Annotated in this window: 39 protein-coding genes and 2 tRNA genes; 30 read left to right on the top strand and 11 right to left on the bottom strand. The window is 47.9% G+C overall.

Going from position 1 to position 41,142, the window contains the following annotated elements; translation table 11 throughout:
- Both DXD04_RS13465 and DXD04_RS13460 read left to right on the top strand, forming a co-directional pair.
- Positions 1 to 644 (top strand): NAD-dependent epimerase/dehydratase family protein (locus DXD04_RS13465; protein WP_117673766.1); only part of this gene is annotated, 644 nt, incomplete at its 5' end.
- A gap of 5 nt (positions 645 to 649) precedes the next feature.
- Complete coding sequence (locus tag DXD04_RS13460; RefSeq protein ID WP_117673756.1) at positions 650 to 1,165, top strand: UpxY family transcription antiterminator; 516 nt, start codon at positions 650 to 652, stop codon at positions 1,163 to 1,165.
- An 86-nt stretch (positions 1,166 to 1,251) separates the two neighbouring features.
- Here DXD04_RS13460 and DXD04_RS13455 read toward each other — a convergent pair whose 3' ends face one another.
- A complete protein-coding gene (locus DXD04_RS13455) occupies positions 1,252 to 3,579 on the bottom strand; it encodes a transglycosylase domain-containing protein (RefSeq protein ID WP_117673765.1) in 2,328 nt (775 codons plus the stop codon).
- Between the two features lie 193 nt (positions 3,580 to 3,772).
- On the opposite strand from DXD04_RS13455, the gene pyrB reads away from it, so the two are divergent.
- From pyrB to mtgA, 7 genes are all read left to right on the top strand, one after another.
- Complete coding sequence (gene pyrB / locus DXD04_RS13450) at positions 3,773 to 4,714, top strand: aspartate carbamoyltransferase (RefSeq protein ID WP_007560519.1); 942 nt, start codon at positions 3,773 to 3,775, stop codon at positions 4,712 to 4,714.
- A 27-nt stretch (positions 4,715 to 4,741) separates the two neighbouring features.
- On the top strand, positions 4,742 to 5,200 hold the full coding sequence (gene pyrI / locus DXD04_RS13445; RefSeq protein WP_117673755.1) for an aspartate carbamoyltransferase regulatory subunit: 459 nt from the start codon (positions 4,742 to 4,744) through the stop codon (positions 5,198 to 5,200).
- A 3-nt stretch (positions 5,201 to 5,203) separates the two neighbouring features.
- Positions 5,204 to 5,770: a flavin reductase family protein gene (locus tag DXD04_RS13440; protein WP_117673754.1), complete on the top strand. Its 567-nt coding sequence runs from the start codon at positions 5,204 to 5,206 to the stop codon at positions 5,768 to 5,770.
- 7 nt (positions 5,771 to 5,777) lie between these two features.
- Positions 5,778 to 6,515, top strand: coding sequence for a porin family protein (locus tag DXD04_RS13435; RefSeq protein WP_117673753.1), 738 nt, complete (start codon positions 5,778 to 5,780; stop codon positions 6,513 to 6,515).
- A 30-nt stretch (positions 6,516 to 6,545) separates the two neighbouring features.
- Positions 6,546 to 7,826 carry a serine hydroxymethyltransferase gene (gene glyA / locus DXD04_RS13430; RefSeq protein WP_022054148.1) on the top strand — a complete coding sequence of 427 codons (1,281 nt, stop codon included), beginning with the start codon at positions 6,546 to 6,548 and terminating at the stop codon, positions 7,824 to 7,826.
- A gap of 24 nt (positions 7,827 to 7,850) precedes the next feature.
- Positions 7,851 to 8,567 (top strand): YiaD family glycine zipper/OmpA-like lipoprotein, encoded by a 717-nt coding sequence (locus tag DXD04_RS13425; protein WP_117673752.1) that lies wholly within the window; start codon positions 7,851 to 7,853, stop codon positions 8,565 to 8,567.
- A gap of 80 nt (positions 8,568 to 8,647) precedes the next feature.
- Positions 8,648 to 9,343, top strand: a complete 696-nt coding sequence (mtgA, locus tag DXD04_RS13420; RefSeq protein WP_117673751.1) for a monofunctional biosynthetic peptidoglycan transglycosylase — start codon at positions 8,648 to 8,650, stop codon at positions 9,341 to 9,343.
- A gap of 15 nt (positions 9,344 to 9,358) precedes the next feature.
- On the opposite strand, the gene DXD04_RS13415 is transcribed toward mtgA, so the two are convergent.
- On the bottom strand, positions 9,359 to 9,976 hold the full coding sequence (locus DXD04_RS13415; protein WP_117673764.1) for a trimeric intracellular cation channel family protein: 618 nt from the start codon (positions 9,974 to 9,976) through the stop codon (positions 9,359 to 9,361).
- A gap of 28 nt (positions 9,977 to 10,004) precedes the next feature.
- A complete protein-coding gene (locus tag DXD04_RS13410) occupies positions 10,005 to 11,486 on the bottom strand; it encodes a DUF3078 domain-containing protein (RefSeq protein WP_117673750.1) in 1,482 nt (493 codons plus the stop codon).
- 341 nt (positions 11,487 to 11,827) lie between these two features.
- Here DXD04_RS13410 and DXD04_RS13405 point away from each other — a divergent pair, with 341 nt between their 5' ends.
- The 6 genes from DXD04_RS13405 to DXD04_RS13380 all read left to right on the top strand — a co-directional run bounded on the left by DXD04_RS13405 (position 11,828) and on the right by DXD04_RS13380 (position 18,829).
- On the top strand, positions 11,828 to 13,426 hold the full coding sequence (locus DXD04_RS13405; protein WP_022054142.1) for a CTP synthase: 1,599 nt from the start codon (positions 11,828 to 11,830) through the stop codon (positions 13,424 to 13,426).
- 29 nt (positions 13,427 to 13,455) lie between these two features.
- Positions 13,456 to 15,315, top strand: a complete 1,860-nt coding sequence (yidC, locus tag DXD04_RS13400) for a membrane protein insertase YidC (protein ID WP_117673749.1) — start codon at positions 13,456 to 13,458, stop codon at positions 15,313 to 15,315.
- A gap of 130 nt (positions 15,316 to 15,445) precedes the next feature.
- The gene (locus tag DXD04_RS13395; protein ID WP_117673748.1) at positions 15,446 to 16,336 is read left to right on the top strand and encodes an ion transporter; all 891 of its coding nucleotides are present in this window, start codon (positions 15,446 to 15,448) and stop codon (positions 16,334 to 16,336) included.
- 23 nt (positions 16,337 to 16,359) lie between these two features.
- Complete coding sequence (gene dpp5 / locus DXD04_RS13390) at positions 16,360 to 18,486, top strand: dipeptidyl-peptidase Dpp5 (RefSeq protein ID WP_181977486.1); 2,127 nt, start codon at positions 16,360 to 16,362, stop codon at positions 18,484 to 18,486.
- Positions 18,487 to 18,645: 159 nt separating this feature from the next.
- Positions 18,646 to 18,720: transfer RNA gene (locus DXD04_RS13385), tRNA-Pro, on the top strand.
- 34 nt (positions 18,721 to 18,754) lie between these two features.
- Positions 18,755 to 18,829, top strand: a tRNA-Pro gene (locus DXD04_RS13380).
- Positions 18,830 to 19,080: 251 nt separating this feature from the next.
- Here the strand turns inward: DXD04_RS13380 and DXD04_RS13375 are convergent.
- The 3 genes from DXD04_RS13375 to recR are packed head-to-tail and all read right to left on the bottom strand — an operon-like array spanning position 19,081 to position 20,695.
- A complete protein-coding gene (locus tag DXD04_RS13375; protein WP_117673762.1) occupies positions 19,081 to 19,596 on the bottom strand; it encodes a GNAT family N-acetyltransferase in 516 nt (171 codons plus the stop codon).
- Between the two features lie 7 nt (positions 19,597 to 19,603).
- Entirely contained in the window at positions 19,604 to 20,065 is a 462-nt protein-coding gene (locus DXD04_RS13370) for a hypothetical protein (protein WP_117673747.1), read from the bottom strand.
- A gap of 12 nt (positions 20,066 to 20,077) precedes the next feature.
- Entirely contained in the window at positions 20,078 to 20,695 is a 618-nt protein-coding gene (recR, locus tag DXD04_RS13365; protein ID WP_117673761.1) for a recombination mediator RecR, read from the bottom strand.
- A gap of 145 nt (positions 20,696 to 20,840) precedes the next feature.
- On the opposite strand from recR, the gene yihA reads away from it, so the two are divergent.
- Positions 20,841 to 21,452, top strand: coding sequence for a ribosome biogenesis GTP-binding protein YihA/YsxC (gene yihA, locus DXD04_RS13360; RefSeq protein WP_117673746.1), 612 nt, complete (start codon positions 20,841 to 20,843; stop codon positions 21,450 to 21,452).
- A 69-nt stretch (positions 21,453 to 21,521) separates the two neighbouring features.
- Here yihA and DXD04_RS13355 read toward each other — a convergent pair whose 3' ends face one another.
- The gene (locus DXD04_RS13355) at positions 21,522 to 22,310 is read right to left on the bottom strand and encodes a DUF4738 domain-containing protein (RefSeq protein ID WP_117673760.1); all 789 of its coding nucleotides are present in this window, start codon (positions 22,308 to 22,310) and stop codon (positions 21,522 to 21,524) included.
- Between the two features lie 332 nt (positions 22,311 to 22,642).
- Here DXD04_RS13355 and DXD04_RS13350 point away from each other — a divergent pair, with 332 nt between their 5' ends.
- The 13 genes from DXD04_RS13350 (at position 22,643) to hydF (ending at position 36,021) form a co-directional block, all read left to right on the top strand.
- Positions 22,643 to 23,704 (top strand): DUF3575 domain-containing protein, encoded by a 1,062-nt coding sequence (locus DXD04_RS13350; protein WP_117673745.1) that lies wholly within the window; start codon positions 22,643 to 22,645, stop codon positions 23,702 to 23,704.
- Between the two features lie 96 nt (positions 23,705 to 23,800).
- The gene (locus tag DXD04_RS13345) at positions 23,801 to 24,652 is read left to right on the top strand and encodes a hypothetical protein (protein ID WP_259296083.1); all 852 of its coding nucleotides are present in this window, start codon (positions 23,801 to 23,803) and stop codon (positions 24,650 to 24,652) included.
- 34 nt (positions 24,653 to 24,686) lie between these two features.
- Entirely contained in the window at positions 24,687 to 25,550 is an 864-nt protein-coding gene (locus DXD04_RS13340) for a fimbrillin family protein (protein ID WP_117673758.1), read from the top strand.
- A gap of 121 nt (positions 25,551 to 25,671) precedes the next feature.
- The gene (locus DXD04_RS13335) at positions 25,672 to 27,462 is read left to right on the top strand and encodes a GLUG motif-containing protein (protein WP_117673757.1); all 1,791 of its coding nucleotides are present in this window, start codon (positions 25,672 to 25,674) and stop codon (positions 27,460 to 27,462) included.
- Between the two features lie 196 nt (positions 27,463 to 27,658).
- A complete protein-coding gene (locus DXD04_RS13330; protein WP_117673744.1) occupies positions 27,659 to 27,985 on the top strand; it encodes a CHASE3 domain-containing protein in 327 nt (108 codons plus the stop codon).
- Complete coding sequence (locus tag DXD04_RS13325) at positions 27,969 to 28,286, top strand: type II toxin-antitoxin system RelE/ParE family toxin (RefSeq protein WP_117673743.1); 318 nt, start codon at positions 27,969 to 27,971, stop codon at positions 28,284 to 28,286. Before DXD04_RS13330 ends, DXD04_RS13325 begins: the two co-directional genes overlap by 17 nt.
- A 7-nt stretch (positions 28,287 to 28,293) precedes the next feature.
- Positions 28,294 to 28,602, top strand: a complete 309-nt coding sequence (locus DXD04_RS13320) for a HigA family addiction module antitoxin (protein WP_022163465.1) — start codon at positions 28,294 to 28,296, stop codon at positions 28,600 to 28,602.
- 503 nt (positions 28,603 to 29,105) lie between these two features.
- Entirely contained in the window at positions 29,106 to 30,227 is a 1,122-nt protein-coding gene (locus tag DXD04_RS13315) for an HU domain-containing protein (protein ID WP_117673742.1), read from the top strand.
- Positions 30,228 to 30,246: 19 nt separating this feature from the next.
- Positions 30,247 to 30,786 (top strand): FHA domain-containing protein, encoded by a 540-nt coding sequence (locus DXD04_RS13310; RefSeq protein ID WP_007560480.1) that lies wholly within the window; start codon positions 30,247 to 30,249, stop codon positions 30,784 to 30,786.
- A 62-nt stretch (positions 30,787 to 30,848) separates the two neighbouring features.
- Positions 30,849 to 32,324, top strand: coding sequence for a 4Fe-4S dicluster domain-containing protein (locus DXD04_RS13305; protein WP_117673741.1), 1,476 nt, complete (start codon positions 30,849 to 30,851; stop codon positions 32,322 to 32,324).
- A gap of 4 nt (positions 32,325 to 32,328) precedes the next feature.
- Positions 32,329 to 33,375 carry a [FeFe] hydrogenase H-cluster radical SAM maturase HydE gene (hydE, locus tag DXD04_RS13300; RefSeq protein WP_117673740.1) on the top strand — a complete coding sequence of 349 codons (1,047 nt, stop codon included), beginning with the start codon at positions 32,329 to 32,331 and terminating at the stop codon, positions 33,373 to 33,375.
- A 14-nt stretch (positions 33,376 to 33,389) separates the two neighbouring features.
- Entirely contained in the window at positions 33,390 to 34,808 is a 1,419-nt protein-coding gene (gene hydG, locus DXD04_RS13295; protein WP_117673739.1) for a [FeFe] hydrogenase H-cluster radical SAM maturase HydG, read from the top strand.
- A gap of 28 nt (positions 34,809 to 34,836) precedes the next feature.
- Positions 34,837 to 36,021 carry a [FeFe] hydrogenase H-cluster maturation GTPase HydF gene (gene hydF, locus DXD04_RS13290; RefSeq protein ID WP_117673738.1) on the top strand — a complete coding sequence of 395 codons (1,185 nt, stop codon included), beginning with the start codon at positions 34,837 to 34,839 and terminating at the stop codon, positions 36,019 to 36,021.
- A gap of 69 nt (positions 36,022 to 36,090) precedes the next feature.
- Here the strand turns inward: hydF and ric are convergent, their stop codons facing one another.
- Entirely contained in the window at positions 36,091 to 36,819 is a 729-nt protein-coding gene (gene ric, locus DXD04_RS13285) for an iron-sulfur cluster repair di-iron protein (protein WP_117673737.1), read from the bottom strand.
- A gap of 173 nt (positions 36,820 to 36,992) precedes the next feature.
- Between ric and DXD04_RS13280 the strand changes: the two genes are divergently transcribed.
- Positions 36,993 to 38,243: a GTP-binding protein gene (locus tag DXD04_RS13280; RefSeq protein WP_117673736.1), complete on the top strand. Its 1,251-nt coding sequence runs from the start codon at positions 36,993 to 36,995 to the stop codon at positions 38,241 to 38,243.
- 96 nt (positions 38,244 to 38,339) lie between these two features.
- Here DXD04_RS13280 and DXD04_RS13275 read toward each other — a convergent pair whose 3' ends face one another.
- The 3 genes from DXD04_RS13275 to DXD04_RS16720 all read right to left on the bottom strand — a co-directional run.
- On the bottom strand, positions 38,340 to 39,875 hold the full coding sequence (locus DXD04_RS13275; RefSeq protein ID WP_117673735.1) for a glycoside hydrolase family 28 protein: 1,536 nt from the start codon (positions 39,873 to 39,875) through the stop codon (positions 38,340 to 38,342).
- A gap of 99 nt (positions 39,876 to 39,974) precedes the next feature.
- On the bottom strand, positions 39,975 to 40,505 hold the full coding sequence (locus DXD04_RS13270) for a hypothetical protein (protein ID WP_117673734.1): 531 nt from the start codon (positions 40,503 to 40,505) through the stop codon (positions 39,975 to 39,977).
- A 38-nt stretch (positions 40,506 to 40,543) separates the two neighbouring features.
- A partial coding sequence (locus tag DXD04_RS16720) for an endonuclease (RefSeq protein ID WP_117673733.1) occupies positions 40,544 to 41,142 on the bottom strand: 599 nt, incomplete at its 5' end.

Here is a 41,142-nt window from a genome sequence, read left to right as displayed (position 1 = left end):
ATTACATCGCCGTAATGCCAACCAACCTGTACGGTCCGAATGATAACTTCCACTTGGAAAACAGTCACGTACTGCCGGCCATGATCCGCAAGATTCACCTGGCGAAATGCCTGAACGAGGGCGACTGGGATGCGGTGCGTAAGGACATCAACCTGCGCCCGGTGGAAGGTGTAAACGGAAGTAATACGGACGAGGAGATTCTGGAAAAGCTGGCGAAGTTCGGCATCACACCGAAAGCGGTTACGCTTTGGGGTACGGGAAAGCCGATGCGTGAGTTTTTGTGGAGTGAAGAAATGGCGGATGCCAGCGTACATGTGTTGCTGAACGTGGATTTCAAGCAGACGTATGATGCGTCAAAGAAAAATGCGGACGGTATTACTGAAATCCGTAACTGTCACATCAACGTGGGTACGGGCAAGGAAGTGTCTATCCGCGAAGTGGCAGAGAAAATCATGAAGGAAATCGGCTTCAAGGGTGAACTGCGCTGGGATGCATCGAAACCGGACGGCACACTGCGCAAGCTGACGGACGTAAGCAAACTGCACAGCCTGGGATGGCACCATAAAGTAGAAATAGACGAAGGTATTCACCGCTTGTATGAATGGTACCTGAAGGGTATCTGCATCAATCATCAGACAGTATAATCCGAATGGAAGAAAAAATAGAGAGACACTGGTATGCTTTCTACGTAAGAATGCATCACGAGAAAAAAACGGCAGAAAAATTAGAAATGCTCCACGTGGAGCATTTCTTACCCATACAGGAAGTGGTGCGTCAATGGAGTGACCGGAAAAAGAAAATCAAGCAAGTCGTAATTCCGATGTTGATTTTTATCTGCACGGATGAAAAAGGACGAATTGAGCTGCTTCAGAATTTTCCGTCATTAACGGGCTGCTTGATAGACCCGGCAACCCGACGACCGGCCATTATCCGGGACAAAGAGATGGAGCAGTTTAAGTTCATGCTGGATTACTCCGAGGAGACTGTACGGTTCCAAAATGAGCCGCTGGCCCCAGGGGAACAGGTAGAAGTAATCAAAGGCTCTCTGAAAGGTCTTCAAGGTGAGCTGGTAGAAATAGGAGGACACTCGCAGGTGATGATACGCATTGACCATCTGGGCTATGCCATCGTGGAAATGCCAGTAGGATACGTAAAGAAAGTATAAGACTGATTTCTCAAAAGAGAAAGCGGGAATATAAAGAAAACGGCGGGAAGTTGCATGTTGGAAAAGCAACTTCCCGCCGTTCTTTGTTATTGGAAGAATACGTCATCAAGACGTGTGGTATTTTCTTCTTCTATCTCTGTCAGACGGTCTTTACAAGGATCGAAATCACCTGGAATATCGAAAGTCTCGTCTTGAGAGTAGCCTAATGTCTTGTCGGCATAGACTTTCTGCATATAGATGCCCCAGATAGGCAATGCCATAGAAGCCCCCTGGCCGTCGCGCATCGTATCGAAATGGATGTCGCGTTCTTCACCACCTACCCAGCAACCGGATACCAACGAAGGAGTGAAGCCCATAAACCATCCGTCGGAGTTACGGTTGGTAGTTCCTGTCTTACCTCCCATATCAGCCTTGATGCCATACAAGCGACGAACACGTCCACCCGTACCTTCATTAATTACGGCACGCAGCATAACGAGCATCTTATAAGAAGTAGATTCACTAATGACTTCATTCACTTGCGGCGTGAAGTTGGCTATGACGTTACCATCATTGTCTTCAATACGGGTGACAAATAGCGGAGCGGTACGGATACCTTTATTGACAAAGGCCGTGTACGCACTGACCATCTCTCCTACCGAAATTTCACATGGTCCAAGACAGAGGGAAACGGTAGGCTGTACATCCTTATTTAATACACCGAATGAGTGTATCAGGCGAACCAGGTCGTACGGGCTGAGTTTGCTCATCAGGTAGGCTGAAATCCAGTTATTGGAGTTGGCCAATCCCCATTTCAAGGTCACAATTTCTCCATAATGCGACTTGGAGCTGTTACGGGGTGACCAGGCTTTTCCGTTCTCATCGAAGAGGGTCTGCTCTACATTACGAACTTCATCACATGGCGAGAAGCCATTCTCCATGGCAAGCGCATACAAATAAGGTTTGATGGTTGAACCTACCTGACGACGACCTACCATAGCCATATCATACTGGAAGTAGTTGTAATTAGGTCCTCCCACGTATGCTTTCACATGGCCCGTAATCGGGTCCATGGACATAAAGCCTGCACGCAAGAAATGTTTGTAATACTTGATGGAGTCAAGCGGAGTCATGATTGTATCTTTTTCTCCATCCCATGAGAATACGGACATTTCATATTTAGTGTTGAATGCTTTCATGATTTCAGCTTCAGAGCATCCGTCAGCTTTCATGGTACGGTAACGGTCGCTCTGACGAATGGAGCGGTTCAGAATCTGTTCCACTTCCTCCGGTGTCAGCTGATTGGTATAAGGAGCTGTCTTACGCCCTCTCTTTTCCTTGAAGAAGCGAGGCTGCAGATATTTGGCTACATGTTCATAAACAGCTTCTTCGGCATACTGCTGCATACGGGAATTGATAGTGGTATAAATCTTCAATCCGTCTACATACAGATTGTAGTTGGTACCGTCTTTCTTTTTATTCTTCGCACACCAGCCATACAACGGGTTGGTTTCCCAAGCCAAAGAATCTTCATAATATTTCTGCATCTGCCAGCCACGGTAATCGCTCCGGTCCGGTTTACGAGCGGTCATTACGCCACGCAGGTATTCACGGAAATAGGTAGCCAATCCGTCTTTATGGTCGACAGGCTGAAATTTCAGCACCAACGGAAGTGCCTGCAAAGAATCACATTCTTCCTGAGTAAGGAAGCCTGCCTTACGCATCTGGTCGAGCACGGTATTACGACGTCCGCGAGAACGTTCATTAAAACGACGAGGGTTATAGAGAGAAGGGTTCTTACACATACCTATCAAGGTAGCGGCTTCTTCTATTTTCAAGTTCTTCGGATCTTTGGCAAAATACGTCTTAGCCGCTGTCTTAATACCTACGGCATTGTTCAGGAAGTCGAACTTATTAAGATACATGGTAAGAATTTCTTCCTTTGTATAATAGCGTTCCAGTTTTACCGCAATCACCCACTCGATAGGTTTCTGCAACAGACGCTCCATTACATTGTCGGCTGTCGGTGAATAGAACTGCTTAGCCAACTGCTGGGTAATGGTACTACCTCCACCGGCATGTTTCTGCATGAAGATTCCACGCTTGATAACCGCACGCATGAAAGCACGGGCGTCGATACCGGAATGGTCTTCAAAACGCACATCTTCAGTGGCCACCAAGGCATGTACCAGATGGGGAGAAAGGTCTTCATAGCCCACATACACGCGGTTTTCCTTACTAAGCGACCAGGTTCCCAACAGCTTTCCGTCTTCAGAAATGACCTGAGTAGCAAACTTCAGATTCGGGTTTTCCAGCTCTTCTACCGGGGGAACATAACCTATTTTACCTTTTGCAATGGCCGTAAAAACGATGGCAACTGCGGCAATGCAGATGAACACAAAACCCCACATTGCATATATAAATATCTTTCTCATACTTTTATTATATTCATTAATTAGACTTTTAAGCCGCAAATTTACGGAAAATCTTTGTAACAAAGACTTATTTTCCGCAATATCCTCTTAAATGCGAAAACGTAGTCCGAAATATCCTAAAAACGGTGGGATTTCTATTTTTTTTACCTACCTTTGAACTCCGGTATTATAAAAGTAATCAAAAACAGCTAACATGGAAAATAGAAGTTTAGTTACTATCGCCGAACATTCCAAAGAGAAAATCATGTATCTTCTGGAAATGGCAAGAGAGTTTGAAAAGAAACCTAACCGCCGCCTGCTGGCAGAAAAAGTAGTTGCCACTCTGTTCTTTGAACCATCTACCCGTACCCGTCTGAGCTTTGAAACGGCAGCCAACCGTCTGGGAGCAAGAGTCATCGGATTTACCGATCCGAAGGTGACCAGTTCTTCTAAAGGAGAAACGCTGAAGGATACCATCATGATGGTGAGCAACTATGCAGACATCATCGTAATGAGACATTATCTGGAAGGTGCTGCACGTTACGCCAGTGAAGTGGCTCCGGTGCCCATCGTAAATGCCGGAGATGGTGCAAACCAGCATCCTTCACAAACAATGCTGGATTTATACTCCATCTATAAGACTCAAGGTACACTGGAAAACCTGAACATTTATCTGGTAGGTGACTTGAAATACGGAAGAACGGTTCACTCGCTGCTGATGGCTATGCGACACTTCAATCCTACTTTCCATTTCATTGCTCCGGACGAACTGAAAATGCCGGACGAATACAAGCTGTATTGCCAGGAACATCACATCAAATACGTGGAACATACTGACTTCACCGAAGAAACCATTGCAGATGCCGATATTCTGTATATGACTCGTGTTCAGCGGGAACGTTTCACTGACCTGATGGAATATGAAAGAGTGAAAGATGTGTATATCCTGAACAACAAGATGCTGGAACATACACGCCCGAACCTGAAAATCCTCCACCCGCTTCCTCGTGTGAACGAGATTACTTATGACGTGGACGACAATCCGAAAGCTTACTATTTCCAACAGGCCAAGAACGGTCTTTATGCCCGCCAGGCCATCCTTTGCGATGTGTTAGGAATTACACTCGACGAGGTAAAAGCTGATACTGAAAAATAATCCGGAAACTATTCAATTCAAGTAACTATGAGTGAAAAGAAAGAATTACAGGTGGCTGCGCTGAAAAACGGAACAGTCATTGACCATATACCTTCCAATAAGTTATTTACAGTCGTATCCTTGCTGGGACTGCAGGATGAAGATGCCAACATCACAATAGGCAACAACTTTGAAAGTAAGAAATTAGGCAAGAAGGGAATCATCAAAATTGCCGACCGCTTCTTTACGGAAGAAGAAATCAGCCGCTTGTCGGTAGTTGCTTCCAAAATCAAGCTGAATATCATCCGCGACTATGAAGTCGTAGAAAAGAAAGAAGTGGAAATGCCTGACGAGCTGAGAGGCATCGTGAAGTGCAACAACCCGAAATGTATCACCAACAACGAGCCGATGCAAACATGGTTCCACGTTGTCGACAAGGAAAAAGGCTTGTTGAAGTGCCATTACTGCGAAAAAGAACAGCAGAAGGATAACATCAAACTTCTGTAAACCATGAAGCAGGACTGGAAACCAGGGACAATGATTTATCCTCTTCCGGCTGCCTTGGTTACATGTGGCAGCTGTGAAGGAGAATATAACATTATCACCGTAGCGTGGGTAGGTACAATCTGTACCAACCCACCTATGTGTTACATTTCTGTCAGACCAGAACGGCACTCCTATCCTATTCTGAAAAAGAATATGGAGTTTGTCATTAATCTGACCACCAAAGATATGGCTTTTGCCACAGACTGGTGCGGAGTTCGTTCAGGCAAAGACTACAACAAGTTCCAGGAGATGAAATTAACTCCAGGAAAGGCAGCCATGGTGCAGGCTCCTCTCATTGAAGAGTCGCCACTCTGCATTGAATGCCGGGTAAAGGAAATCGTCGCTTTAGGTTCACATCACATGTTTATTGCGGACGTAGTCAACGTGAAAGCAGACGATAAATACCTGAACTCGGAAACCGGCAAATTTGAACTGGCTCAATCTAACCTTCTGGTTTATGCCCACGGGGGATATTACGAATTAGGAGAGAAAATTGGCAAGTTCGGATGGTCGGTAGAGAAAAAGAAATAACTGATTTATGATAAAAGAAGCCCTATTCACCCTCATTGGAAGCGGTGTGCTGGCAGTATGTGAGCTGCAAGCACAGGCCGTAACTACGCCCATGGTTACGCTGAAACAGCCGCGTTTCAACCTGGGAGTGAAAGCCGGTTTCAACTCTTCCATGTTCTTTACGGATGAGATTTCAATTAACGGCAAAGAACTGGAACTTGCCCAAAATAACTATAAAGTAGGTTATTTTGCAGCGGTGTTCTGCCGCTTCAACATGAAGAAACACCACTTCATACAACCGGAATTTTCCTGCAATATCACTCAAGGAAGTGTTTCTATTCCCAGCACATTAGCCAACTCGGAAATTCTGAAGGAGAATGCCCTTATCAAGAAAAAAATGACGACACTTGACCTGCCCATTCTTTACGGCTATAAGTTCATTGACGTACATCCGTATGGAATGGCATTTTTCGTAGGTCCCAAGGTGACATGGGTATGGGAGAAACATTGTTCAACCGAATTTACAGGCTTCCACCAACAGGAAATAAAGGAAGAGCAATATCCGTTCCAGTACAGCGGAGTCGTGGGACTGGCCGTCAACGTATCCAACATCTTCTTTGATTTCCGTTACGAGGTGGGACTTCATAACACCATCCGTTCTATCACCTATAACACCGACCTGACTGAGGCTCCGCATAATGAAGGAAAAATTAAGCTGGAACAACGGAAAAACATTCTGAGTTTTTCGGTCGGAGTTATTTTCTAACAGGATTTTTCACTTTAAAACAACTATATCATGAAACGAGACGATTCTATTTTTAGCATCATTGAGAAAGAACATCAGAGACAACTAAAAGGTATTGAACTGATTGCCTCAGAAAACTTTGTAAGTGAACAAGTCATGCAGGCTATGGGTTCTTGCCTGACCAACAAATATGCAGAAGGGTATCCTGGAAAAAGATATTACGGAGGATGCGAAGTGGTAGACCAGAGCGAACAGCTGGCCATCGACCGTATCAAGCAGATTTTCGGAGCTGAATGGGCAAACGTACAGCCTCACTCAGGTGCACAGGCCAATGCTGCCGTATTCCTGGCAGTATTGAATCCGGGCGACAAGTTCATGGGTTTGAACCTGGCACACGGCGGACATCTGTCTCATGGCTCTGCAGTAAATACTTCAGGTATTCTGTACACTCCATGCGAATATAACCTGAACAAAGAGACGGGTCGCGTAGATTATGACCAGATGGAAGAAATCGCCTTGAGAGAGCATCCGAAGTTAATTGTAGGCGGAGGTTCTGCTTATTCACGTGAATGGGACTACAAACGCATGCGTGAGATTGCTGACAAGGTAGGCGCTATCCTGATGATTGATATGGCACATCCGGCCGGACTGATTGCTGCCGGTTTGCTTGACAATCCGGTGAAATACGCACATATCGTAACTTCAACTACCCACAAAACGCTTCGTGGTCCGCGTGGTGGTATCATCCTGATGGGTAAAGACTTCCCTAATCCATGGGGAAAGAAAACTCCGAAAGGCGAAATCAAGATGATGTCACAGTTACTGGATTCAGCTGTATTCCCCGGCATTCAGGGTGGCCCGCTGGAACACGTCATTGCAGCTAAAGCCGTAGCATTCTACGAATGTATGCAACCGGAATACAAAGAATACCAAATTCAGGTACAGAAGAACGCCCGTGTATTGGCTCAGGCTTTGATGGATCGTGGTTTCACCATCGTATCGGGAGGAACAGATAATCACTCTATGCTGGTAGACCTGCGCAGCAAATATCCAGATTTGACAGGAAAGGTAGCTGAAAAAGCGTTGGTAGCAGCCGACATCACTGTCAACAAGAATATGGTACCGTTTGACACTCGCTCTGCATTCCAGACATCAGGTATCCGTCTGGGAACTCCGGCCATTACGACCCGTGGCGCCAAAGAAGACTTGATGTACGAAATTGCAGAAATGATTGAAACCGTACTGTCAAATGTAGACAACGAAGAGGTTATCGCTTCCGTACGTCACCGCGTAAATGAAACGATGAAAAACTATCCTATATTTGCATATTAACTAAACGACTAAAAACGAAACAAAATGAAGAAAATGAATTCTATGGCTATCTTACTGAGTGCATGCTTGGTATTTAGCGGGTGTGGTATGACAAATACAGCCAAAGGTGGAATGATTGGTGCAGGAAGTGGAGCTGCCCTGGGAGCATTGATCGGAGGTATCGCCGGTCACGGAAAAGGAGCTGCCATTGGAGCGGCTGTAGGTGCTGTCGTAGGTACAGGTGCCGGTGTACTGATTGGTAAGAAGATGGACAAGGCTGCCGCACAGGCAGAACAGATTGAAGGTGCACAGGTAGAGCAGGTAACTGACAACAACGGATTACAAGCCGTAAAAGTGACTTTCGACTCCGGTATCTTGTTTAATACCAGCAGTGCTACATTAAGTACTTCTGCCAAATCTGCATTGAGCAAATTTGCCAACAACGTGCTTAACCAAAACAAGGACATGGACGTTGCCATCTACGGATATACTGATAATACCGGTTGGAAAAACAGTACCGCAGAGCAGAGCCGCCAGAAGAATCTGGACCTTTCACAAGAACGTGCCCAGAGTGTATCAAGCTATCTGTTAGCCTGTGGCGCTTCTTCCAGCCAGATTAAGTCTGTTACAGGTATGGGTGAAGAAAATCCCGTAGCCGACAACTCAACTGCTGCAGGCCGTCAGGAAAACCGCCGTGTAGAAGTGTATATGTATGCCAGCCAGCAGATGATTCAACAGGCTGAAGCTGGAACTTTGCAATAAATCGAATTTTCATAGTAACAAACATCCTTATGCCGGGTCTTTCAGACTCGGCATAATTTTCATCCCCACATCAAACACTAATGAACAGAAAACGAATTCTAAGATACATACGTAATCTGATTATCTTTTTCTTTGCATCTACCATTCTTTCCGTCGTTGCCTTAAGATTTATTCCGGTCTACATCACTCCCCTGATGGTGATACGAAGTGTAGAACAACTGGTAAAAGGTGAGAAAGTGGCCATGAAGCACAAATGGGTACCTAAAGAAAAAATATCACGTCACCTTCCGATGGCGGTCATTGCCTCTGAAGACAACCGTTTTGCCAGCCACAACGGGTTCGACTTCAAGGAAATCAGCAAGGCTATTGAAGAAAACAAAAAGCGTAAGAAAGCCAGAGGAGCAAGTACCATCAGCCAGCAGACAGCTAAGAATGTATTCCTATGGCCCTCCTCCTCCTGGGTAAGAAAAGGATTCGAAGTCTATTTCACGGTACTGATTGAACTGATATGGGATAAAGAAAGAATCATGGAAGTTTACCTGAACTCCATCGAAATGGGAGATGGTATATATGGAGCAGAAGCCGTGGCGAAAGCTCACTTTCACACCACGGCCTCTCAACTCACTCGCAAACAATGTGCACTTATTGCAGCCAGTCTGCCGAATCCAAGAAAATACAATTCCGGAAAACCCAGCCCTTACATGTACAAGCGTCAGCGGAAAATCATGTATCTAATGAAATGTGTTCCTACATTCCCGGAAAAAGCCGAAAAGTAAGGAGACTTCTCGGGGCTAAGGCTCCGGATCTCCTTTCAAAATCGGAAGTGTAATCTTATATTTCACTGCTAAAATACGGGCTACAAACACGGTTACTCCACCAATAATCTGTGCAAGTACGGATTCCATGTCCAGCATTAGACAAATCCAGTAAACCAGTCCGCCAATCACACAAGCCATGGCGTAAATCTCTTTACGGAATATCAGCGGAATCTCGTTGATAAATATATCACGCAGCACTCCTCCAGCTGCACCGGTAATACTACCCATGATAATGGCAATCCAAAACGGATAACCCAGCGCATACGCCTTACTGAATCCTACAACCGTAAACAGGGCCAGACCTATGGTGTCAAAAATAAAGAAGGTATTATTCAGGCGAATGACATACTTTCCGAACAAGATGACAAAGAACATAGCGAAAGCCGTACAAATGAGATACATCGGGTCGGTCATCCAGGCTGGAGTCACATCCAGCAAAACATCACGAATGGTTCCACCACCGATAGCCGTAGCCAGTCCCACCACATAAGCGCCAAACCAGTCAAACCGTTTCGCCGAAGCAAGACGTATACCACTTATGGCAAATGCAAAAGTCCCCACAAAATCCAGTATCGTTACAAACGAAGGCATCTGAAAAAAAACATCCATAGCAAATATTTTACCAAGTATAACTCAAACCAAAACTAAGCAATTCCTGCAACTGAAAATAACTTCGACCTTCTTCACGAGTCACCCCATCGTCAAATCGACCATGAACGAACAGCTTCGTAGAAAGATACTGATTAATGGTAAAGGTAAAGGTATTTTCCCATTCACCCAGCACTTTCTCGTAATTGGTCGTATAAGACAAGCGGGACTCCCACATCAGGATGGAGAACATTTTCCATTTCAATGTAGATTCCAGACGAGAACCCCATACACTTTCCCGTTTATGACCGGCTTCGATGTTAAACTTTGTAGGGTCTACCCTGTCACTGGCCACGCTGTACAAGGTGTAGTTTATCGGATTTACCAGCACAGACAAATTGCACACGCCATCCTTGATAAACTTGTAGTCCATACCGAGACCGACGTTCAATTCGGCCGGTGAGAAGAAAGCAGAAACCAAGTTATCGGAGTTGGTCTCGTAGTTTGAGAAGAACTGCGTCTTGAACTCAGCCGACAAAGTATAGTACCATGTACTGAAGGCCTTGTAACCCAATTTAGAACTCAAGCGAAGCAGGTCATTGTTAGCCTTATAGCTGTGTACGGTATCCGAAGGTGCCGTGATAAAGCCCAATTTCCACTCAATCTTGTTTTCAAACTGGATACGCTGTCTGTCATCATAATTCGCCTGCCAGGTGAAGCCGGAAAGCAATGATTTGGTACTTTCACCACCCTTATACCAGTTCTTCGAAATGTAGTTCTGTGAGAATTGCAAATAACCATTTCCACCAAAGGTCCAGAAATTCGGCTTGATAACCAGCAGGTCTTTTTCTGTCACCCGGTTCGGAAGCTCATCATTCTGCATCATGTCCAGCAGATTCTCTTTCCGCGGCTGGTTTACAAGCACCTCACCGTATATCGGTTTCAAGCCTTTCAAATTCTCCTCATTTTGCTTCACCAAACTGGGGTAAGACAGATAAAAAGAAAGCAACTGCCGATTTACCGCCTTATCCACCTGCACAGAATGACGCAAATCGGCCACCTGAGGCAATTGCGCATCCAGCACATTTTCTTTTATAAAAGGTATCTGCGGTTTCCAGTCAGAGATACTGAAGGCCTGCTCTATCGGTGCCTCATAATAAGTAGCCGGCATCGACAATTTATAGTAATCTGGATTCGGACGGATACCCGTTATCAGCAGATAAATATCATCCCAACGCTCCAGCTGGGCGTTATACTCCCGACGGAAATTCTGCATCAACCGCCAGAAATTCCGCACCTCCAGTGTAGGAAGTTCCACCTTTTTCTTTACAGCCGGAACTACTTTCTTCTGTGTTGCATTCTGCAGGCTGTCTACAGGAGCTGTTACATTCAAAGAATCTACCGCATTTTTTAGTGTATCCGATTTTATCGCATCCGAAGACACTTCCATTTCTTGTGCGGCCAACCCACCGCACACCATAAGCAATACCAAGAAAAGACTCGTCTTTTTCATTTTTGTCATTCTTAAAATCTTGTGCAAAAGTACGATTTATTTCTAAAAGAAGTTAGCTTTCACACCTACTAATTGTACTTAAAAACAATTTTCTACCCACCTTTGTTTAAAATTTCATTTGTACATCCATCGGAAAACGTAAGGATATTTAAAGTTAAACGTGGTTTTGCTCTACTTACTTTTGCGGGTTCAGCTTTTTTTTATAATTTTGCAAACTTGAAGAAGTAGTTCTTCCATGTCGGTAGAAATATTGCTCACCGGCATTTTGACTGTCACTTTCTTAAGAGAAAAGAAAGCAGGCAGCATTAAACTGTTGAATTTAATTTTTAAATATTCATATTGTGGCAGAAACAAAGTATATTTTCGTAACAGGTGGTGTAGCCTCTTCATTAGGAAAAGGTATCATCTCATCATCTATCGGTAAGTTGCTGCAGGCCAGAGGCTACAGCGTAACCATCCAGAAGTTCGACCCGTATATCAACATCGACCCGGGAACTCTGAATCCCTATGAACACGGAGAGTGCTACGTAACCGTAGACGGACATGAAGCCGACCTCGACTTGGGACACTACGAACGCTTCTTAGGCATCCAAACTACCAAAGCCAACAACATCACTACCGGACGCATCTACAAGAGTGTAATCGACAAGGAACGCCGTGGCGACTATCTTGGCAAGACCATCCAGATTATCCCTCACATCACTGACGAAATTAAACGCAATGTCAAATTGCTGGGCAACAAATATAAATTCGATTTCGTCATTACAGAAATCGGAGGAACTGTAGGCGACATCGAATCACTTCCTTACCTGGAAAGTATCCGTCAGCTGAAATGGGAATTAGGCAAGAACGCTTTGTGCGTACACTTGACTTATGTACCTTACTTGGCTGCTGCCGGTGAATTGAAGACTAAACCGACCCAGCACTCTGTAAAAGAACTGCAGTCTGTAGGTATTCAGCCGGATATCCTGGTACTTCGTACAGAACACGAACTCAGCATGGGACTGAGAAAGAAAGTTGCCTTGTTCTGTAACGTAGACGACAACGCCGTTATCCAGTCAATGGACATGCCGACCATCTACGAAGTACCTTTGCGTATGCAGGAACAGAAACTGGATGTAACTATCCTTGAAAAAATGGGACTTCCGGTAGGTGAAACTCCTACTCTCGGCCCGTGGAGAGACTTCCTGAACCGTCGTCACAATGCTACTGAGAAGGTAAGAATCGGACTGGTAGGAAAATACGACTTACAGGATGCCTACAAATCAATTCTGGAAGCCCTTTCACAAGCTGCAACTTATAATGACCGCAAGGCCGACATTCACTTTATCAATAGCGAGAACCTGACCGACGACAACATAGAAGAGCACCTGAAAGACATGGACGGTGTCATCATCTGCCCGGGATTCGGACAGCGTGGTATCGAAGGTAAGTTCGTAGCTATCAAGTACTGCCGTACACACAACGTACCGACATTCGGTATCTGTCTGGGTATGCAGTGTATTGTCATCGAATTCGCACGAAACGTACTGGGATATGCCGATGCCAACAGCCGTGAAATGGATGAAAAGACTCCGCACAATGTAATCGACATCATGGAGGAACAGAAATCCATCACGAACATGGGTGGTACCATGCGTCTGGGAGCTTACGAATGCGTTATCGACCCGAACTCCAAGACTTATGAAGCTTACCAGAGTGAACACATCCAGGAACGTCACCGTCACCGTTACGAATTCAACAACAGCTACAAGGAAGAATTCGAAAAGGCGGGTATGAAGTGCGTAGGTATCAATCCGGAATCCGACCTGGTGGAAATCGTGGAAATCCCGACCTTGAAATGGTTTATCGGTACACAGTTCCATCCGGAATACAGCAGTACGGTATTGAAACCACATCCGTTGTTCCTGTCCTTCATCAAGGCAGCTATCAGCAAATAAACCAAACATAACATTGTAAAGAAATAGAAATGGACAAAAACACGTTAGTGGGCTTTATCCTGATTGGAGCGGTTATCGTGGGATTCGGTATCTACAACCGCCCCAGCCAGGAAGAAAGAGCACGCGCACAGCACTATCAGGACTCTATCCAACAGGTTATCAAGCAACAACAGGAAGCCCAGGAAAAGCAGGCTGCTGCAGCCATTGAAGCTGCACGCCCTGACAGTACTTCCCTCTTCTTCCAGGCCGCACAGGGTACGGAACAATTTACCGTACTGGAGAACGAGCTGGTTCAGCTGACTTTCTCCAACAAAGGCGGACGAGTGAGCAAGGCCCTGCTGAAAGAGTATAAAGACCAGAAGAAGCAGCCTCTCGTTCTGTTCGACGGCGAAGATGCTTCCATGAATTTCGGTTTTGAAGGAAAGAACGAAAACATTCTCAGCCAGCAGATGTATTTCGAGGCGACTAATGTGACCGATTCTACCGTGACCATGCGACTGAACGCAGCCAACGGCGGACACCTGGACTTCAACTACCGACTGCTGCCCAACTCGTATATGGTAGACCTTACCGTTCAAGCCAGCGGCATGCAGAATTTCTTCTCTCCTTCTACCAAGAGCATGAACATCGAATGGAAACAGCGTGCCCGCCAGATGGAGAAAGGTTACAACTTCGAACAGCGTTACACTTCATTGACCTACAAGCCGGTGGACGACAGTTTCGATTACTTGAGCGAAACAAAGGATGAAAAAGAAACCATTCCTGAATCACTCGACTGGGTAGCTTTCAAGAATCAGTATTTCTCCTGCGTGTTCATGGCAGAGCAGAACTTTGACAACGCCACACTCGAATCGAAAATGGAACAGCAAGGAAGCGGTTACATGAAGAACTATGCAGCCGACATGAAGACAGCTTTCGACCCGACAGGTGCCAAAGCTTCACACATGCAGTTCTACTTTGGTCCGAACCACTTCAAGACACTGCTGGCCAGCAACGACTTGAGCTTTAAAGATAAAGATCAGGAACTGGAAGACCTGGTTTATCTGGGATGGCCGATTATCCGCCTGATTAACCGCTGGTTTACCATCAACTTGTTCGACTGGCTGTCAGGCTGGGGACTGAGCATGGGTATGGTTATCCTGCTTATGACCATCATCGTCAAGGTACTGGTACTTCCTACCACCTGGAAGTCTTTCATCTCATCTGCCAAAATGCGTGCCCTGAAGCCGTATGTAGATAAGATTAACGCCAAATATCCGAAGCAGGAAGATGCCCTGAAGAAACAGCAGGAAACCATGGCCCTCTATCGCCAGTACAATGTCAGTCCGATGGGCGGCTGTCTGCCGATGTTGTTGCAAACTCCGGTGTTCATGGCCCTCTTCTTCTTCGTGCCGAACGCTATCGAGTTACGTCAGCAGGGATTCTTGTGGGCTGATGACCTTTCGGCTTACGACGACCTGATCAGCTGGAGCTACCACATTCCGTTGTTAGGCAACCACCTGAGCTTGTTCTGTCTGCTGTTCAGCATCACTACGGTGCTCAACCAGATTATCATGATGAAACAGCAGGATATGGGCAACAATCCACAGCTGGCTGCCATGAAATGGATGATGTACATCATGCCTGTGATGTTCTTCTTCATCTTCAACGACTATGCATCCGGATTGAGCTACTACTATTTCATCTCCGGTCTGATTGGTATCATTACCATGTGGATTATGCGCCGCATGACCGATGAAAAGAAACTGCTCGCCCAGCTGGAAGCCAACAAGAAAGAACCTTCACAGCAAAAGGCAAGCGGACTGATGGCTAAACTGGAAGCCCTGCAGAAAGAGCAGGAACGTCTACAGAAAGAGCGTCAGGAACGCATGGGAGGTAAGAAAAAATAAAAAGATTATCTTCATACCGCAGAGCGCCCCTCAATGGCATACAGACAAGCCATCGAGGGGCGCTCTTTTTTCTGCTACATTCCTCTTTTTCCATTTATTGTCTTACCTTTGCAGAAACAAAGGTAAAACCATGAACTACTTTTCAAAACTCTATACCCGATGGCAGCATTTCCTGCACAATGAAACATTAAAGCAGAAAGTATATTCCATCGTTTTCGAATCAGACACACCGAAAGGAAGGCTGTTCAACATCATATTAATCAGCAGCATCATTGTCAGCGTACTGATGGTCATACTGGAAAGCATGCACTTGTTTTCTCCTACAGCCTACTGGATATTGCGACTATTGGAATACCTGCTGACTCTCTTCTTTACCATAGAATACCTGGCCCGTATTTACTGCCTGAAAAATCCCCGGAAATACATATTCAGCTTTTTCGGGCTGGTGGACCTGCTGGCCACCCTGCCGGTTTACCTGAGCTTCTTCCTGAAGGGTGCACACTACCTGCTGGTCATCCGGGCCTTCCGGCTCATCCGGATATTCCGCATCTTCAAACTATTCTCTTTCATCAGTGAAGGCAATCTGCTGCTGCGCTCCCTGCGCATCAGCGCACCGAAAATATCCGTATTTTTCTTTTTTGTCCTCATCTTGGTTACCTCCATGGGAACAGTCATGTACATGATTGAGGGCGACGTACCCGGGTCTGAATTCAACAACATTCCCAATAGTATCTACTGGGCCATTGTCACTATGACCACCGTAGGCTATGGCGACATCACCCCTGTTACCCCGGTAGGACGATTTCTGTCGGCCATCATCATGCTCACCGGTTACACCATTATTGCCGTACCTACGGGAATCGTATCAGCAGCCATGGTAAGCCAGCAGAAAAAGCAGGCAGAACGCCAGTGTCCGCACTGCCACCAGACAGGGCACGACGCAGAAACCGTCTATTGCAAATACCGCGGAAAGGAACTCGAGAGTGACTCAAAAAGAAAAATCCACAACGAAGAATTTTAATCATTAAACCATCAAATAAACACATGAAAAAAACAGATTTTATGACTATGACAGCAGCCATGATGCTCGCCACATCGGCCTGTGTAGGTCCTGAAAAAGCCGCACAGACAGATGGCCCCATCATCGGCAAACAGGAGGTTACGGTAAAAGACGGCCGTATGACCCCTGAAACACTCTGGGCCATGGGACGCATCGGAAGTTCCTGTGTATCGCCCGATGGCAAACGCATTGCCTACACGGTGTCTTACTACAGTGTGAAAGAAAACAAGAGCCACCTGGTAATCTACGTAATGAATGCCGACGGTTCAGACAACCAGTTGCTCACCACTACAGCTGCCAGCGAAGGAGAACCTGCATGGATTAAGAACGGCAGCAAGCTTGCTTTCCTGGCACCCGATGCCGACGGTAACAGCCAGATTTGGGAAATGAATCCCGACGGCAGCGAACGCGTACAGCTTTCTTCATTTGCCGGGGGAATCGACGGATTCAAGTTCTCACCCGACGAGAGCAAGGTGCTCTTCATCTCACAGGTGAAATACGGCGAACGCACCGTCGACAAGTATCCTGACCTGGACAAGGCCAGTGGAATGGTGATAGACGACCTGATGTACAAGCACTGGGATGAATGGGTACAGACCGTACCGCATCCGTTCGTGGCTCCATTTGCCGGAAATAAAGTGGGCGAAACAACCGACATCCTGGCCGGCGAACCCTACGAATCGCCGATGAAGCCTTTCGGTGGCATCGAACAGCTTACCTGGAGTCCTGACTCCAAATCCATCGCATATACCTGCCGCAAGAAAACCGGACTGGAATATGCTATTTCTACCGATTCGGACATTTACCTGTATAATCTGGAAACCAAGCAGACCCGCAATCTCTGCAAGGAAGACTCTACCGACAAGAACATGGGTTACGACACGAACCCGCAGTTCTCCCCCGACGGCGGATTCATTGCCTGGCAAAGTATGGAACGCGACGGATACGAAAGCGACCGCAACCGCCTTTGCGTAATGGATTTGAAAAACGGCAAAAAGACTTACGTTACAGAAGCCTTCCAGTCGGGCGTAGACAGCTACTGCTGGGCTCCGGACAACCAGACACTCTATTTCACCGGTGTATGGCATGCCACCAGCATGATTCACCGTACAAACCTGAAGGGTGAAGTGGAACAGCTTACAGAAGGCATGTACGACTATGCTTCTGTAGAAATGCTGGGCGACGGGCAGCTTCTCACCAAGCGCCACTCTATCAGCGAAGCTGACGAGCTGTTCACCGTCAACCTGGACAAGGATAACGAGGTAACCCGCATCACGCAGGAAAACGACCACATCTTCAAGCAGCTGAAGTTAGGTAAAGTAGAAGCCCGCTGGACAAAGACCGTCGACGGTAAAGACATGCTCTCGTGGGTAATCTACCCGGTAGACTTCGACCCGAACAAGAAATACCCCACCCTGCTGTTCTGCGAAGGTGGTCCGCAAAGCCCCGTGAGCCAGTTCTGGAGCTACCGCTGGAACTTCCAGATTATGGCTGCCAACGATTACATCATCATCGCTCCCAACCGCCGCGGTCTGCCGGGATTCGGCATGGAATGGCTGGAAGAAATCAGCACCAACTACGGCGGACACTGCATGGACGACTACCTGACTGCCATCGACGACATTGCCAAAGAACCGTACGTAGACAAAGACCGCCTGGGCTGCGTAGGTGCCAGCTTCGGAGGATATTCAGTGTACTGGCTGGCCGGACACCACAACAAGCGTTTCAAGGCCTTCATCGCACACGACGGATTCTTCAACATGGAGCAGCAGTATCTCGAAACCGAAGAACTCTGGTTCACCAACTGGGATTTGGGTGGCCCGTACTGGGACAAGAACAATCCAGCTGTAAAGCGTAGCTATGCCAACTCTCCTCACCTGTTTGTCGACAAATGGGATACTCCTATCCTCTGCATCCACGGCGAGAAAGACTACCGCATCTTGGCCTCACAAGGTATGGCCGCATTCAACGCTGCCAAACTGAGAGGCATTCCTGCCGAACTGCTGATTTTCCCGGACGAAAACCACTGGGTATTGAAACCTCAGAACGGTATTTTGTGGCAACGCACTTTCTTCAACTGGCTTGACCGCTGGCTGAAGCCACAGAAATAAGTCACGCACATCCGGACGCCTTAAAAAAAGATTTTTCTATTCCATTGAATTTCAAACGATTTTAAAAATCTTCGAAAAATTCTTACAAAAAAAGAGCGTCCGGATTTGCATATTAAAATAAAAAGCCATACCTTTGCATCGCTTTTGAGAAAGACACTTCGGGGTGTAGCGCAGTCCGGTTAGCGCACCTGCTTTGGGAGCAGGGGGTCGTGGGTTCGAATCCCGCTACCCCGACAGAAGTCAAAAAAGTAAAAGTTATTACATTGTCCGGGGTGTAGCGCAGTCCGGTTAGCGCACCTGCTTTGGGAGCAGGGGGTCGTGGGTTCGAATCCCGCTACCCCGACAAGAAGAAAGGCAACTTATCCAACACGATGAGTTGCCTTTCTTCTTTTATTGTATTTTCCCTCAAAAAGAGCCCCCTCAAACGGCTTTCAAAAACGCCTAAGCGTTTGCTTTCAAACGCAAGTGCATTTAAAGTAAAACGTCCTTGCGTTTTACCTAAAACGTAAAGGCGTTTAAGTTAAAACGTAAAGGCGTTTAAGTTAAAACGCAAAGGCGTTTTTTCAACCCTGTTTTAAAGTTTTTTACAACGACCTATATTCCGTTGATTTTCTGAAAGAAACACACATCCTGATAAGAAGTGCCTACCCGTATCCAGTCCTTCAGGATACCACATTCGGTATAGCCTGCCGAAGTGAACAGCTTCCGGCTGGCTACATTCCCCACCGGCACATAGGCATACAATTGCCGGAGACCCAACAAGGAAAAACAATGCGATTCCAGGAGAGAAAGTGCCGTCTGCGCCACCCCCTGCCCCCGCAAGTCTTTCCGCACTACAATTCCTACCTCCGCCCGGTTGTGACGTGCATCAAAGGAAAACACATCCACAATACCGGCCACTCCCTGGCCCTCGCACACTATCATCAACCGAAGTTGCCCGTCGGCATACAAGTCATTCTGACTCTCGGCGATGTAGCGTTTCATCTGATAGCGGGAATAAGGGCCCGTAGCCGTACCCAGTTCCCAAAGTGCCGCATCGTTCTCAAAAGAGAGCATCACCTCCAAATCTTCCGGCTCGGGTGCGCGGAGACTGATATTTCCCTGTTTCATGACATGTTCATTTTTCCGGTTCGTCTTTCTGTAAATCAAGTTCCCGCATCAGGCGGCCACGTCCCGGCACACAAAACAATGAAGCTACCAACAGCATGCCCATGCACAACAGACTGGTAACATCGAGCGTGGTATAGTACACCGTCAGATTGAACAGCGCCGGAGCCAGCAGCATAGCCAGACGGATTTCACACCAGCGGCGGTAGCTCACCAATGCTTCGGGCAAAGACAACTGACGGACATAGCGTGTCAGCGAAAGGCTGAACATGCGCAGCGACAAGGGTATCAGACACACCGTCAGCAAGATGCCGACAGTCTGCAAGATATATTCTGCCTGCGCATCGCCCACCATACTCCCCTGAGGCAACACATCCGTTTCATACAACACACACCCTGCCACGACCAGTATCCAGAACAAGGCAAATTCCGCTTCCAGCACATGGAGCAGACGAGTCATTCTTTTTTCCATTTCTTTCTATCTTTAAAGGGTTCCGGTAAACGCCACGCGGTTCACGATGGAACGTCCCAGCGTCACCTCATCCGTATATTGCAATTCATCACCGATGGAGATTCCACGGGCAATGACGGTTATCTTCACATCGCAGCTCGCCAGTTTGCGGAAAATGTAGAAGTTGGTGGTATCTCCTTCCATCGTAGAACTCAGCGCCAAGATTACCTCCTTGACAGTGCCTTCTTTCACACGGTTTACCAGGCTTTCAATCTCCAAATCGGAAGGTCCGATGCCATCCATGGGCGAAATCACCCCTCCCAGCACATGATACAGCCCGCGATACTGCTGGGTGTTCTCTACCGCCATCACATCGCGTATATTCTCTACCACACACACTGTGCTCACGTCGCGCGACGGATTGGAGCAGATGCGGCACACATCCGTATCGGAAATGTTGTGACACACCTTACAATATTTCACCTCTTTCTTCAAGGTAGAAATGGCACTGCTGAAAGCCTCTACCGTGGCCGTGTCCTGACGCAGCAAGTGCAGTACCAGCCGCATGGCTGTTTTCCGTCCAATGCCGGGAAGCTTGGCAAACTCCCCCACCGCTTTTTCCAGTAAAACTGAAGGATATTGTTGATTCATGCTTATCGTTTCTTTAATACGAATGGCAAAAATACGGATAAAACAAGAACCGGCCTCCATTTCGCGGAGATTATTTTCAAGGAAGTCTTCCACCGAATCCCGTTTTTATATTACCTTTGCATAAAACAACTCACAGATATAACCTATGGATATAACCAGCGCAGAGTTCGTCGTAAGTAACTCACGGGCCGACATGTGCCCTCAGACTCATCTTCCGGAATATGCCTTCATCGGGCGCTCCAACGTGGGAAAATCCAGTCTCATCAACATGCTGACCAAGAATCCCAAACTGGCCATGACTTCGGCCACACCGGGAAAAACCTTGCTTATCAACCATTTCCTCATCAACAAAGAATGGTATCTGGTAGACCTTCCGGGCTACGGCTATGCCCAGCGGGGAAAAAAGATGATGGAGAAAATCCAGAAGCTTATTGAATACTACGTGCTGGAACGGAAACAGATGACCTGCCTGTTCGTCCTCATCGACAGCCGGTTGGAACCGCAGCGCATCGACCTGGAATTCATCGAGTGGTTAGGAGAAAACGGCATCCCCTTCGCCCTGATTTTCACCAAAGCCGACAAGCAGAGTGTGGGAAAGACGAAGGCCAGCGTAAACCGTTTCCTGAACACACTGAAAGAACAATGGGAAGAGCTGCCTCCGCATTTCATCTCGTCTTCGGAGAACAAGACCGGACGACAGGAAATCCTCAACTACATAGAACAAGTAAACCGTTCGCTCAAAGAGCAGGCAGAATAAAAAATATCCTCCAGACTGTTTGGGTGAAAATCGCAGTCTGGAGGATATTTTTTCATTATAGTTTCCCGCTCAACGAGAGAAAACGATGCTTCCTTCCTTGCTCACATCCAGCCGGACATTATAACAAGCCGCCCCGTCAGGGATGCAAAGTGTAGCCACGTAACGATAACCTTTTTCATCCACCTTCACAAAGTCCATATCGCTCAGAATGGCGTTGTTCAGAAAATCGGCAGGTACCACGCGGGCAAACATTTCCTTATTTATATCTTTGGAGAACAAACGTTCCTTCCCCTTGTACACGCAGATATGGATGATATTGTCATAGTAGATATTTTCCACCGGAAGACCTTCTTCATTGATACTGACAAGGGTCACCCGCTTCTTGGTCGGGTTGATGTACGCATAACCTCTGTAGCGCTCTCCTCCATGGAAAATAACCGAGTCTTTTTCAAACACCTCGTTCTCTACCACCTTCACCGGAACCACCGTACCAAACGACAACGTATCCGATTCGGCCTTATGCAGGCTCACCGTCTCGCCCACCGACGTGCGGTAACGCAGGCTGTACGACAAGCATTCTTCTATGAAATAATGAATGGGCTGGGCACTGTACACCGTTATCGTGTCATTGTGCACCGAAAAAGGCATCGGGGCATTAATCTGGCTGGCATAATAAATGCTGTCGCCTTGAATTTTGAATAAAGGTGCCTCCGTGTTGTCATCCAGCCAGATGCCTTGCAGCCGTTGTATGACTTCCTGATTTTCATCCTGCTTTTCTGCTCCGTGCTGCTGGGGAGACAGACATCCTGCCAGCATTCCTAATCCCCCAAGGAGCATTCCCAAGCCCATTTTTTTCATGCGTAAATGAATTTCTACATTTCCTCCGGCAAAAATACGAATAAAAAGTGACAAAAACAGAAAATGCAGCAAAGTTATTGGCAGATAACCGGCCATTTCACAAGTGGGTTTAGAGAAAAAGAAGGTTGTTCACCAGCCTGTCGAAACAAGATACAGGCTCCCGGAAAAATTGCTCGAAAAACAAAAAAAATATTCTGAATAACAAATACTTCCTATTTTGCACATGAATCAACATTTTTATCAGAAAAAGTGAAATTTATATAGATTATTTTTATTATTTTACATTCCAGAAAATTTTAAATTGTATTAGAATTAGTAAAATAGATAAAAGCATGAGCAGAAAAATCACTTTTCTTACCCTGTTTCTGTGGCTGACGGCAGTCACTTTTCCTGTCATTGCGCAGCAGAAAGCAGACACGACCTACACCTTCCGCTTCGTGCCAAGGGAAGACATGTTCTACGTGCCTTGGAATGGCAATGACACGGAACTTGCCCGCCTGTTGGAATGTATCGAAAGCAACAAAGCCACAATTCTTGACGGCAAGCTGCCGCTTTATGTCGATGGCTACTGCAACTCATTAGGCAGTGAAACCGAGAACCTTGCCACGGCAAAGATCCGTGCCAACCGTGTGAAATCCGAACTGATTATACGTGCGGAAATAAAAGAGGAGAATTTCATTACCCGCAACCATGCGACTGAAGGTGATTTCGTCACCGTGCGCATGACGGTACCGGTAAAGGAAACAGCCGCGACGGATGCGGAAGCGGAAGCACGACGCAAGGCGGAAGCTGAACGACTGGAAGCCGAGAAGCGTGCCGAACAGGAACGGCTTGCCGAAGAGCAGCGCAAGGCGGAAGAAGCCCGACCCAATACTCTTGCCGACACGCCGTCGGAAACCAAAACACCAACTGATTATCATCTCTCCCTGCGTGCCAACCTGCTGCGCTGGGCTACCCTGACACCCGATTTAGGGCTTGAATGGCGCATCTGCCCATCGTGGGGCATTGCCGTAAACGGCTCGTGGACTTCATGGAGCTGGAGCGACAAAGACCGCCGATATGCCCTTTGGGAAGTGGCTCCGGAAATGCGTTACTATATAGGCGAGAAGAAAGCCTGGTATCTGGGTGCTATGTTCAAGGCCGGACAGTTCAACTACAAGCTCTCCGAAACAGGCAAGCAGGGCGACCTGATGGGTGGCGGCATCACTACCGGCTACCGGCTGCGGCTGAACAAGGCATTAGATCTTGATTTCAACCTCGGTCTGGGCTACCTGAATGCCGACTATGAGAAATATGAAGTCATTGACGGTGTGCGAGTACGCCGCGGCAACGAGACAAAGGACTGGTGGGGCCCCATCAATGCCGGTGTGACATTGGTATGGAAAATTAAATGAAGAATTAAGAATGAAGAATGAAAGACTGAACTGACGGTCAACAGGGTTAACCCTATAATATTTGTTCTTTTGTTCTTATGTCTAAAAAAATATAATATGAAAGCAAGACAATATATAAATATGATGGGAATGGCAGCCGCCGTGCTGCTCTCTTCCTGCGTGAAGGACACGCTTTATGACACGCCGCACCCCGACAAGGGAGCTGTCACCATCAGCCTGACGGGACTGTCGGCAGACGATAACTATGTACTCGACATGGACGGGAAGGTGGCCGACATTACAGGCTCGCCATTCACCAATCCCGACCTGCTCAATCCGGGAACACACAGTATGGTAATCTATAACCGTGCGGAAGGTTTCACTTTCGACGGACGAATGGCACGGGTCAATGCCCCTGATGGCAAGAGCCGTGCGGACGGTGCATCCGTAATCCCCCTGCCGGACTATCTGAAGACCGTCAGTCAGGAGATAACCGTAACAGCTGACGACACGCTGCGTGTCAACCCTGTTCCGCAGCAGCGTGTACGTGACCTGCAACTGGAACTGGAAGTGACGCAGGGACGCCCCGAACTGATACAGAGCGTGACCGCCACCCTCAGCGGCATAGCCGGAATTTTTGATATGGAGAAGGGACAGACCATCGGCGAACCGACCTCCACGGTCTTCTCCTTCACCCGTGACGGCAGCAAGCTCACGGCCGACGCCCGCCTGCTGGGTACGATGGGAGACGTGCAGGCGCTGGTGCTGGACATCGTCTTTACCGATGGCGGACGCACACAGCGCACGGAGGTCGACCTGACGGAAGCCCTTGCGGACTTTAACGGCGATATGACCACCGCCTACCGTGTGACCGGGACACTGGAAACCCCCGTCGGCATGGAAGAAGGCAAGGGCGAAATTACCGGATGGGAAACGGTAGAAGGTGGTGATGCCAGTGCGGAAATGTAAGACAATGAAGAATTAATAATTAAGAATGAATAAGATGAAGACAAGATTTTTTGCTTTCGCAGCGCTGGCATTGACACTTGCCGCCTGCAACAACGACAATGAGAACCTGAATGACGGCCCGGTAGCCGCCCTGTTTATCGCCGACATTACGCCCGCAACCCGCGTCAATTCGGAAGGAACCGACTGGACCGACGGCGACCGCATCGGCGTCACCGGCGCAGGCTTCACCAACGTGCCCTACAAGAGAGAGAACGGTAAGTTCGTGACCGACGGTACGACCATCTATTTCAATGACACTGAAACGCATACCTTCCATGCCTACTATCCGTATCAGTCTGACGGCGGAACGGTGACCGTCAGCACCGCAGCCGACAAGCAGGGCGCGGACATCGACTTCCTCTTTGCCTCGGGAGCCACAGGCGACACCCACAACCCGACGGTGAGCTTCACCGGCGACCATGCGTTCCACCACTGCATGAGTCTCATCAAGTTCACCTTCAAGGCAGGCGATGGTCTCAGTTTCAACGAAACGGAACCTGCCGGCTACACGTTGGAGGGGCTGAAGCACGAAGGCACATTCGACACGGCTACCGGCACGACTGCCGTAACCGCAGCCTCCGAATCGCCGATTACCATGCAGCTGGGCGGTGCCACCACTTCGCAAGTCATCATTCTCCCGCAGGAAGTGACCTCCTCTCTTAACCTTAAAGTGTCTTACAACGGACAGAGCTACAACGCCCAACTGAAACTGCCTGCTACACCCACAGCCAATTTCTACACAGCAGGCTATGCCTACACCTACAACATAACGCTCAACAATAAGGACATCGAGGTGAGCGACCCCACAATTAACCCGTGGGAATCCGGAGATTCGAACGATGCAAGTGCAGAGTTGTAATCCCCGCACACCGCTGCCCCGGCGCAAGCGTCAAGCCGGAGCTGCCCATAGACAGAATGGTGCGACGGCCGCCTTCGCAGGCGGCAGCACTAAACGGAAACAAATAAAAAGACAACCCGATATGAAGAAAAGACATTCCATCCATCTGCTTCTTGCCGCAGCCGCCCTGCTCCTTGCCATGGCTGCCTGCACGAAGGACGAACTGGCGGACGGCAACCGTCTGCCCGAAGGACAATACCCCCTTGAGATAGCCCGCATCACCCTCGGAGTGGAGGGCGGCGAGGCACAGCCCTGGGGCACACCGCAGACGCGCGTCAGCGAGATTGCGGACGGCACGGGTAGCGTGTTCGACGCGGGCGACCTGTTCGCCGTACAGATAGACGGCAAGGACGAGGTCGGCATCTACACCGTGCAGGACGACCACACCGCCAAAGCCGAAACACCCCTGTACTGGAGCGACACCGGCGAACATACCGTCACCGCCTGGTACCCCGCAAAGAGTGGCACCATCGACCTCGGCAACCAGAGCCAAAGTCTTGCCTACCTGCTGTACGCCACGGGCACGGGAGACTACCAGACACCCGTCACGCTGACCTTTGCCCACCAACTGGCCAAGGTGCGCGTCACGCCTTCGGACGATGCACTCGACCAGGTGCAGAGCCTCCAGCTCTATACCTATACACAGTGTACTTATGAAAAAGGTGAGGTAGTGCAAGGCTCGCAAGAGGGCTGGATAGAGATGAAGCCGTGCGAATATACCGAAAACGGCGCAACCATCAACTGCTGGGAGGCGAACGTGGTGCCCGACTACACGATAACCAAGCTGCGGGCGAACGGCACCGAGGAGCGCACTCTCTCCTCTGCCATCACCCCCGTGGCGGGTAAGTTCTACAACATCACGCTGGACTATGACCCGGGCTATACCACCACGACCGACGACCAGGGACAGACCATCTACAACACGGACAACGAGAAGGGTCTGAAGAACCTCGCCAAGCTGGTGAACGAAGAGGGGAAGACCGACATCGACATCACCCTGACCGGCAACATCACCCTGACCGGGGAGTGGACGCCGATAGGCACTGAAAGCCAACCATACACCGGCACCTTCGACGGCGGCGGCAAATATACCATCACGGGGCTGAAGATTGACCAATCGGGAACGGACTATGTAGGACTGATTGGCCGTCTCGGCAGCGGAGGCACGGTGCAGGACGTAACGCTGACAGAAGTGAACGTAACAGGTGGCACGTTCGTCGGCGGCATTGCGGGACAGAACGACGGCACTGTAGAGAATTGCTCGGTCAATGGCACGGTGACAGGTAGAGGGTTCACCGATACCGGCGGCATCGTGGGAACGAATTATGGCACCATCTCCGGCTGCTCGGCGGAAGGGACTGTGACGGGTAGTGTCAATGTCGGCGGAATAGCCGGAGGCAGCTATCTCGGGGCAACCATCGTGGGCTGCTACTCCTCCGCCGCAGTCGAAGGCAGCTCCACCGTCGGCGGCGTGGTGGGCAACTTGGGAAACAACTGCTCGCTCATAGCCTGCTACTCCACGGGCAACGTGACCGCCACATTGACTACCGGCTATGCCGGCGGCGTGGTGGGAGTTAATGCCCAAGGTTCCGTAACCGCCTGCTACCATGCCACGGGAACTGTCAGCGGACAAGGCAATGTCGGCGGCATTGTGGGTATGAACAACAATAGTGGCCAAACCACCGCCTGCTACTGGAGCAGCAACCCTGCTAATGGTATTGGCAAAATGGATAGCGGCACCAACGGCACCATCAAGGTGGACGGTACAACCGTCACCTGGCAGAATGCAGTTGATGCCATGAACGCCGCCTTGAACGGCTCAGAGTGGCGTTACGAACTCACCGGAGAGCTGCCTACCTTGAAGAAACAGTAAACCGTCGGGCGGGAAAAAGTTCCGCCCGTAACGGAATACAACCGAAGTATAACCACAATAAAGAAAGGAACTCCCATTCCGGGCGGGAGTATTGTGCCCGGTAACATCATACAGACACCGCAGCCCGCTACCGCAAGGTCAGTGGGCTGCACTTTAATAAGGAGAAAAGAATAATATAAAAAATGAGGTATACCGCATGAAACAGAAAACAATAGCAACCAGACACCTGCGCACCAAGATAGCGGCAGGATATGTGCTGATACTATTCGTCATTTTCGGCATCGTCTATATTGGGCTCAATGAACAGAACAGACAACAGGAATTGGAAGCTACTACCTACAAAATAAGAAGTCTCCGCAAGGATGTACACGAGGTATATATGAAGGTAGTGGATTTATCCATGATTGGTGAAACTGATGGCAGTGATATAAAATACTTCCACTTTTTTTGTGGATATATGGGAGAGATCTCTTATCTTTGCTACGTGAATAATAACACGGAAAGCAATGGAGATAAACTTTGATAAGGACTATTTGCGCCAATTGTACGAGGAAGGGAAAACGACGGACAAGAAACATCGTTTCCAGCCGAATATCGTGGCACGCTACCAGTTACGCATCAAAGTGCTGGAACAAGCAAGAAGCGTGGAAGAGCTTTACGTCATCCACTCGCTTCATTATGAAGTGTTGAAAGGTGACAAGGCTGGTATTTCCTCCATCCGTGTGAACGACCAGTACCGCATTGAGTTCACGGTAGAACAGGTCTCATCGGAAACGGTGGTGACCATCTGCAATATACTTGAATTATCAAACCATTATAAATAGAATAATTATGGGAAAATACATCTGTCAACGCCCTATACATCCGGGCGAACTGCTGAAGGAAGAGACCGAAGAACGCAAGCTCTCGCAGCGCAGATTGGCCGAGCAGATGGGCATCTCCTACAAGGTATTGAATGACATTCTCAACTGCCGCAGGCCGATTACTACGCAGACAGCGATGCTCTTCGAGGCAGCTTTGGGTATCAGTGCTTCGCTACTGATGCGGATGCAGCTTGATTGCAATATGCAGCAGGCGGCTGCAGACCCCTCTTTTATGGAGCGTCTGAAGCAGGTACGCAAGTATGCCGCCATGCTGTAACTCATGGTACACTGAAAGTTTCCCGTCCCACTTCTCCCGATAAAAGGGGAAGGTGGAACAGGTCTTTTGGAATAGTCTTGCAGATGAAATACGAAGATGCGCTTGCTTTTTTTATGATTCTGAAACTTATAAACTTATAAGTAATGGAGTTGCGGATATGCATTGCCTTAGCGATGAATATCTTGCCGATGAACTGCTGATGGAATGGAGAGAAATACATTCCATCAAATAAATATTGACATGAAAGGAGCACGTGATAGAACACACGGAGAATCCACCAATGGATTGTATCGACGGTTATTGAAAAGTGAGATAAGAGAATAAAAAACAGGAGCCTTCGGCAGTGCCGGGGGCTTCGTGCATTTACAATTGTCTCGATACAGGACACATGAATATATCAGACTACATGATAGAAAAAGAAGAGTTGGTTAAACCCCTATCGGTATAAAAAATACCCGTTGAAAGATACTCCACATAAGAGAAAAATGTATTATTTTTGCAATATGATTGAACTATCCAAACATATAGAAGTATTATTGCTGGAGAATGATTGTGTCATCGTTCCCGGCTTGGGAGGATTCATTGCCCATAAACGGCAGGCTGCATACTCCATCCAAAAAGGAGAATTCATGCCGCCCCTCCGCACCATTGGTTTCAATCCGCAACTGATAATGAACGATGGGCTGCTGGTACAGTCGTACATGCAAGCTTTTAACACCGACTTTCCCGATGCAACCCGCCGGATTGAAAAGACTGTGGCTGAAATAAAAGACCAATTGTACCAGCAGGGTCAGGTCACCCTGCACAACGTGGGTACAATCTATTATAACATGAACGGCGGCTATGCCTTTGAACCGGCAGCCGCATCTTTCTTCACTCCAAGTCTATACGGGCTGGAAAGTTTCACGCTTCCGCAGCTGCAGACATTGCCTGTGTCTTCTCCGAAGCCGTTGATTCCGGAAATACATGAAGCGGCAAGCAAACCGAAGAGACATTTCTCCTTGCGCCATTTCACGCGCAACGTAGTGGCCATAGCTGCAGCCGTATGCCTGTTCTTCGTGCTCTCCGTTCCGGTGGAAAACACGTACATGGACGATGCGAATTATGCTTCGCTGGGCTCAATCAGTATGTTTGATGCCATCCGCAACCAGTCGGTAGCCACCAGCATACAAACGACTCCGAAAGCAGCAGTTGCACAAAAGGCTGTAAAGAAACAGAAGAGCGAAAAGCGTGTCCGCAACAACGTAAACACGCTGAAACCGGTAGTTGTGAAGACAGAAAAGATTGCAGCCGCACCTGCAGCAAAAACAGCCGTAACCAAAACGGCTGCCACCAAAGCTGAAGCAAAAGCGACACAAAAGCCGAAACCGGCTTCCGCACAGCCTGCTGTAAGCAAGAAAACGGCCTACATCATCGTAGCCAGCCTGCCGACATCGGACGATGCCCAACGTGAACTGAAAAAATTCCAGCAGAAAGGATACAAGAATTGTCAGGTACTTGAATCGAACGGACGCTTCCGCATCGCACTGGATAGTTATGCCACTTCAGGCGAAGCTTACCAAAAAGTGCAGGCACTGCGTAATCAGGAAGAATTCAAGAGTGCCTGGGTATTCACTTCAAAATAAATACGCCCTTTTAAACAGAATGAAAAGAGTAAGATGCCCCAAATGTGACAACTTCATCCAGTTTGATGAAACCAAGTATGGAGAAGGACAGTCACTCGTTTTTATCTGTGACAACTGCAAGAAGCAGTTCAGCATCCGTATCGGAAAATCGAAACTGAATGCCGCCAACCGCAAGGAGGAAGTAATCGACGAGAAAGAAGGCATGCAGGATTTCGGCAACATACTGGCCGTGGAAAACGTATTTGCCTACAAGCAGGTACTTCCGCTGCATGAGGGAGATAACCTCATCGGCCGCCGATGCAAAGGTAATGACATCGACATCCCTATCGAAAGCAATGACCCAAGTCTGGACCGCCGGCATTGCTACATCAATGTCAAGAAGAACAAGCAAGGGAAAATCATTTATACCCTGCGCGATAACGACAGTATCACAGGAACTTTCCTGATGAATGAAATTTTAGGACCGAAAGACCAAATCCGCATTGAAGACGGAGCTATTATTACCTTGGGAGCTACGACCTTGATTCTAAGAGCTGCCGAGGGACAAACGGAAGAGTAAACCGCACACGGACTCTATAATTTTAGGATAACTAATAACTAACAAACCTTTTTATTTCGATTATGGCTTTTACAAACAACGTAATGATTGTCCGGCATAAATTGCTGGAAAACCTGGTTGCTTTATGGAAAGAAAATCAATTAGTAGAAAAAATTGACCGCATTCCTTTGGAAATCAGCCCTCGCCGCTCACAGCCGGTAGGACGCTGCTGTATCCACAAGGAACGTGCCGTTACTAAATATAAGTTGCTTCCGCTGCTGGGCTGGGATATGACCGATGAAACGGATGAGCTGACTCCGCTTTCTGAATATGCCCGCAAAGCATTGGAACGCAAGGAAAGAATCAAGGAAAATATTCTCTGTGTCATCGACGAAGCATGTTCTTCTTGTGTACAGGTGAACTACGAAGTAAGTAACCTTTGCCGGGGTTGTGTGGCAAGAAGCTGCTACATGAACTGTCCGAAAGGAGCTGTACACTTTAACAAGAAGACTGGTCAGGCACAGATTGACCACGACAAGTGTATCAGCTGTGGTATCTGCCACAAGAGCTGTCCGTATCACGCCATCGTCTACATTCCGGTGCCTTGTGAAGAAGCTTGTCCGGTGAAAGCCATCAGCAAGGACGAGCACTACATCGAACACATCGATGAAAGCAAGTGTATCTATTGTGGAAAATGTCTGAATGCCTGTCCGTTCGGAGCCATCTTCGAAATCTCTCAGGTATTCGATGTATTGGAAGCTATCCGTAAGGGAGAACAAGTAATTGCCATTCCGGCTCCGTCCGTATTGGGACAGTTCAAGGCTACCATCGAACAAGTGTACGGTGCATTGAAGGAGATTGGCTTTGCCGATGTGATTGAAGTGGCTGAAGGTGCCATGCACACTACCAGCAACGAAGCACACGAACTGCTGGAAAAACTGGAAGAAGGACAGAAATTCATGACTACTTCCTGCTGCCCGTCGTACATCGAACTGGTGAACAAGCATATTCCTGACATGAAGCCTTACGTATCAAGCACCGGTTCTCCGATGTATTACGCGGCTCGCATTGCTAAAAAGAAATACCCGAATGCGAAGGTAGTCTTCATCGGCCCGTGTATCGCCAAAAGAAAAGAAGCACAGCGCGACGAATGCGTAGATTACGTGCTGACATTCGAAGAACTTCACCCGATTTTCCGTGGCTTGGGTATTGAACTGGAACAGGCCAACCTGTACAAAGTGGCATACGAATCCGTATGTGAAGCACACGGATTCGCACAGGCAGGCGGTGTAGCCGGAGCAGTGAAAGCTTATTTAGGCCCGAAAGCCAACGGTATCAAGATCATGCAGTTCTCTGACTTCACGAAGAAGAATATCGGTGTACTCCGCGCTTACGCCAAGACCGGAAAAGTGGATGCACAGTTCATCGAAATGATGGCTTGCGAAGGTGGATGTGTAACCGGCCCGAGCGCACACAACGACCCTGTAGCTGGAAAACGCCAGTTGAACCAAGACTTGCTGAAACGTACCTTGAAGTACGAAAACAATAACCAGGAATAAACCCATGAGGGAACTTATTGAACGCCTTTACCGGGAGCAGACACTGGCTCCCGGTGAATTGCGTACCCTTCTGCTGGAGTGCCGGGGGGAAGACCTCGACTTTCTCATGCAAAAGGCACGTGCCGTAGCACAAAGCCATTTCGGAAACAGAATCTATATCCGTGGACTTATTGAAATAGGGAACTGTTGTCACAATGACTGTTTCTACTGCGGTATCCGAAAAAGTAACCGCCACCTGAAGCGATACCGACTGGATGCAGAAACTATTCTGGCCTGCTGCCGGCATGGATATGAGTTGGGATTCCGTACCTTCGTCCTGCAAGGAGGAGAAGATAACTACATGAACGATGACAGGGTAACGGAAGTGGTTACTGCCATACGAACCGAATTCCCCGATGTGGCCATCACCCTTTCACTCGGTGAACGCCCCACACTTTCCTACAAACGTTTTTTTCAGGCAGGTGCCAATCGCTATCTGTTGCGCCACGAAACGCACAACGAAGCACATTACCGCCGCTTGCACCCTGAAGACATGTCGCTGTCCAACCGTTTGCGTTGTCTGAACGATTTGAAACGCATCGGATTCCAGACGGGAACTGGCATCATGGTGGGAAGTCCGGGACAAACCGTCGACCACCTGGTAGAGGACATTCTTTTCATAGAACAGTTCCGTCCCCAGATGATTGGTATCGGTCCTTTCCTGCCTCATCATGACACTCCTTTCGCTTCCTGCCCACCCGGCAGTCTCACGCAGACACTCACGCTACTTTCCATCTTCCGGCTGATGCATCCGCAGGCATTGATTCCTTCTACCACCGCCCTGGCAAGCCTTACACCCGACGGGCGCGAGAAAGGTATACTGGCAGGTGCCAATGTAGTGATGCCCAACCTCTCTCCGGTAGAACAGCGAAAGAATTATGCCTTGTATGACAATAAAGCCTCGATGGGCTCAGAAGCTGCCGAAGGACTGCGTCTGCTGGCACAACGGCTGGCTGCCATTGGTTACGAAATAGATAAAAGCCGAGGAGATTATCCCGGCAAAACACTATAAATTACATTACAGCTATGTACAAGATTGATTCTCAAAAGGCAGAAGAATTTATCTGCCACGAAGAAATTCTCGATACCCTGGAATATGCCCAAAGTAAAAGCCAGGACAAGGAACTGATACGTTCCATCATTGAAAAGGCTCGCCTGTGCAAGGGACTTTCTCACCGCGAGGCTGCTGTACTATTGGAATGCAACGATCCGGAACTGGTGGAGGAAATCTACCGCCTGGCTCGTGAAATCAAGCAGAAATTCTATGGCAACCGCATCGTAATGTTTGCCCCACTCTACTTGTCAAACTATTGCGTAAACAGTTGTACTTACTGTCCTTACCACGTAAAGAACAAGACCATTGCCCGCAAGAAACTGACACAGGAAGACATCCGTCGTGAGGTCATCGCCCTGCAGGACATGGGGCACAAGCGTCTGGCACTGGAAGCAGGAGAAGATCCGATTCACAACCCTATCGAATACATTCTGGAGTCGATAAAGACTATCTATAGTATCAAGCACAAGAACGGAGCCATCCGTCGGGTAAACGTAAATATTGCTGCGACCACGGTAGAGAATTACCGTCGCCTGCACGAGGCCGGTATCGGTACCTACATTCTGTTCCAGGAAACGTACCACAAGGAGAATTACGAAAAGCTTCACCCCAGAGGTCCGAAGAGCAACTATGCCTACCATACGGAGGCCATGGACCGCGCCATGCAGGGAGGAATCGATGATGTAGGTATCGGTGTATTGTTCGGCCTGAACACCTACCGCTACGACTTCGTGGGACTGCTGATGCATGCCGAACATCTGGAAGCGACGTACGGTGTAGGCCCGCACACCATCAGCGTGCCCCGTATCTGCTCGGCCGACGACATTGACGCCTCGACCTTCGAGAACGCCATCTCCGACGAGATATTCCAGAAGATTGTAGCTGTCATCCGTATCAGTGTGCCTTATACGGGTATGATTATTTCTACACGTGAATCGCAGCGTTCACGCGAGAAGGTACTTGCACTCGGTGTGTCACAAATCAGCGGTGGTTCCCGCACCAGCGTGGGAGGCTATGCTACCGAAGAACTGCCGGAAGAAAATTCTGCTCAGTTTGATGTGAGTGACCACCGCAGCCTGGATGAAATCGTGGCCTGGCTGCTGAAACTGGGCTATATTCCCAGTTTCTGTACGGCCTGCTACCGTGAAGGACGTACGGGCGACCGTTTCATGTCGCTGGTCAAGACGGGCCAGATAGCCAACTGCTGTGCCCCCAATGCCTTGATGACGCTTCAGGAATACCTCTGCGACTACGCTTCGCCCGAAACACGCCGACTGGCTGAAGACATGATCCGCAAGCAGATGGAAGAGATTCCGAATCCCGCCATCCGCAAAAGAGCTTTGGAAAATCTGGAACGGATTGCCGAAGGAAAACGCGACTTCCGTTTCTAATGTGTGAACTTAAAGCCTGATTAAACATATGAACGATACTCCCCGTGCCAACCGGCTGCACATCGGTCTGTTTGGCAAAAGAAATGCCGGAAAATCATCACTGATCAATGCCCTGACGCATCAGGATACAGCCCTTGTGTCGGATATTCCCGGCACGACCACCGACCCGGTCTTTAAGGCCATGGAAATCCATGGTCTCGGTCCCTGCGTGTTCATCGACACAGCTGGTTTCGACGACGAAGGCGAGCTGGGCGAACTCCGCATCCGACAGACACAACGTGCACTGGAGAAAACCGACATCGCCCTGATGGTCTGTACCGACGAACGCCTGGACGAAGAGTTGCACTGGCAGCGCTTGTTGAAGGAAAAGAATGTGCCTGTTATCTGGATACTGAACAAATGTGACTTATTGTCCGATGCCGAACAGACCATGCGCCGCATCGAACAGCAATGCGGACAGGTTCCTCTGTTGGTGAGCACCCTCACCGGAAAAGGTCTGGACGACATTCTGCGCAGCCTGCGGAACAAGCTGCCAGATGAAACCATGGCACAAGGCATTGTAGGTCGGCTGGTAGAAGAAAACGATACCGTCATGCTGGTCATGCCACAGGACATCCAAGCCCCTAAAGGCCGCCTCATCCTGCCGCAGGTACAAACCATCCGCGAACTGCTGGACCGCAAATGCCTGGTGATGAGCTGTACCACTGACAAAATCGATGCCATGCTGGCCGCTTTGGCCCGTCCGCCGAAGCTGATTATTACCGACTCACAAGTGTTCCGCACGGTATATGACAAGAAACCGGCCGAAAGCCGGCTTACCTCCTTCTCCGTCCTCTTTGCCCAGTACAAAGGCGACATCGACTACTACATGAAAGGAGCCAATGCCATTGCCCAGCTCACACCGGAGTCACGGGTGCTGATTGCTGAAGCATGTACGCATGCTCCGCTGGCAGAAGACATCGGGCGAGTGAAAATCCCGAACATGCTCCGCAAGCGCATCGGTGAAGGCCTGCAAATCGACATCGTATCAGGCACGGACTTTCCGGAAGACCTGGCCTCGTACGACCTGATTATCCATTGCGGAGCCTGCATGTTCAACCGCAAGTATGTGCTGAACCGCATCGGCCAGGCCCGCACCCAGCAGGTTCCCATGACCAACTACGGAGTGACTATTGCTTACTTAGCAGGGATTTTGGATAAAATTGATTACTGATTTATGAAATGTGGCGCATACTTTCCTGCATGCGCCACATCCTTATTCCTTCTTTCTAATATCAAACTATCAACATACGATTTCCCGTTCAATGTCCTCAAAGCGGGGGAAAAGCAGATTGTTTTCCAGGTGGATATGCTCAAACAACGCATCCACAAACGCTTCCAGTTCCTGCATCAGCAGACGGTAGCTGGCACAGCCGTCCTGAGGTACGGAGAAGTGATTCGTCAACTGAATGATATGCAGGTAGCGGTTTCCTTCTCCCTCGTGTTCCATCTTCATCACCCGGATAGGATTCGCTATCGTACCGCAATGCATCGGGGCCATACGCTGTCCCTGTTCCTTTGCTGCGTACAATTCATAGAGATATGGGAACAACACGTTCTCTTCCTTCTGAAGATGCATTTCCAAGTCCTCCAATGATTCACCAATCAAGGCTTTCAACTCATGCAGTTCCGGATGCGCTTCCCCATGTACTCGTTCCACCTTCTCCAGCAACGCCAACAGTTCCGGTCCACGGGCACGAATTCCCCGATGATGTATCTTCAGAATGTAATCCATCAGCAGGTCCAGCGGCCACGAAGCAAACGAAATCCGTCCGTTACCAGCTTCACCCTGACGGAGCAAAGCCTGTTCCACTTCTTCTACAGCCAGCCCCAAATCGGCACAGGCCTTTTCCAGCATCACTTCGCCATGACAGCAGAAATCAATGCCATATTTCTTGAACACACTTGCCGCTGCAAAATCATCGGCCACAATTTGTCCCACACTCGTATACTTCCAGTCTATTGTCTTCATATTTAATTCGTTTTATTGATTACAGGTGCAAAGATAGGCCCTCGGGCAGAGAAACTTTGTCACATACGTGACACCAACTTATAATGAAAGTTAAACCTGCTTCTGCGAAAAAGAAGCGCACACCGTTTGCAGAAAAACACTAACTTTGCAGGCACGTAAAAAAACATTTGCACATGGAAACAAAAGAAATACCTATACTTCTGCTTACCGGATACCTGGGAAGCGGAAAAACAACCCTGCTCAATTACCTGCTGAGCAACCGCGAAGGCATCAAGTTTGCCGTCATTGTGAACGACATCGGCGAAATCAACATCGATGCGGAACTGATACAGAAAGGCGGCATCGTAGGCCAGAAAGAAGAGAGTCTGGTGGCTTTGCAGAACGGCTGCATCTGCTGTACCCTCCGTACTGACCTTATCGAGCAAATATTCGAGCTGATGAAAATGCAGCGCTTCGACTACATCGTCATCGAAGCCAGTGGTGTCTGCGAACCGGAACCGATTGCCCAGACCATCTGTTCCATTCCCCAGTTAGGCGGTGCCTACACCAAGTATGGAACCTGCCGCCTTGACAACATCGTGACCGTGGTCGATGCCCTCCGCCTGCAAAGCGAATTCGACGGTGGCAACGAACTTACCCGAAAGGACTTGGAAGAGGAAGATATTGCCAACCTGCTCATCCAGCAGATTGAGTTCTGTACCACCGTGCTACTGAACAAGGTATCGGAAGTCACTCCCGAAGAACGGGAGCGCATCAAAAGCATCATCCGTACCCTCCAGCCCCGTGCAGAAATCATTGAATGCGACTATGCCAAGGTAGACCTTGACAAGATTGTGGGTACCCGCCGTTTCGACTATGCACGGGTGGCCACTTCTGCCGGATGGATTCGTGAAATAGAACGCCCCGTATCCGAAGAAGAAGCGCATCCTCACCACGAAGCACATGAGCACCATGAGGAACACGAGCATCACCACGAAGAAGAGCACAATCATGCACACGCTCATGAACACTCACACGAAGGCTGCCACCATCACCACCATGAAGAAGGTGAAACGGAGGAATACGGCATCAGCAGTTTCGTGTATTATCGCCGCCCTGCCTTCGACATCCATAAGTTCGACCGCTTTGTCGCAACGAAATGGCCTCGCAACGTGATTCGTGCCAAGGGAGTATGCTACTTTGCCCACAACCGCGACATGTCGTTCCTGTTCGAACAGGCCGGACGACAGAAACAGATTTCAGAAGCCGGACTCTGGTATGCCACCCAGCCGGAAGAAGAAATCGTGGAACTGATGAAGCGCGAACCCGGTCTGCTGAGAGACTGGGATGAACACTATGGCGACCGCATGCAGAAGATTGTCTTCATCGGCCAGCACCTTGACAAGGAACAGCTCATCAAAGACCTGGATGCCTGTCTGGAATAAATCCGACGGCCATAAAAATAATGATGCCTTCCCGAGTCCATTCATTCCGTGACTCAGGAAGGCATCATGCTTTTATCTGCCCAAAGCCCGAAAGCCTTATTCCACCTCCGTGATATACTCCTTCACCGCATTATCGGCCGATTGCAAGTTTGTCTGCCGCAGCACCACCTGCCCCTCCTTTTTATTCTCCGGTAAACTGATGCCCGAAAGACGTACATCGCTTACCCTGTCGAAGACAAAAGCCGGACGGAAATCGTCTTCCTGCAACCGCAACTTAATATTGTGCATCTGAATCCCTTTCACATGGCGCACATAGAATCCCCATGAAGGCAGTTCCTCGAACATGGTAAATTCCGGGTATCCTTTTTCATTTTCCGGCACGTCTTTCAAGCGGCTCACCGACATATAAGCCATTCCGCGCGTAGCACGTCCCGGACACACAATCTCTATATTCTCCAGCTTCACGTTTTCAATATCATGCCCCGGAATGCCTGAGATAGAACTTGGGAACGGATTATGGAAAAACGTCACCGCCGGTCCGCGCAGGTCATAGTTGATGTCCGGACGACCGAAAGGAACCTCCACATATACATCCTTAATCGTTACATTCCGCAAATACCCCGGTTGCTCACCCGAACGGTGACCCAGACGGATAAAAATGGCATTTCCCGTATTGACCGCATGTACGTTAGACACCTGCACGTTTTCAATCTCCGCCCCGTCAACCGACTCAATGGCTATGGCTGAACGGAAAGTATCTTTAACCCGAATATTATCGATGGTCACATTCTTGAATCCACCCAACGATTCCGTACCAAACTTGATGGCACTGGCACTGCTGATGATGTGGCAGTTGGAGATGGATACCCGGTCATTCCATGCTCCCCGGTTATGCGACTTCAGGCAAATGCCATCGTCTGCCGAGTTGATAAAGCAGTTGGAGATACGCACATCCTTACAATCGCTGATGTCAATCCCGTCATTGTTCCAGTACGCCCTGTTTTCCACATGCAGACTATCAATCGTCAGGTCGGTACACAGAGAAAAAGAAAGTCCCCATGCCGCACCGCTCCGGAAATCAGTCTTCCGAAGCTCCACCTTCCGGCAATTACGCATAAAAAGCAACTTTGGTCGTGTGTTCGGCCGTTTACGATACGTATTATAGTGCTTGTCCACCAGTTCTCCCGTATGATGCAGGCTGTCAATCGTCAGGGCCAGTTCCCTACCCTGTCCGTCTATACACCCTTCTCCCGTAATGCCGATATTCTCTGCACCTTCCGCATAAATCAGCGCCTGGTCAAAGTGGTCATTGTTGACTTTCAGTTCCTTTTCGGTACTGAAGCCCGGATAATCATAAGGACTCGTACTTCCTAACAGCACCGCTTCCTTTTCCAGGTAAAGTGTCACATTCGATTTCAGTTGCAGGCTGCCGGTCAAATAACGTCCGGCAGGAAAGTACAATTGCCCGCCCCCTTTTGCATGAAGTGCATCAATAGCCGATTGCAAAGACTTTGTATTCAATGTTTTTCCGTCACCGACAGCTCCCTGCTGAAGCACGTTGTAATCTGTGGCAGCTATCGTACCTGCACATAAAAACAAGCCACATAAAATGAAGATAAATTGTTTTTTCATGGTATATTTAGTTATCTTTGACTACTTCAAACATTATCAATCACATATATACTATTATGTTTTTATCAAGTCCTTATTCTTTATAAAAATGACTTATAATCAATCTGTTATTTTCAACTTATTTGAAACAAATAATTTATATTCATCTGAATAATTATCTTTCTTGTAAATTATAACATCTGGCATCATATTACCTATAGAAATTTTAGGAAGCCGTAAACATTCAGAGTTACGTTTATAATGAATCCATTCATTTATCAAATATAAACTTTCTTCTGGCAGTTTTTTATTAATGACATTCAACAATTCTCCTTCAGCAACAAAATATGATGTTAACATCTTCTCTACAAGTAAAACATCTTTATGCGTTGCCTTTTTATTAATAATCGTTCCTACCCATATTTCATTAATACTTGAAAAATCATTTATATGATGATTCTTATCCTTTAATCTATCCGATAACAAATATCTTTCCGCTTTACCAATATAATAATGAATTTTTTTCTTTGAATATTTCTTTTTGCCACCTATCAAATATAGATTGAAAGTATTTTTTTGAGAAATTTCCCACGTTCTAAGTTGCTCAAATAAAAATGGACCATACCATCTAAGTATAAAAACTTTTTCCATATAATTATACGATATTCAATCATTACTAATCATTATCCTCATGGAATATACCTAATTGCCCCTCCACTTCCAAAAGGATAATCACTTACATCTTTATTCAAATAAGGTGAATCTGCTATTAAAGTACCATGAAAACAACAGCGTTCTTTACTAAAACGGACTTTTTTCTCTTCATCATAAAAAGTCCAATCATAACTATCAACCTTAATTACCGACCGTACAATTCCATGATATACCCCTAACACATAATCTATTTCAGCTGCACGAGATTTTGCTATTGCCCAATATTGACGAGTTTTCTCATAAATATTTATTCGTTGATAAACACCTTGAGCTTTTGCATCATCAAAACTTCTATTCAAACTTACCAACAACAAATGTTCATTGTTATTTATCTTAATTCGTTCACAATCATAGATTGCATTAATCTCATCAACGGTTTTAATACCTTCATCCCACTGATGATGTCCACTTACAATATTGGTTAGTATTTGTTCCGTATTAAATTTGGGATATGTAAGAAAATCTATAAGAACAGATTCTATTTGAAAAGCTTCCTTTTCAGAAAGTTTATGACGAAGTATATAATGAAGTGATTTAAACTTATGTATATCAATTAAAATGTTGTCAAACAGCG

Origin of the sequence: Phocaeicola plebeius, from assembly GCF_003437535.1 — a bacterium.
Classification (GTDB): Bacteria; Bacteroidota; Bacteroidia; order Bacteroidales; family Bacteroidaceae; genus Phocaeicola; species Phocaeicola plebeius_A.
This window is presented reverse-complemented; position numbering and strand designations above follow the sequence as displayed.

Excerpts from the sequence above, each read along its gene's own strand:
- pyrI (WP_117673755.1), top strand. The coding sequence starts at position 4,742 with ATGAGTGAAAAGAAAGAATTACAGGTGGCTGCGCTGAAAAACGGAACA.
- yihA (WP_117673746.1), top strand. The coding sequence starts at position 20,841 with ATGGATATAACCAGCGCAGAGTTCGTCGTAAGTAACTCACGGGCCGAC.
- glyA (WP_022054148.1), top strand. The coding sequence starts at position 6,546 with ATGAAACGAGACGATTCTATTTTTAGCATCATTGAGAAAGAACATCAG.
- yidC (WP_117673749.1), top strand. The coding sequence starts at position 13,456 with ATGGACAAAAACACGTTAGTGGGCTTTATCCTGATTGGAGCGGTTATC.
- mtgA (WP_117673751.1), top strand. The coding sequence starts at position 8,648 with ATGAACAGAAAACGAATTCTAAGATACATACGTAATCTGATTATCTTT.
- DXD04_RS13280 (WP_117673736.1), top strand. The coding sequence starts at position 36,993 with ATGGAAACAAAAGAAATACCTATACTTCTGCTTACCGGATACCTGGGA.
- DXD04_RS13320 (WP_022163465.1), top strand. The coding sequence starts at position 28,294 with ATGGGAAAATACATCTGTCAACGCCCTATACATCCGGGCGAACTGCTG.
- DXD04_RS13415 (WP_117673764.1), bottom strand. The coding sequence starts at position 9,976 with ATGCCTTCGTTTGTAACGATACTGGATTTTGTGGGGACTTTTGCATTT.
- hydG (WP_117673739.1), top strand. The coding sequence starts at position 33,390 with ATGTACAAGATTGATTCTCAAAAGGCAGAAGAATTTATCTGCCACGAA.
- DXD04_RS13370 (WP_117673747.1), bottom strand. The coding sequence starts at position 20,065 with ATGGAAAAAAGAATGACTCGTCTGCTCCATGTGCTGGAAGCGGAATTT.
- DXD04_RS13350 (WP_117673745.1), top strand. The coding sequence starts at position 22,643 with ATGAGCAGAAAAATCACTTTTCTTACCCTGTTTCTGTGGCTGACGGCA.
- DXD04_RS13340 (WP_117673758.1), top strand. The coding sequence starts at position 24,687 with ATGAAGACAAGATTTTTTGCTTTCGCAGCGCTGGCATTGACACTTGCC.
- DXD04_RS13345 (WP_259296083.1), top strand. The coding sequence starts at position 23,801 with ATGAAAGCAAGACAATATATAAATATGATGGGAATGGCAGCCGCCGTG.
- DXD04_RS13305 (WP_117673741.1), top strand. The coding sequence starts at position 30,849 with ATGGCTTTTACAAACAACGTAATGATTGTCCGGCATAAATTGCTGGAA.
- dpp5 (WP_181977486.1), top strand. The coding sequence starts at position 16,360 with ATGAAAAAAACAGATTTTATGACTATGACAGCAGCCATGATGCTCGCC.
- DXD04_RS13335 (WP_117673757.1), top strand. The coding sequence starts at position 25,672 with ATGAAGAAAAGACATTCCATCCATCTGCTTCTTGCCGCAGCCGCCCTG.
- DXD04_RS13460 (WP_117673756.1), top strand. The coding sequence starts at position 650 with ATGGAAGAAAAAATAGAGAGACACTGGTATGCTTTCTACGTAAGAATG.
- DXD04_RS13275 (WP_117673735.1), bottom strand. The coding sequence starts at position 39,875 with ATGAAAAAACAATTTATCTTCATTTTATGTGGCTTGTTTTTATGTGCA.
- DXD04_RS13310 (WP_007560480.1), top strand. The coding sequence starts at position 30,247 with ATGAAAAGAGTAAGATGCCCCAAATGTGACAACTTCATCCAGTTTGAT.
- DXD04_RS13270 (WP_117673734.1), bottom strand. The coding sequence starts at position 40,505 with ATGGAAAAAGTTTTTATACTTAGATGGTATGGTCCATTTTTATTTGAG.
- ric (WP_117673737.1), bottom strand. The coding sequence starts at position 36,819 with ATGAAGACAATAGACTGGAAGTATACGAGTGTGGGACAAATTGTGGCC.
- pyrB (WP_007560519.1), top strand. The coding sequence starts at position 3,773 with ATGGAAAATAGAAGTTTAGTTACTATCGCCGAACATTCCAAAGAGAAA.
- DXD04_RS13375 (WP_117673762.1), bottom strand. The coding sequence starts at position 19,596 with ATGAAACAGGGAAATATCAGTCTCCGCGCACCCGAGCCGGAAGATTTG.
- DXD04_RS13435 (WP_117673753.1), top strand. The coding sequence starts at position 5,778 with ATGATAAAAGAAGCCCTATTCACCCTCATTGGAAGCGGTGTGCTGGCA.
- DXD04_RS13395 (WP_117673748.1), top strand. The coding sequence starts at position 15,446 with ATGAACTACTTTTCAAAACTCTATACCCGATGGCAGCATTTCCTGCAC.
- hydF (WP_117673738.1), top strand. The coding sequence starts at position 34,837 with ATGAACGATACTCCCCGTGCCAACCGGCTGCACATCGGTCTGTTTGGC.
- DXD04_RS13410 (WP_117673750.1), bottom strand. The coding sequence starts at position 11,486 with ATGAAAAAGACGAGTCTTTTCTTGGTATTGCTTATGGTGTGCGGTGGG.
- DXD04_RS13425 (WP_117673752.1), top strand. The coding sequence starts at position 7,851 with ATGAAGAAAATGAATTCTATGGCTATCTTACTGAGTGCATGCTTGGTA.
- DXD04_RS13330 (WP_117673744.1), top strand. The coding sequence starts at position 27,659 with ATGAAACAGAAAACAATAGCAACCAGACACCTGCGCACCAAGATAGCG.
- DXD04_RS13315 (WP_117673742.1), top strand. The coding sequence starts at position 29,106 with ATGATTGAACTATCCAAACATATAGAAGTATTATTGCTGGAGAATGAT.
- DXD04_RS13325 (WP_117673743.1), top strand. The coding sequence starts at position 27,969 with ATGGAGATAAACTTTGATAAGGACTATTTGCGCCAATTGTACGAGGAA.
- DXD04_RS13355 (WP_117673760.1), bottom strand. The coding sequence starts at position 22,310 with ATGAAAAAAATGGGCTTGGGAATGCTCCTTGGGGGATTAGGAATGCTG.
- DXD04_RS13440 (WP_117673754.1), top strand. The coding sequence starts at position 5,204 with ATGAAGCAGGACTGGAAACCAGGGACAATGATTTATCCTCTTCCGGCT.
- recR (WP_117673761.1), bottom strand. The coding sequence starts at position 20,695 with ATGAATCAACAATATCCTTCAGTTTTACTGGAAAAAGCGGTGGGGGAG.
- hydE (WP_117673740.1), top strand. The coding sequence starts at position 32,329 with ATGAGGGAACTTATTGAACGCCTTTACCGGGAGCAGACACTGGCTCCC.
- DXD04_RS13455 (WP_117673765.1), bottom strand. The coding sequence starts at position 3,579 with ATGAGAAAGATATTTATATATGCAATGTGGGGTTTTGTGTTCATCTGC.